This is a genomic window from Allokutzneria sp. NRRL B-24872 (genome assembly GCF_002155965.1).
GTDB lineage: Bacteria > Actinomycetota > Actinomycetes > Mycobacteriales > Pseudonocardiaceae > Allokutzneria.
Genome location: NZ_MUMH01000076.1, coordinates 1 through 55,684, shown reverse-complemented (window position 1 = coordinate 55,684; position 55,684 = coordinate 1). Strand labels below are relative to the sequence as shown.

The following is a 55,684-nucleotide window of genomic DNA, read 5'->3' as shown; positions in this document are numbered from 1 at the left end:
GGATCTGCGTGCCGACCTTGATCTCCTCCACCGGCGGCGCGGAGAGCGAGACGCGGATGGTGTCACCGATGCCCTTGGCCAGCAGCGCGCCGAAGGCCACGGCCGACTTGATGGTGCCCTGGAACGCCGGGCCCGCCTCGGTCACGCCGAGGTGCAGCGGGTAGTCGCACTGCTCGGCCAGCAGCTCGTAGGCGCGCACCATGACCACCGGGTCGTTGTGCTTGACCGAGATCTTGATGTCGTGGAAGTCGTGCTCGGCGAACAGCGAGGCCTCCCACAGCGCGGACTCGACCAGCGCCTCGGGGGTAGCCTTGCCGTATTTCTGCAGCAGCCGGGGATCGAGCGATCCGGCGTTCACGCCGATGCGGATCGGAGTTCCGTGGTCCTTGGCCGCTTTCGCGATCTCGCCGACCTTGTCGTCGAACTTGCGAATGTTTCCCGGATTCACCCGAACAGCCGCACAACCGGCCTCGATCGCCGCGAAAACATATTTCGGCTGGAAATGAATGTCGGCGATGACGGGAATCTGCGACTTCTTCGCGATGGCGGCCAGCGCGTCCGCGTCGTCCTGGGACGGGCAGGCCACCCTGACGATGTCGCAGCCCGAGGCCGTGAGCTCGGCGATCTGCTGCAGCGTCGCGTTGACGTCGGAGGTCAGCGTCGTGGTCATGGACTGGATCGAGATCGGCGAGTCACTGCCGACCCCGACGGAGCCAACCTGGAGCTGGCGGGTCTTGCGTCGTTGTCCGAGCACCGGAGCGGGCAAGCCCGGCATTCCGAGCATCACACCGTCAACGGACATGGATTTCAACTCCCGGGGTGAGGATCTTCGACCGACCGGCTGGGCACCGCTGCCGACTTCCCTGCCGACTTCCACTGTACGGCCCCGGGGCCGGGGGACGGAAACGCCGGGGTGCGATCGAAATCCCATACAACAAATGTGAGCGGTGCCACAAGACCGGAAAACAATGGCCGCGGCACCGCTCACATTCGGTAGTTCGTTACTGGCCACCCAGGCGCAGCGGGTTCACCACATCGGCGGTGATGGTCAGCAGCATCAGCGCACCACCGAGGAAAATCATCACGTAGGTGAGCGGAAGCAGCTTCGTGTAGTCCACCGGAGCCCCGATCGGGCGACCACGCATTCGCCGGATCGTGTTACGGGCCTTTTCATAAAGATTCACCGCGATGTGCCCGCCGTCCAGTGGCAGCAGCGGCAGCAGGTTGAACACGCCGATGAACAGGTTGAGCATCGCCAGCAGGATGAGGAAGACCTCCCACAGGCCGCGCTCGACGGCGTCGCCGCCCATGATGCTCGCGCCGACGACGCTGACCGGGCGCTCCGGGTTGTCGTCGCCGAAGATCGCCTTCACCACGACCGGGACCTTCTCCGGCAGCCGCTTCAGCCCCTCCCAGGCGTTCTGGAACAGCAGCCCGGTGAACTCGAAGGTCGGCCCGACGGCGGAGAGCGCGCCGTAGGAGATGGTGCTGGCGTTGGCGAGGCCGACCGCGCCGACGGTCTCCAGCGGGACGTTGTCGCCGGGCTTGGTGTTCAGCGGCATCCGCTGCACCTGGGCGACGTCGATGGTCAGCGTGAGCTGCTGGCCACCGCGGTCGACGACGAACGGGGTCGGACCGCTGGTGGCACGGGTCGCCTTGAGGACGTCGGCGTAGACCGGCGTCTCCTTGCCCCCCACGCTGAGGACGCGGTCGCCCTTCTGCAGACCGGCGGCCAGCGCGGGCGCCTTGTCACCGGGGCCGCACTGGGTGAGCGAGCCGGTCTTGGAGTCCTGCGAGGCGGGCACGCACTGGCTGACCTCGCCGACGATCGGCTTGTTCTCCAGGTTGGGCATCCCGGTGGAGACGGCCATGAAGTACACGACCAGCACACCGATGATGAAGTGCATGACCGAGCCCGCGCCGAGCACGACGACGCGCTTCCACACCTTCTGGTTGTAGAAGGCGCGCTTCTGGTCGGCCGGGTCGACCTCCTCCAGCGCGGTCATGCCGATGATGCGCACGTAGCCGCCCGCCGGGATGGCCTTGAGCCCGTACTCGGTCTCGCCCCTGCGGAAGGAGAAGATCCGCGGCCCGAACCCGATGAAGTACTCGGTGGCCTTCATCCCGAACATCTTCGCGGTCAGCAGGTGACCGAACTCGTGCAGGGCGATGGACACCCCGATGGCGAGTGCGAACAGCACAACGCCGAAAACGAACGACACGTCTCTAGTTCCTTCCAGCGGTGGCTGGGCCGCCCACCGCGCCCACCAGCTCCTGAGCCCGGGCCCTTGCCCACTGCTCGGCGGCCAAGACCTCGTCCACCGTAGACGGTTCGGCGCGCCACTGGTCGGCCTCGTCCACGACGCGCTGCACGGTGTCCACGATCGAGAGGAACGAGGCGCGGCCCGCGAGGAACGCCTCGACCGCCTCCTCGTTCGCCGCGTTGTACACGGCGGGCACGCACCCGCCCGCCATCCCGGACTGCCGCGCCAGGCGCACCGCCGGGAAGGTCTCGTCGTCCACCGGTTCGAAGGTCCACGACGACGCGGTGTCGAACACGCACGGCCGCGCCGCGCCGGGAACCCGGTTCGGCCAGTTCAGCGCCAGCGCGATGGGCAGCTTCATGTCCGGCGGGCTGGCCTGGGCCAGCGTCGAGCCGTCGACGAAGGTGACCATCGAGTGGATGATCGACTGCGGGTGCACGACCACGTCGATGCGCTCGTAGGGCAGGTCGTAGAGCAGCTTCGCCTCGATCAGCTCCAGCCCCTTGTTGACCAGGGTCGCGGAGTTGATCGTGATCACCCGCCCCATGGCCCACGTCGGGTGGTTCATCGCCTGCGCGACGGTGACCTCGGTCAGCTCCTCGCGGCGGCGGCCCCGGAACGGCCCGCCGGAGGCGGTCACCACCAGCCGGTCCACCTCCTCGGCCCGTCCACCGCGCAGGCACTGCGCGAGCGCGGAGTGCTCGGAGTCCACCGGGACGAGCTGACCGGGCTTGGCCGCCTTGAGCACCAGCGGTCCGCCCGCGATCAGCGACTCCTTGTTGGCCAGCGCCAGCATCGAGCCGGTCGCGAGCGCGTCCAGCGTCGGGGTGAGGCCCATCGAGCCGGGCAGCGCGTTGAGCACCACGTCCACCGGAGTGCTGGCGATCAGCTCGCGGATGGCCTCCGGCCCGACGAACATCCTCGGCAGCCGGAACTCGCCGCGCTCGAACCCGCGCCGCTGCGCCTCCGCGTACAGCGCGAGCTGGAGGTCCTCCGCCGCGCTCGCCCTGGTCACCGCGACCGCATCGACCCCGAACTCCAGCGCCTGCGCGGCCACCGCCGCCGGGTCGCTGCCGCCCGCCGCGATCCCGGCCACCCGGAACAGGTGCGGCGCGGCGCGAACGACGTCGAGCGCCTGCGCTCCGACAGAGCCTGTCGAGCCGAGCACAAGCACAGAGCGCTGACCAGCGCCGGAAGCAGTCATAGCGGCCATTCTCCCCGATCGTGGGACTCGGGCCGCAGGGCGGGAAGTGCCCGGCGGCGGGATCATGACCATGTTGTCGCACCCGATGCGGCAGCTCGTAGTCGCACCGATCGGCTCATGCTAGGTCACGGAGTCATAACATCCGCGTGAGATCACGGGGACTGGGCACCTCTGTTGCAGCAGGGACGAACGGCAACTGCGCAGGGACGACGCGGCGCGTCGTGGCAGGAAAGGGGTACACCCCATGGGCTTCATCGCTTGGATCGTGCTTGGCCTGATCGCCGGTGCTCTGGCGAAGGCGATCATGCCGGGGAAGGACCCCGGCGGCATCATCGTGACGATGCTGCTGGGCATCGTCGGCGGTGTGCTGGGCGGCTGGATCGGGCGCTCGCTGTTCAACGCGGACGTCGACTCGTTCTTCAGCCTCAGTTCGTGGCTGCTGGCCATTCTCGGCGCGGTGATCGTGCTCGCGATCTACCGGCTCGTCGTCGGGAACCGGAGTTCTCACGCCTGACGTTCACCCGGGTGAACACGGGGCCATCGGCAACCGCCGGTGGCCCCGATCTGTGTCTTCTTCCACGTCCCCGTGGGCCCGTCCGATCGGCGGATTCTCGGGCGGCGCGATCCCCGACATCCTGATCCTCACCGACCCCGGTCCCCATGGCGTGCATGGGACCCCTGCCCGGGGCGAGAGGAGCACCAGCATGAGGGCACGACTCGTGACCGCCGCACTCGTCGCGGCGGCACTGGGCGCCGCGTCCCCGTCAACCGCGATCGCCGCCCCCGCGGCGGAGAAACCGTCCTACGCGACCTGGATCGCCGACGTCGGCGTGGTCGCCAAGCAGCTGGAGACCTACCTCGGCTCGCGTCTGACCAGCACCGCTGAGAAGACCGCGATCACACTCGACATCGACAACACCACGCTGGAGACGGCCTACAACCCGGCGCTGACCACCCCGGCGATCAAGTCGGTGCTCAAGGCCGTGCAGCTGGCCAAGTCCAAGGGCGCCGCGGTCTTCTTCGTCACCAACCGCCCCGAGGTGCTCGGGCTGCCGACCAAGGCCAACCTGGTGGACGTGGACTACCCGGTCGACGGGCTGTACCTGCGGCCGTGGTTCAACTTCGAGCCGACCGAGAAGGTCAAGACCGACGCGCGCAAGGCGATCGAGGCCAAGGGCTACAAGATCGTCGCCAACGTCGGCAACAACACCTGGGACCTCGCCGGCGGGCACGCCGAGCGCACCTTCAAGCTGCCCGACTACGACGGCGCGCTGGACTGACCCCAGACCGAGAGCGTGACCTGCGGGATGTCGAGGAAGGCCGCGTCGCCGAGCAGTTCGTGGAACTCGGCGACGTCGGCCTCGGCGAGGGCACCGGAGGCGATCAGCCCGGGGGCGACCCGGTCGATCAGCGGGCGCCAGCGGTCGGCCGCCAAGCCGCCCATCCGCCCGAGGTTGCCGGTGTAGTCCACATCGGACAGTCCACTTCGGAGCAACGCGGCGGGCAGCCCCCGCGCCCACGTCATCGCCGAACCCCTTGCGGCGCAGTGGTCCTGGTACGCGGTCATGATCCGGCGAACCACCGGGAACGGCGAGGACTCCGCCTCCAGCAGGTAGGGCTCCTCGATGACGAGCCATCCGCCGGGCGCCAGCCACGACGCGGCGCGCTCGACGACCTGGTCCCGCTCCGCGAGGTGGCAGAGCACGAAGCGCGCGTGCACCAGGTCGAACCGCCCCGGCGTGAAGTCGGTGCTGATGATGTCAGCGCGCTCCACGACGAGGTTCGGCGCCTCCGACGGCGCGAAGACGCTGGTGTCGAGGTCCACGGCGAGGACTTCGCCGTCCGGGCACTGCTCCGCGAGCCAGTGCGCCACTGAGCCCGCACCCGCTCCGAGTTCGAGGCACCGCCACGACGGCATGATGCCGCGCCCGCGCAGCACGTCGAAGGTGAACGCGTCCGTGCTGCGCTGGATCGCCCGCAAGCGCTCCGCCTCGGTGATCACTCAGTGCCCCATGAAGTCGCGCGCGGACGCGGCCATGAGCTTGTGGATCACTTCGCGGTCGTCGGCGTCGACAGAGTTGACGTTCTTGCGCTCCTTGCACTTCGCGCACTCGTGCACGATCCGCGTCTTCTGGCCCTTGAGGAACGCGTGCACGGGGCGCATGAGCCCGCCGCACTCCGCCGCGCGGTCCCCCGGCTCCTCGTCGACGTGGCGCGACCACAGGCACGCCGGGCAGTGGTTGGTGTACCCGTTGCCCCGCACAGCACGGCCGCAGTTGCCGCACTCGAAGTCCTCAACCACCCTGCGGAACACCGACCACCTCCATGACGGACGACGAGGCACGACGCGCCCGCCTGCTCGCGATCACCACTCCCACCACCAGCAGGAGTGCGCTCACCGCGACCATCCCGGTGGACAGCGCGACGATCTCCGGTGAGACCCCGCGCTTGCTTGCCTGCCCGTAGACGTAGACCGGCAACGTGGTCGACCCGACACCACCAAGATAGTTCGAGGTCACCACGTCGTCGAAGGACAGCAGGAACGCGAACGCCGCGCCCGCGCCCACGGCGGGCAACACCAGCGGCCAGGTCACCGTGCGGAAAGCGGTGAACGGTCCAGCGCCCAGGTCTGCGGCGGCTTCTTCAAGGCGCGGGTCCATGCCGCTGAGCCGCGCGCGGACCACAACGACCACGAAGCTCAGCGAGAACGACACGTGCGCCACGAGCAGCGCGAAGAAGCCGAGGGGAATACCGGCCAGCTTCACGCAGAACGCCAGCAGGCTCACACCCATCACGACTTCTGGCACCACCATCGGCAGTGTCAGGAGCATCGCCCAGACCGACCGGCCACGAAACGCGCGCCGTAGCCCGAACGCTGCGAGCGTGCCAAGCACCGTGCACACGAGCGCGCTTGTCACCGCGAGCCGCAGTGTCAGGTCGAGCGCTTGGAGGACACGGTCGTCGTCAAGCAGCTCGGCGTACCACTGCAACGAGAAGCCCGTGAACTGACTGACCGAGCGCGATGAGTTGAACGACACCAATGCCAGCCACGCGATCGGCAAGTACAGGAACGCGTAGACGAGCACTACGACAACAACAAGCTTCCAAGGACGCCGTCTCACAGAACGTCCTCTCCGCGCTTCCCGCGCACTATAAGGACGATCACGACCAGTCCGAGCAGCACTACGGCCATAGCCGACCCCAACGGCCAGTTGTTGCCACCACGGAACTGGTCGTCGATGACGCTGCCGAAGGTCGATTGGTCCACGCCGCCGAGCAGCTTCGGTGTCACGAAATCTCCCGCCGCGGGCACGAACACCAGCAACGAACCCGCTAGCACTCCAGGCGCGACACCCGGAAGCACTACGTGCCAGAACGTGGACAAACGACCGTGACCGAGGTCGTAGGACGCTTCGACCTGCCGGTAGTCCATACGCTCACAAGCGACGTACAGCGGCAGCACCATGAACGGGAGGAACCCGTAGCTCAGCCCGAGGATCACGGCACCGTCGGTGAACAGGAACCCGGTCTCGTCCAACAGCGCTTTCCACGCGTAGATGCGCGCGAGGAAGCTGGACCAGAAAGGGATCAGCACGGCCGCGAGCAGCACCAACCGCCACCGGCCACCGTGGCGCGCGATGAACCACGCCAAGGGAAAACCGAGCAACAGGCAGATGACCGTGGTCAGTCCCGCGTAGAGCACCGTGCGCCCGAAGATCGGCAGGAACGCCGGATCGAGCACGCTGCGATAAGCCTGCGTCGTCCACGGCAGCACCACGCGGAGGATGCCGAGGTCCCTGGTGGCGAAGCTGTACTGCGCCACGAGCGCCATGGGAGCGAGGAAGAACACTGCCAGCCAGAGACTGGCGGGGCCGAGCACGAGCACTCGGCGAAGGGCGGTTCTCACCCTGTCTTCACCTTGGTCCACGCGTCCGCGTACTTGGCCTCCACCTCGCGCCCCAGGTCCTTGACGAACGGCAGCCGCGCGAGGACTTCGGCGCTCGGGTAGACGAGCGGGTCGTTGAGGAGTTCCTTGTCGATGAAGGGTTTCGCCGCCGCGTTGGGGCTGCCGTAGCGCACCGCGTTGGACAGCGCCGCGCCCACGTCGGGCCGCAGGACGTGGTCGATGAACCGGTGCGCGTTCAGCGCGTGCGGCGCGTCCTTGGGGACGCACAGGAGGTCCACATAGGACAGACCGCCTTCCTTGGGGATGGTGTAGGCGATGGCGGGGTTCGCCCTGCGCGCCTGGAAGGCGTCACCGGAGAACGCCTGGGCCAGCACCATCTGCCCCGAGGTCAGCGGCTCGATCACGTCGGAGCTGATCTGCCCGAGCTTCTTCTTGAGGCTGAGCAGGTATTTCGCCGCGTCGTCGATCTGCTTGGCGTCACCGGTGTTCGGGTCGTGCCCGAGCGCGAGCAGGCCGATGCTCAGGCCGTCGCGCGCCTCGTCGAGCACCATGCCGCGCCCCTGCGCCTCGGCGAGGTCGTAGGCGGAGAAGCCGGTGACCCGATCGCCCAGCACCGCCTTCGAGTAGGCCAGCCCGGTCGTGCCCCACGCCCACGGCGCGGAGTAGCGGTTGCCCGGGTCGTAGTCCGCCTCGACGAAGCGGCGCTCCAGGTTGCCCAGGTTCGGGATGAGGTCGCGGTCCAGCTCCCGCACCAGCCCACCGCGGACGAACCTGCGCAGGAAGTTGTCGCTGGGCACCACGAGGTCGTAGCCCGCGGCGCCGGAGGCGATCTTCGCTTCCATCTCGTCGTTGGAGCTGAAGTTGTCGTAGGTGACCTTGACCCCGGTCGCCGCCTGGAAGCTGCTGATCGTGTCCGGCGCGATGTAGTCGGTCCAGTTGTAGAAGTTCAGCTTGGGCTCGTCGACCCGGTTGACCGCGCGCCCGCCCTGTCCCCCGGACTCGCCCTTCGGGGCCTCCGAGATGGCGCAGGCGCTCAGCCCGTTCGCCGCGATCGCGAAGAAAGCCATGGAGCGCAACATGTTCCGCCGGTTCATCCGACGGTCGTCCCACAACCGCGCGATGCGCACGCTACCGGACATCGGTGTTCTCCTCGTCGACGAGCGTCTCGCCAAGAAGCACTGTGAACTCCGGGTCCCAGGCCATGCACACCGGCTGCCCCGGAGTACCCGCGTCGGAAACCCTACGAGCGTTCTGCACGAAGGCGACCATCGATCCGCCACCGGGCAGCTCAACAACGTACTGCGTGGAAACGCCCGTGTAGACCACGTCGGCGACCGTGCCGCTCAGCGAGCACCAGCCGCTGGGAACCTGGTCCGCGTTCTCGTGCAGGTGCAGCTTCTCCGGTCGCACGGTCACCGCGACCTTCTCCCCCACGCGCACGGTCCGCCCGTCGGGCAGCGCGGCGCGCAGGCGGTGCACGCCGTCCGCGACCAGCTCGACCCACTGACCGTCCACGTCGGACACCTGGCCGTCGAGGATGTTCGACGTGCCGATGAACCCCGCGACGAACCGCGTGGCAGGCCGCTCGTAGACATCCTCCGGGTAGCCGACCTGCTCCAACCGTCCCGCGTTCATCACCGCGACCCGGTGCGAGAGCACGAGCGCTTCTTCCTGGTCGTGCGTCACGTAGAGGAAGGTCGTGCCCACCTCGCGCTGGATGCGCATCAGCTCGATCTGCACCTGCTTGCGCAGCTGTGCGTCGAGGGCGCCGAGTGGCTCGTCAAGCAACAGCAGCCTCGGTTCGCACGCGAGCGCCCGCGCGATCGCGACGCGCTGCTGCTGTCCTCCCGAGAGCTGCCCTGGACGGCGGTCGGCGAAGCGGCCCAGCTGCACCAGCTCCAGGTGCTCGTCCACCCGCCTGCGCAGCTCCGCGCCCCTGACCTTCTTGCGGCGCAGGCCGTACGCGACGTTGTCGCGCACGCTGAGGTGCGGGAACAGCGCGTAGGACTGGAAGACCGTGTTCACGTCGCGGCGGTACGGCGGCACCCCGACCATGTCGACGCCGTCGAGCTCGATGCGCCCGCTGTCCGGGTCGTCGAAGCCCGCGATCATGCGCAGCAGCGTGGTCTTGCCGCACCCGGACGGGCCGAGCACCGAGAAGAACTCGCCCTCGTGCACGCTCAGCGACACGGAGTCGACGGCGACCTGGTCGGCGAAGCTCTTGCGCACCTCGTGGATGCCGACCTCGACCGGGGCGTGGAGATCCGGGGTTCGCTGCTCGGCCGGGCGGAACCCCGTCGACGGCTGGACGGACACGTCCGGGGAGCGTAGAGCAGGCGATCGCGCGGAGTCGGCAAGACCACTCCGGAGGGGATCGCGCGGGGCGGATGTGCGACGATTGCACCGCTTCAACCATCATCCCGGGAGGTAATCGTGGCGGCCCAGCAGTCCTCTGAGCTGGAGAAGCACGACCCGCACGCCGAGCCGTCGCAGGCATGGGGCTGGCACGGCGAGTTCCCCCGCGCCACCCGGGCCGCGGGCTGGATCTGCGCCGCGATCATGTTCATCATGCTGATCGGCAACCACCAGGGCTGGAACGAGGACGTCTGGCTGATCGTCCTGGGCACCGGCATGATCGGCGTCCTGCTGCTGGACAAGGTCCGCCGCCGCACCTCGTGGCGCCGCTGACTCCCACCTTCTGGGAACAATTGCGCATGAGCGCACCGGTCGCTTCACTCAGCTCTCATGGGCGTAGCGCTTGAGCCGTTCTGGCCGCACCGGCGCTACTACCTGTTCTCCCAGTCGTGTCCCCAGGCCGCGCACACCGCAGCACTCACGCGGAGTGTGCGGCCTTTTCGCGCCCGCTGATCGACACCGACGCGATGGGACCGACATGTCTGTCACCGACGAACTGCTGGCCAACAACGCCACCTACGCCGCGGGCTTCTCCGGCCCGTTGCCCCTCCCGCCCGCCAAGCACGTCGCCGTGCTCGCGTGCATGGACGCCCGGCTCAACGTCTACGGGGCGCTCGGCCTCAACGAGGGTGAGTCGCACGTCATCCGCAACGCGGGCGGCGTGGTCACCGAGGACGAGATCCGCTCGCTCGCGATCAGCCAGCGACTGCTCGGCACCAAGGAGATCATCCTCATCCACCACACCGACTGCGGGATGCTGACCTTCTCCGACGCCGACTTCCGCAACGGCATCCAGGCCGAGACCGGCATCAAGCCCGCGTGGTCCTCCGAGGCCTTCGAGGACCTGGAAACCGATGTGCGCCAGTCGATCGCGCGCATCAAGGCCAGCCCGTTCATCCCGCACAAGGACTCCGTGCGCGGCTTCGTCCTCGACGTCGCCACCGGCCGCCTCAACGAGGTCGGCTAGCTCACCACGAGCGGTTCGCGGGATCGTCCCGCGAACCGCTCCACGGGTCGACCACTCGCACGCCGGTGTCCACGAAGTCCTTGGTGTTCCTCGTGATCAGGGCCGCGGAGTACCTGCGGCAGATCGCCGCGATCTGTGCGTCGGCCATGCTGATCGGGCGCCCGCAGCGCTCGCGCTTGGCGGTGATGGCCGCGTAGTACTCGGCGGCTACGAGGTCGAAGGGCAGGATCTGGTCCGCGAAGTCCTCCGCCAACAGCCCCGTCATCGCGGCGCTGAGCGCGTCCTTGCGCTTGCCGTTGGGCAGGCGCAAGATCCCGTATCCGAGTTCGGCCACGGTCACCGCCGTGGTGAAGACCTCGTCACGCGGGTACTGGTCGAGCCAGCGCACGACGCCGTCGTCCGGCGCCTGCCGCATGAACTCCGAGATCACATTGGTGTCGAGAACGATCATTCGGGGAACTCCGCTGCGCGCGGCGACTCCGTCCGCTCAGGCAGCTCGGCCGGTGACTCCCCCAGTTCACGCACGTCGCTGAACCGCTGCCGCAAGCGCGACCCGATCCCGGGGCCCGGCGCGGACCTGGTGAGCACCGAGGCGAGGATCTCCCGCACCTCCGCCTCCATGGAGCGCCCGTGCTCGGCGGCCCTCACGCGCAGCCTGGCCTTCAGGTCCTCGTCGAAGTCACGAATCGTCAAGGTTGCCACGAGCCCACCTCCTGCCAGCAATGCAGTCAATGCTAGCAGAGCCCCGCGCCCTACCGGTCACCCCTGACGGCGGACCATCTCGGCGATCCAGGCCGGAGCGAACGGCGACGTGCAGTTGGGCGGCGTCGGGTAGTCCTTGAGCACTTCCAGTCGCTCCCCGATGTCGATCGCGCGGGCGCGGTGCTCGGGGTGCTCGATGCCGATCTGGGCGAGGCAGTGGTTCATCGCCCACTGGAGCCGATCCGGCGCGCCCTTCATCTCCGCCTCGACGAGGTCGAGCAGGCCGGGAAGATCGAGCACGTCGGGCTTCTTCGCCACGCGCTCGGCGGTCAACGCCCACCCGGCGCTCGCGACCACGGGGTCGGCGTCGGCGAACCAGGCCAGGCGAAGGTCCTCGGAGTGCGAGCTCTTCTTCACCACGTAGTTCACCAGCCAGTCATGCACCTTGGGCGCACGCGCTTCGCGGATCATGGCGTCCAGCTCGTCGCGCTCGAACGCCTTCGGGCGGCAGATCAGCAACGCCAGCAGGCGCGCCGCGGAGTCGCCGGTCGCCCAGAGCTCGCGCGCGAGGTCTTGCTGCGTCTTCACCCGCTTCGCGATCGCGCGCAGCTTGGTGAGGTTCACGCCGTGCTCGTCGCCGTGCTTCTCGTTCACCGCACGGATCTTGGGGTCCTCGAGCGCGCCCAGTTCGGCCAGCAACCCGGCCACCGTCTCAGCCATCCGAGCCTCCTGTCGAAAGCGATCAGCCTTCGAGATTCGACCATGGATGAACCCCCCTCGGGGGCAGCGCACGCCGCCCTAGGGTTCCCCAAACACCTCTGGAGGGCACATGACATCGGGCCGTACCCGCAGCAGCCTGGCGAAGGTCGGCGTCGCCGCCGCGCTGATCGCGACTTCCCTGGTGACCGCCGCGCCCGCGCACGCCGGGCCGAACGGGCCAGAACCCGGGCACTGCGGCTACTACTCGTTCGGCGTCGGCGCGAACGAGAACAACTCCTGGTACGTGAACTGCAGCTACCGCACCGCCTACGTGAGAATCACTCTCCCGAAAAGGCTCGAGTACCGCTGCCTGAGCACCGGCACCACGGACCTCACCGCAGCGCTCAACAGTTCTTACATCACCGGGGCGGTGGCGGAGCGCCCCTGCTGACCTGCGGGCGGGGTCAGCCCTCGGCCGCGAGCTGCCCGCAAGCCGCCGCGATCTCCTGACCCCGCGTGTCCCGCACCGTGCACGCCACGCCCTGCGCCTCGACTCGACGCACGAAGTCCTCCTGCACGTGCTTCGGCGAGGCATCCCACTTCGACCCCGGAGTCGGGTTCAACGGGATCAAGTTCACGTGCGCGAACTGCCCCAAGTGTTCGCGCAGCAGCTTCCCCAGCAGATCCGCGCGCCACCCGTGGTCGTTGATGTCGCGAATCAACGCGTACTCGATCGACACCCGCCGACCGGTCTTCTCGGCATAAGCACGCGCCGCCTCCAACACCTCGGAGACCTTCCAGCGCGTGTTCACCGGCACCAACGTGTCGCGCAGCTCGTCGTCCGGAGTGTGCAGCGACACCGCGAGCCGAACCTGCAAGCCCTCCTCAGTGAGCTTGCGGATCGCTGGCACCAAACCGACCGTCGACACCGTCACCGACCGCTGCGAAATGCCCAGCCCGTTCGGCGCCGGATCGCAGATTCGGCGCACCGCCTCAAGAACCCGCCGGAAGTTGGCCAGCGGTTCGCCCATGCCCATGAACACGATGTTGGACAGGCGACCCGGTCCGCCCGGCAGTTCGCCGTCGCGCATGGCGGCGGCGCCGAGGCGGACCTGCTCCACGATCTCGGCGGTGGAGAGGTTGCGCTGCAACCCGCCCTGCCCGGTCGCGCAGAAGGGGCAGGCCATCCCGCACCCGGCCTGGCTGGAGATGCACAGCGTCGCGCGGCCCGGGTAGCGCATGAGCACGCTCTCGATCAGCGTGCCGTCGTGCGCCCGCAGCAGGCTCTTGCGCGTGGTGCCCTCATCGCAGGTCACCTTGCGCAGCTCGGTGAACAGCGGCGGCATCAGGTCGGCGACCAGCTTCTCCCGCGTCGCGGCCGGGATGTCGGTCATCTCGGCCGGATCGACGGTCAGACGGCTGAAGTAGTGGTTGGCGAGCTGCTTCGCCCGGAACGGCTTCTCCCCCAGCGCGACCACCGCGTCCTGCCGCTCGGCGGGGCTGAGGTCGACCAGGTGGCGCGGCGGCAGGCCGCGCTTGGGCGCGTCGAAGACGAGAGGTAGTGAAGTCATAGCGCGCCGATTGTCCCACGTCCCCGGCGCGCTCCGGGCACACCGCCGCTCAGGCCCGCCCGGGCTGCCGCTCGATCAGCAGCGAGGTCAGCTCGGCGGGGTGCACGTCCACGGTGACGTCCTCGATCTCGACGAGGGACTCGTTGATCTCCACGACCGGGGCGGCGGCGAGCGCGCACACGCTCAGGGCCATTCCGATGCTGCTCAGACGCATTGCCAACTCCCGAATACCACGCAAAACGGACACAAGATCAATAATGCTACTACTCCGTTCGGAGCAGTCGAGAGCCAGGTCACCGATATTCGACGTTGCATCGCGATAGTTCAGCGATATATCGTTAACTCGTCGGTCAGGGTGACCGACACCATCAGAGGAGGACCTCATGCACCCGCACACTCACCACAACCACCGCTTCGGCCCCGAGTGGGGTCCGCAGCACCAGCACTTCGGCTTCGCCCCGCAGGCCCGTGGCGGTCCCGGCGGCGGCTTCGGCTTCCCGGGCGACCACGATCCCTTCGGCGGCCCGCCGCCGTTCCCCCCTGGCCCCCCGGCCCCTCCCGGATGGGGTGGCCGGCCAGGCTGGGGCGGCGGCCCCGGTTGGGAACGCGGCCGAGGACGGGGTGGCCCGCACGGCGGCCCCGGCGGCAGGCGGCGCAGGGGCAACGTGCGCGCGGCACTGCTCGCGCTGCTCACCGAACGCCCCATGCACGGCTACGAGATGATCCAGGAGATCGCCGAGCGCTCGGAGGGCTCGTGGAAGCCCAGCCCCGGCTCGGTCTACCCGACCCTGCAGATGCTCACCGACGAAGGGCTCATCACCACCGAGGACTCGGAGGGACGCAGGCTGCACACGCTCACCGACGCCGGTCGCGCGGAAGCGGAGAAGATCGACACCGAGGAGCTGTGGGGCGGGCTCACCAACCCCGTCAGCCCGGCCGAGAAGCAGCTGCGCGAGGCCTACGGCCAGTTCAAGATGGCGCTCCAGCAGGCGGCCTACGCCATTCCGGCCGAGGACCAGGGCAGGCTGGTCGGCATCCTGAAGGAAGCCCGCCGGGAGATCTACACGCTGCTCGCCGAGCACGGTTCGCTGGAGGACCAGCCCGACGAGGAGTGAGCCCTCACGCCAGCAGCAGGCCGGTCGGCTTGCGCCGCACCCTCATGCGGTAGCCGACCGGCAGCGTGAGCCCGGCGGTCTGCGCGATCGCCCGTTCGGCCACGGACGGGGAGAACTCGATCCGCAGCACCGCCGCCAAGCTCTCGCGGTCCTGGAAGCGCCACCGCGTCGCCAAGGCCCGGCACGAGAAACCCTGCGCGGTGAAGAACTCCTCGATCTCCACGGGGTCGTAGCCCGGCAGGTCCTCGCGCAACCACGTCCCGTACGGCGCGCTCGTGGCGTCGAGGTCGACGATCACGAGCGCGCCGCCGGGGCGCAGCACCCGATCCGCCTCGGCCATCCCGCGCTCGCAACCGGGGCCGAAGAAGTACGCGGTCCGCGCGTGCACCACATCGGCGCTGCCGTCAGCGAGCGGTAACCGCTCCGCCGAACCGTGCCGCAGCTCCACATTGGTCAGTCCCGCGATCCGCTGCCGCGCCCGGCGCAGCAGCGGCCGGTGCGGCTCCACGCCGACCACTCCCCGCGCGCTCGCGGCGAACTCCGGCAGGTGGAAGCCGTCCCCGCAGCCGACGTCGACGACGTCCAGCCCCGCGAAGGGGCAGTCCTCGCGCAGCGCGCTCCAGATCACGCCCCCGTCGTCCTGCGCCTGGTTCTCGACCTCGTAGACCTCGGGCCAGTTCCAGATGTTGGGGCTGGGCACCACCGCCGCCGGGCGCACACCGGCGAGCGCGGCGCGCACGTAGTTCCGCACCACACCAAGGTATGCGAATTCCCCCACGAGAGAGCGAGCACGTCATGCGACTGCCCGAGTACGCCTCCGTCAGCTCCCAGCAACGGGAGACCGAGCAGCACTGCGCTCGCGCACGGCTGGCCCGCCAGTTGGGCGGCGTCCAGCGGTGGGAGTGGGTCGCCCGCTTGGCGGCCGAGCGCCTCGGGCGGCTGAGATCACGATTACCGGACCGACCAATTGAGACAGTGGTGTCGCAATCCCGCCCAAATGGAGGCACCGCGTGGGGAATTGTCCGGCGTACCGTTGATCAATAGCCGATCTCGCCTGCTCGCCCAGGAGGTCGCCGTGGCCAGCCCGATGCCGCACAGCGCTCATGACCCGGTCAGCGGAACACCGTCCTGGGTGGACGTCTCGACCCATGATCTCGAAGCCAGCAAAGAGTTCTACGCCGAGCTGTTCGGTTGGGAGTACGAGACCGAGCGCCATCCCGCGATCGGCGACTACACCTTCGCGATGCTCGACGGCCACCCCGTCGCGGGTCTGCACGAGCTGCCGAACCGCCTCAGCGACGCGCCTGCGTGGAACCTCTATCTCCGCATGCGGCGCATCGAGACCGCGAGCGGGCGGGTGCGCAGGCTCGGCGGGAAGGTCCACTACGGACCGCTGGACATCGAGGGGCACGGTTCCCTGCTCGTGCTCGACGACCCCAGCGGCGCGCGCGTCGGCCTCTGGCAGCCGACCCGCCCGTGGCGCTTCGTCACGCGCAGGCCGGGCACCTTCGGCTGGGCCGACCTGAACACCCACTTCGCGCTCCGGGCGGACTCGTTCTTCGCAACGCTGTTCGCCTTCAGCCCGCGCCAGGTCGGTGACGGCAAGCGGTTCAACTACACGACGTGGTGGCTGCAGGGGAAGCCGTACCTGGGCAGGCTCGCGATGGGCGCCGACTACCCCGCCGAGGTCCCGCCGCACTGGATGATCTACTTCAACGTCAGCCCCAGGATCGGCACGGACGTCACCGCCGACCGCGCGCTCATGCTGGACGGCGCGATCGAGGTGGACCCCTTCGACTCGCCGTACGGCCGGACCGCGGTGCTGCGCGATCCGGGCGGCGCGACGTTCTCCGTGATCGACCCGTCCAGGCGCGCGATCGTGCGCTACTACGACGAGCGCTTCGACGACTGAGGTCGGCGCTAGAGCACCGGCACGAACAGGCTGAGCAGCAGCCACGACACCACGGCCGAGGGCAGCAGCGAGTCCATCCGGTCCATCAGCCCGCCGTGGCCGGGCAGCAGCGTGCCCATGTCCTTGATCCCCAGGTCGCGCTTGATCAGCGACTCCGCGAGGTCTCCCGCCGTCGCCGTGACCACCAGCGCGATGCCGAAGAGCACGCCCTGCCACCACTGGCCGTCCAGCATCAGCGTCAGGCTCAGGGCGCCCGCGACCATGCCCGCGACCAGCGATCCGGCGAAGCCCTCCCAGGACTTCTTCGGGCTGATCCTCGGCGCCATGGGGTGCTTGCCGAAGAACACCCCGGCCGCGTAGCCGCCGGTGTCGGAGGCCACCACGCCGACGATGAACGCGATCACCCGGCCGACGCCGTCCTCCGGCAGCACCAGCATCGCGGCGAACGCGGCGAACAGCGGCACGTAGGCGGCGGTGAACACCGATGCGGTGACATCGCGGACGAAGCCGTCCTGGCCACCCCGGAAGCGCCAGACCAGGCACGCCAGGATCGTCACGACGAACGCGGCGAGCACGCCGTCCCTGCCGAACGGCCAGGACAGCCACAGCATCGCCTGCCCGCCGACCAGCACCGGCAGCAGCGCCACCGAGATGCCCCGGCTGCGCTTGAGCGCGCCCGCGAGCTCCCAGGTGGAGACGGCGACCGCCGCGGCGATCACCGCGATGAAGGAGTGCCGGTAGGTCAGCAGGGTGAGCAGGATGACCGCGCCGAGCGCGACCCCGACGCCGATCGCGGCACCGAGGTTGCGCCCGGCCCGGGACGCTGGCTTGCCGGAGCCGCCGTCCGGCGCGTCACCCGACGCGCCGGACGTGCTCTCACGATCCCCGGCCAACGCGCTGGGGGAGGAAGGAGTGGGTCATACCTCGAGCAGCTCGGCTTCCTTGTGCTTGACCAGCACCTCGACCTGGGCGACGTACTTGTCGGTGAGTTCCTGGAGTTCCTTCTCCGCGCGCGCGCCCTCGTCCTCGCCCGCCTCACCGTCCTTGACGATGCGGTCGAGCTCCTCCTTGGCCTTGCGGCGGACGTTGCGGATGGAGATCTTGGCGTCCTCGCCCTTGGTCTTGGCGACCTTGACCATCTCCCGGCGGCGCTCCTCGGAGAGCTGCGGGATGATCACCCGGATCACCGCGCCGTCGTTGGTCGGGTTCACGCCGAGGTCGGAGACCCGGATCGCCTTCTCGATGGCGCCCAGCTGGCTCGCGTCGTAGGGCTTGATCACGGCCATCCGCGCCTCGGGGATGTTCACGCTGGCCATCTGGTTCAGCGGCGTCGGCGCCCCGTAGTACTCGATGTGGATGCGCGAGAACATGGAGGGGGTCGCGCGACCGGTGCGCACCGACTGGAGCTGCTCCTTGGCGACCGTCACCGCCTTGTCCATCTTCTCCTCGGCGTCGAAGAGAGTCTCGTCGATCACGGCTTCTCCTTAGTGTGCGTGCCGATGGAGCGGCTGGCGTTGGCGCTGCTCACGCCGGGACCGGCTCGGCGGGGGTGCTCACCAGCGTGCCGATCTTCTCACCACGCACCGCGCGCGCGATGTTGCCCTCCACCAAGAGGTTGAAGACCAGGATCGGCATGGCGTTGTCCTTGCAGAGGCTGAACGCCGTCGCGTCGGCGACCTCCAGGCCGCGCACCAGGACCTCCTGGTGGGAGATCTGGTCGAAGCGCTCGGCGCGCGCGTCCTTCTTGGGGTCGGCGGTGTAGACGCCGTCAACGCCCTTGGCCATCAGCACGACCTCGCAGCCGATCTCCAGCGCGCGCTGGGCGGCGGCGGTGTCGGTGGAGAAGTAGGGCATGCCAACGCCGGCGCCGAAGATGACCACGCGGCCCTTCTCCAGGTGCCGCTCGGCCTTGCGCGGGATGTAGGGCTCGGCGACCTGGCCCATCGTGATGGCGGTCTGCACGCGGGTGTCGATGCCGAGCTTCTCCAGGAAGTCCTGCAGCGCCAGGCAGTTCATCACCGTGCCGAGCATCGCCATGTAGTCGGCGCGGTCGCGCTCCATGCCGCGCTGCTGGAGCTCCGCGCCCCGGAAGAAGTTGCCGCCGCCGATGACGACGGCCACCTGCACGCCGGTGCGGACCACGTCCGCGATCTGGGTGGCGACGGTTTCCACGACGTCGGGGTCGACACCGACGGAGCCCCCGCCGAACATCTCGCCGCCGAGCTTGAGCAGCACCCTCTTGTAGGGCGGGTGCAGCATCACGTCGTCGGAGCTCACGTCAGTCCTCCTCGCGTCCCGCCTCGGCGGGGTCGTGGTCTGTCGGTTGCGCGATCCGTGCGCCACGGGTGGCACACGTGCCGAGGGCGGGGCCGCCGCGGCGTGACGCGCGCAGCAACCCCGCCCCCTGCTGACTCAGTTCTGGCCGACCTCGAAGCGCGCGAACCGGGTGACGGTCACGCCCGCGTCGGAGAGCAGGGCCTTCACGGTCTTCTTGGAGTCCTGCACGGAGGACTGCTCCATCAGCACGACGTCCTTGAAGAAGCCGTTGAGGCGACCCTCGACGATCTTCGAAAGGGCGGCTTCCGGCTTGCCCTCCTCGCGGGCGGTCTTCTCCGCGATCTCGCGCTCGTGGGCGACGAGGTCGGCGGGCACCTCCTCGCGGGTGACGTAGCGCGGCTTCATCGCGGCGATCTGCAGCGCGGTGCCGCGGGCGACCTCGTCGCCCTCGCCGGTGAACTCGACCAGCACGCCGACGGCGGGCGGCAGGTCGGAGGAGCGACGGTGCAGGTAGGTGCTGACGACGCCCTCGAAGACGACGACGCGGTGCAGCTCCAGCTTCTCGCCGATCTTGGCGGAGAGGTCGTGCACGGCCTCGGCGACGGTCTGGCCGTCGACGTCGAGGCCCTTGAGGGTCTCCACGTCGGCCGGCTTGTTGGCCTTGGCGACGGCGACGATCTTGTTCGCCAGCGCCTGGAAGGCGTCGTTCTTGGCGACGAAGTCGGTCTCGCAGCGCAGCTCGACCATGACGCCGCCGTCAGCGGCGACCAGGCCGTTGGCGGTGGTGCGCTCGGCGCGCTTGCCCACGTCCTTGGCGCCCTTGATGCGCAGCAGCTCGACGGCCTTGTCGAAGTCGCCCGCGGACTCCTCGAGCGCCTTCTTGCAGTCCATCATGCCGGAGCCGGTCAGCTCGCGGAGCCGCTTGACGTCGGCCGCGGTGTAGTTCCCCATGGTGCTGTGTTCCGTCCTTGATCGCCTACGTGGAGGGATGTGCTCTTGCTGGGTGGGTCCGACCGGGCGCCCCGCCCGTCACGGGGACGGACGGGGCGCGCCTGCGGTCAGGCCTGGGCGGAGTCGCCGCCCGCGGAGGCACCGGCGTCGGCCGTGGCCGGGGTCAGCAGCTCCTGCTCCCACTCGGCGAGCGGCTCCTCGCTGGCGACGCCGGCCTCGGGCTTGTCAGCGCCCTCGGCGGCGGCGGTGTTGCGGCCGGAGCGGGACATCAGGCCCTCGGCGACACCGTCGGCGACCACGCGGGTCAGCAGCGCGGCGGAGCGGATCGCGTCGTCGTTGCCCGGGATCGGGAAGTCGACCTCGTCCGGGTCGCAGTTGGTGTCGAGGATCGCGACGACCGGGATGTTCAGCTTGCGCGCCTCGCCGACGGCGATGTGCTCCTTCTTGGTGTCCACGATCCAGACGGCGCTGGGCACCTTCTGCATGTCGCGGATACCGCCGAGGGTCTTCTCCAGCTTGTCCTTCTCACGCGTGAGCATGAGGATTTCCTTCTTGGTGCGACCCTGGAAGCCACCGGTCTGCTCCATGGACTCCAGCTCCTTGAGGCGCTGGAGGCGCTTGTGCACGGTGGTGAAGTTGGTGAGCATGCCGCCCAGCCAGCGCTGGTTGACGAACGGCATCCCGACGCGCAGCGCCTGCTCGGAGATGGCCTCCTGAGCCTGCTTCTTGGTGCCGACGAACAGGATGGTGCCGCCGTGGGCGACCGTCTCCTTGATGAACTCGAAGGCGCGGTCGATGTAGGTCAGCGTCTGCTGCAGGTCGATGATGTAGATGCCGTTGCGCTCGGTCAGGATGTAGCGCTTCATCTTCGGGTTCCAGCGACGGGTCTGGTGTCCGAAGTGCACGCCGCTGTCGAGCAGCTGCTTCATGGTGACGACGGCCATGCCGTTTCACACCTCATGTGATCAGCGCGTCGGGCCTTGCCCCACGCGCGGGTGGGTTGTCGCGGGGACCGGGCCGGTCACCGCCCTGGTGCCCTGCCGTCACCCGGACCGAACGAGGAGCGCGAACCCCTCCGTCGGACCCCCGGGCGCCGCGCCCCGGTGAATCGGGACCCGCAGTAGCACGCGAAGTCGATCTGTGCAGTACAGACCGCGAACCGAGTGTACTCACCCCGGACCGGACGAGGAAAACGCGGCCCCACCAGATGCGGCCAGTTGTCCACAACCGCCCAGTCCATCCACAGATCCGCCCGCGCCGCCCGCTCCCCCACCTCCACCGAGCGACAGTGGAGCCCATGCCAACGCACCTCGCTCCCCTGCTGCTGGCCACCCTCCTGCTCCTGCCGCGGGTCCCCGCACCGACGAGCCTCGCGCCGTCGTCGGGCTTCGGCTGGCCGCAGGCGGGAACACCGATCGTCCACCGTCACTTCGAGCGCCCGGCGCACCGCTACGCGCCGGGTCACCGCGGCGTGGACCTGGCGGGAACGCCCGAGCAGCCGGTGCTCGCGGCGGGTGACGGCACGATCGCGTTCGCAGGTCAGGTGGCAGGGCACGGCGTGGTGTCCATCGACCACCCCAACGGTCTGAGGACCACCTACGAACCACTGACGCCAGCGGTCACAGCGGGCGCGGTGATCGTGCGCGGCGCGGTGATCGGCACGCTCCAGCCCGGTCACGCGGGGTGCCGTGGCCCACCGGCCTGCCTGCACTGGGGTGTGCGGCGCGACGAGGACTACCTCGATCCGCTCCGCCTGCTCCGGCGCCCAGCACTGCGCCTGCTGCCATGGGACGGCACGCGGCGCTAGGCGACACGTCGGCGCTCAGCCGTCCGACTGCTCCGAGAGCTTGGTGCGCAGCCGCAGCACGGCGCGGGTGTGCAGCTGGCAGACGCGGGACTCGGTCACGCCGAGCACCTTGCCGATCTCCGCCAGGGTCAGGTTCTCGAAGTAGTAGAGCGTGACCACGACGCGGTCGCGTTCGGAGAGCTGCGCGATGGCGTCGGCGAGCTGGCGCTTGCCGTCCTGGTCGACCAGCGAGGCGACCGGGTCCTCGGCGCGGTCGTCCGGCAACGTCTCGGCGAGCGAGGCGCTGCCCCGGCCCGCCGCGATCAGCTCGTCCAGTGCGACGACGGAGGTGAGCTGGAGCTGTGCGTACAGGTCGCGCAGATCGCTGACGGTGATGCCGAGTTCTTCGGACAGCTCGGCGTCCGTCGCGGAGCGCTGGAGCCTGGCTTCGAGCCGTTCGATGGCGCGCTCGACGTCGCGGGCCCTGCTGCGCACCGACCTCGGCACCCAGTCCTGGGCGCGCAGGTCGTCCAGGATCGCACCCCGGATGCGCTGCATGGCGTAGGTCTCGAACTTCAGGCCGCGCTCGGGCTCGAACTTCTCGATCGCGTCGACGAGGCCGAAGATGCCCGACTGCACCAGGTCCGCCACGTCGACGTAGGAGGGGAGTCCGGTACCCACACGACCGGCGACGTACTTGACCAGCGGCGCGTAGTGCAGCACCAGGCGATCGCGCAGCGGCTGCGCGCGGCTGCCCCCGTAGGCGCGCCAGAGCGCCACGATCCCGGCCTCGACCTCGTCGGCGCTGCGCAGCTCAGTGGAGGAGGAGGTGGTCTTCGCACCGCTCGCCTTCGAGGCGGGCTTGGCCGTCCCGGCACTCGCGGTCCCGGTCTTCGCGGGCTCGGCGGTCGCAGGCGCTGTGCTCGCAGGCGCGGCGGCCGCAGGCTCGGAGTTCACGGGCGCGGCGCTCTCGGGCTCGGCGCTCGGAGTTCCGGTGTTCGACGTTCCGGTGGCCTGCGGCTCCGCGGCGGCGTCGACCGACGCGGCCGGCGAGGTCTCGCTCTGCGCGGGCACGCCGGAAGCCGTTGCCGCTGAAGGGGTCCGGCCGGTCTCGTCGTCCCCGTCGGAGCCGGGGTGATAGGTCCGCGCAGGACGCCGCTGGCCCTGCTGCGACGTGGACGTCGTGGGCACAGTCGCCGTGCGGGACCCTCCCCCGGCAGCGTTAGGAACGGGGGTGGGTTCGGTCATGGATCGCCTTCAGCCGTTCGACGGTGACGTGGGTGTAAAGCTGCGTTGTTGCGAGCGTAGCGTGACCGAGCAGTTCCTGGACGCTTCGGAGGTCGGCTCCGCCTTCCAGCAAATGCGTCGCCGCGGTGTGGCGCAGGCCGTGCGGCCCCATGTCCGCGGCACCGGGAACAGCACCGACCACGTCGTGCACGACTCGCCGCGCGGTGCGCGGGTCCAGCCGCCGCCCACGCGCTCCGAGAAACAAAGCCGCTGGTGGTTCCCCCTTCGCCAGGAGTGGCCTGCCCTTGGCCAGCCAGTCGTCGAGCGCCTTCTGCGCGGGCACTCCGTAGGGCACGGAGCGTTCCTTGCCGCCCTTGCCGAGCACCCGCACGACCCGCCGCGAGTGATCCACGTCGCCGACGTCGAGGCCGCACAGTTCGGAAACTCGGATGCCGCTCGCGTACAACAACTCGACCACCGCGTGGTCACGGAGAGCCAGCGGATCGTCCTGCTCGGCCCCTGCCGCCGACGCGCGCATCGCCTGCTCCGCCTGCTCCGCGCGCAGCACCGTCGGCAGTTCCCGGTGCGCTCGCGGCGACGCCAGCCGCTCGCCCGGGTCCGCGGTCATGAGCCCGCCGCGCACCGCCCACGCCGTGAAAACCCTTGCCGAGGCCGACCGCCTGGCCAGCGTCGTGCGCCCCGCGCCGGAGGAGCGCTGCGCGGCCAACCACGACCGCAACACCGTCAGGTCCAACACACCGAGCTGTTCCCGCGCACCAGCCCGCTCCACGCCACCGCGCGCGGTGTTGCCACCCTGTCCAACGCCGTCGCGCATCACGACGTGTCGACCGTCGCCCTGCGCCGCGCGGCCAGCACCGCCACCGGCATCGCTGTGCCGTGTCGCGCCGTCGGTCGCAGCGCCGCTACCGGCGTCGTCACCGCCGGAGTCGCCGTTGCGTCTCGTGTCAGCGGCCATGTCATCGCGGGTGTCGTCGTCACACCTCACGCTGTCCTGGTCGTCGCGGTCGGCGCCGACGTGGAGCCGCGCGTCACGAGCCTGGACGTCCTGGGCAGAAACGCTCGGGGCCGCGCCGGTGTGGGGCTGGCCCTTGTGGGCGAGGTGGCCCAGCAGGGAGACGACGTCGCCGACGTAGGCGCGCACGGTGTTCGGGGACAGGCCGCGCTCGCTCGCGAGGTGGCGTTCGAAGTCGCCGACCACCGCGCCCAGCGCGCCGGGCAGGTCGGCGCGGAGCCGGACCAGGTCGACGCGGGACGGCCGACGGTGAGTGAGGGCGTCCATGGCGTGCCTACCGCCACGTCCCGGAACGGGGCGAGGGCCGCACCGATCCTCGTGGATCAGCGCCCTCGCGGGTCGGGACTACGGCAGCCACATGGTCACCGTAGGGGCCAGGGGCGACTACGCCAACCACTTGACCGACAGGTGGACGCAGGCAACCACTCGTCCGGGGGTAGCCCGGCCGAGCAAACTTCCACACCCACGGCGACGATCTTCACCTGCTCGGCACGCGTTTGCTCAGGTAGTCGGGGTGATGGGTCCACCTCCTCCCGCCTGGGAGGGCGCGGAGCGGCCGGAACTCCGCCGCCACCCTGTGTCACCGCGCTGGGCGAGCCCGGCGATCTCCAGCATGGGCAGCACGGCACGCACCTGTCCGAGTGGGATGCCCGCCTCCATCGACACCTGCTCGGGGCTGCTGCCCGTGCGCTCGTGCAACGCCTGGTGCACGCGCAACGAACGCGGGTCGAGCGAGTCGGTCGGGCGGACCGGAGCGTCGGCCTCCACGGTGAGGTCGCCGCCGATCCTGCCGATGGACTCCGCGACCTCGGCGACGCTGGTGACCGCCTGGGCCTCGCCCTCGCGCAGCATCGCGTGGCACCCGACCGACATCGCCGAGGTGATGGGCCCGGGCACGGCGAGCACCATCCGGCCGAGCGTGCGCGCGGTGGCGGCGGTGTTGCTGGCGCCGCTGCGCAGCCCGGCCTCCACCACGACGGTGCCCTCCGCCAGCGCGGCGATCAGCCTGTTGCGCACGAGGAACCGATGCCGCCCGACCCTCGTGCCCGGCGGGTACTCGCTGACCACCGCTCCGGCAGCGGCGATCCGATCGAGCAGACGCGCGTGCCCCGCCGGGTAAGGGACGTCGACACCGCAGCCCAGCACCGCCACCGTCCGACCATCGGCGGCGAGGGCACCACCGTGCGCGGCGCCGTCGATGCCGTACGCGGCACCGGAGATCACCGTGAACCCACGCCGCGCCAAGCCGTGCGCGAACTCGGCGGAGACGTGCTCGCCGTAGCCGGTCGCCGCCCGCGCTCCGACGATCGCGACGGACTGCTCGGTCAGCTCGGCGAGGTCGGGGTCACCGCGCACCCACAGCGCCACCGGCTCGGCGGCGTCCGCGCGTCCTCGGATCGCCGCGGCGGTGAAGGACAGCAACCGCCACGCGGGCCATCCGTCGTCCTCCGGCACGACCAGCCGAGCACCAGTCGCTGCCGCGGCGCGGAGGTCCGCGTCCGGACGCCAGATCTCGGCGCGCGCGCTGGTCACCTTCGCCACCTCCGCGGGCACCTCACCGGACCGGATCAGCACGGCCGCCCGCTGTGGACCGTGCAGGGCCACGAAAGCGACGAGCGAGGGCGCGGGAGGCTCCGCGACGCGCGACAGGTAGGCCCTGGCCACCTCGACGGAGGGCAGCGCGCCGGTCACATCGGCCTCCCGCGCGCGACGCCGTCCGGCAGGCTGGGGTCATGGGCGAGGACTTGGGCAGGTGGGAACCCGCCACCCCGGCGGAGGTCGGCGCGCTGTTCGCGGCCTTCCGGGGACCGTGGTGGATCGCCGGGGGCTGGGCGATCGAGTTCGCCATCAATCCGTCCACTGTGGACGGAATGCGCCCGCACGCCGACATCGACGTGCTGGTCCTGCGCGAACACCACCTCGGAGCGCACGACGTCCTCCCAGGGTGGGAACTGTGGGCGGCGGACCCACCGGGAACGCTGCGCCGGTGGCCGCCCGGCGAGGTGCTGCCGCCGACCGTGCACGACGTGTGGTGCAGGCAGAGCGCGGAAGCGCCGTGGCGCGTCCAGCTGATGATCGACGAGTCGCGCGGCACCGAGTGGATCTCGCGGAGGGGCAACGGAATTCGCCGCCCGCTGGCGGAGATCGGCCAGGTCACCACCGGAGGATTGCCGTTCCTGCGACCGGAGATCCAGCTGTTCTACAAGTCCCGGGGCATGCGCGCCAAGGACGAGCAGGACTTCCTCGCTGTGCTCCCGCACCTGGGCGCCGACCAACGGCGGTGGCTCAGCGACGCCATGCCGAAGGGGCATCCCTGGCGGGAACTGTCGCTCGATCACGGCTGAGCGAGTCACGCCGACCTCCGATCGCGGAACTCCAGCGCTGAAGCCACCTCGTCCACCCCTGGCTTGTCGAGCCCAGCCAGATCGGCGAGCGTCCAAGCCACCCGCAAGCACCTGTCGGCACCTCGGCCGGTCACCACGCCGATGTCCAGTCCGTGGTCCAAGAGCTCGATCGCTTCACGCGCCAACGGGAAGTCCCGCCGCAGCACGGTTCCCGGCACCTCGGCGTTCGAGCCCAACCCGTAGGCGGACCACCGGTGCGCAGCACGCCGCCGCGCTTCCTGCACGCGTTCGCGCACGACCGAAGTCGGCTCGGGCTCGGAGCCGTCGCAGGCGGACATCGCGGTGAGCGGGCGCATCCGCACCCGGATGTCCACGCGGTCCAGCAACGGGCCGGACAATCGGGCCAGGTAGCGGCGGCGAGCGTTCGGCGGGCACAAGCACTCGGTGTCCCTGGGCGGAGCGCACGGGCACGGATTGGTCGCCAGCACGAGCTGGAACCGAGCGGGATACCGGACCACGCCGTCGCGCCGCGCCAGCCGAACCTCGCCCTCCTCCAACGCCGTGCGCAGCGTCTCCAGTCGATGCGGTCCGAACTCGCAGGCCTCGTCCAGGAACAGCACGCCGCGGTGCGCCCGACTGACCGCACCCGGCTTGGCCAGTCCTGTGCCTCCACCGACCATCGCGGGAACCGAGAGCGAGTGGTGCGGGGCGACGAAGGGCGGCGAGTCGATCAGCGGCGCATCGGCCGCCAGTGCGCCTGCGACGGAATGGATCGCGGTGACCTCCAACGCCTGCTCCGGCGTCAGCTCCGGCAGAAGTCCGCACAGCCGTTGAGCCAGCATGGTCTTGCCGGTGCCAGGCGGCCCCACGAACAGCAGGTGGTGCCCGCCAGCGGCCGCCACCTCCAACGCCCACCGGGCCTCGGGTTGACCGAGCACATCGGCGAGATCGACCGCGGACGTCCGCTTGGCCGGAGCCCGCTCAGGCGGGGTCTCCAGGCTGTGTTCGCCGCGCAGGCAGGCCAGGACCTCGTCGAGCCGATGCGCCCCGAAGACCCGCATGCCGTCCACCAGGCCGGCCTCGGGAAGCGCCTCCGCGGGGACGATGGCCTCGCTCAGCCCGGCCCTGCGCGCCGCCAACAGGCCGGGCAGCACACCGCGAACCGGTCGTACCCTGCCGTCGAGCGCCAGTTCACCGATCAGCGCGAAGCCGTCCAGCACGTCCGCCGGAATCGCCTTGGCAGCGGCCAGGATCGCGCAGGCGATCGCCAGGTCGTAGCCGGAACCGCCCTTGGGCAGAGCAGCCGGGGAGAGCCCCAGCGTGATCCGGTGCGCCGGCCACTGCTCGCCGCTGTTGCGCACCGCCGCCCGCACGCGCTCCTTGGCCTGTTGCAACGCCGCGTCGGGCAGACCGACCAACCGCACGGCGGGCAGGCCCGCGCCGATGTCGGCCTCCACCTCCACCGCGACGCCGTCCACCCCGAACAACGCGACGGACCACGCTCTCGCCAGTCCCACTCAGACCACCCCGCGCCGGTGGTCGATGAAAGTCCTGCCGTCCGGGCGGCACAGCACCGCGACCACGTCGCAGCGGATCGCGCACCACCCGACGCGGTGGACCGACAGCCACTGCTGGGCCAACACCCTCATCCGGCGCAGCTTCGCCTGGGTGACCGCCTCCTCCGGGCGGCCGAACCCGGTGTCGGAGCGGGTCTTCACCTCGCACACCACCAGCGTCTCGCCATCGCTGGCCACCACGTCCAGCTCACCGAGGCGACACCGCCAGTTGCGGCTCAGCACCACCATGCCCTGGCGTTCGAGGTAGCAGACGGCGAGGTCCTCACCCCTGCGTCCCAGCTCCTGGTTGGCCGCTCCACGTCGCGTCCCCACACTGCCTCCTCCCGCGAGTCCCACCTCGACGAGTCCCACCTCGACGATGCGGCATCCACGGAGCGCCCAGAGCCGCTCGGGAGCGATCTGTGGACAACCACCACCGATGTGGACAACCAGCCGCATCAGGTCCGCGAAGGGCGCGAAAGAGTCAGGGGCGCGTGCTGTGCGCACGCGCCCCTGACGGGAAGAACCGAGTGGTTACTGGCCGAACGGCCCGGGCTCCGGCAGCCGCAGATCCGGCTTGTCCAGCTCCTCGACGTTGACGTCCTTGAACGTGATCACCCGGACGTTCTTCACGAACCGGGCGGGCCGGTACATGTCCCACACCCAGGCGTCGGACATCCGCACCTCGAAGTACACCTCGCCGTCGGCGTTGCGCACCTGCACGTCAACGGCGTTGGCCAGGTAGAAGCGGCGCTCCGTCTCCACGACATAGGAGAACTGACTGACTATGTCGCGGTACTCCTTGTAGAGCTGCAGCTCCATCTCGGTCTCGTACTTCTCGAGATCCTCCGCGCTCATGCGGTCCGCGCCCCTCCTGCTTGCGAGCCTGCCACCCCGGGCACGGGGGGCACCCCATTCTGAACCACTCCGGCTCGATCCAAGTGCAGCAGCCCTGATCTGACCCGGCGCGGCGCGCGCATGCCGTGCTCGGCAGCCGCCGCCACCACGTTGGCATAGGACCACCGGTGCTGGTCACTCGGCCCGTGTTTGAGCAGCGCGGCCGAGTGGTCGGCGGTCGCGTAGCCCTTGTGCACGTCAAATCCGAACACCGGCAGATCCTCGTGCATTCCGGCCATGATGCGGTCCCTGGTCACCTTCGCCAGCACCGAGGCGGCCGCGACGCACGCGGCGGCCTGGTCGCCCTTGACCACGGCCACGCTCGGCGCGGTCAGCCCGGGAACCCGGAACCCGTCGGTCAGCACGTAGCCGGGGTGCTCGGCGAGCCGGGCGACGGCGCGCCGCATGCCCTCGATGTTGGCCACGTGCACCCCGATGCAGTCGACCTCGGCGGCGTCGACCACCACGACCGCGTGGTCAGCGGCCCGCTGCAGGACGAGGTCGTACATCCGGTCCCGGGCGGCCACGGTCATCAGCTTGGAGTCGTTGAGCCCTTCCAGGCGCCGCACGTCGCCCGGGCGCAGCACGCAGGAGGCGATGACGAGCGGACCGGCGCACGCGCCCCGCCCCGCCTCGTCCACCCCGGCGACCGGCCCCAGGCCCCTGCGGGCGAGGGTCGACTGCAGCGCCCAGGTCCCGGTGCTGGAACGCACAACCGCCCTCGGTGGCCTCGGCACGGGCAGCCGGGCACCGGGGGCGGTGCGCACGAGAGCTGTCATCAGCAGCGCTGACCTTTAGTCCTGGCTGGTCATCCGGGAGCGGATGCCGCGGCTGGTGCGGCGGAACAGCCAGAGCACCGGCCACGCGGCCGCGAGCCCGAGTCCGGCGGGCAGACCTGCCTGCCACGCGGGCGCGGAGAGCGCGACGGCCTGCGGGTTCGGGTTGTCGATGCCCTGCCAACGACTCGGCGGCAGCACGATGAACTGAGCCTTGCCGATCACGTTGGCCACCGGCACCGGCCCGTGGTTGTCCGCGCGCGAGTCGGAGGAGTTGTTGCGGTTGTCGCCCATCATCCAGAGCTGGCCCTCGGGGACCTTGACGGCGGCGAACTCCTCCTGCTTGTCGCCGCGGCCCTCCTCGTAGTGGATGTAGGGCTCGGTCAGCGGCTTGCCGTCGACCTTGACCTTGTTGTCCGGAGTGCAGCACTCGACGGTCTGGCCGCCGACGGCGATCACGCGCTTGACGAAGTCGCGCTCGTTCGGCGGAGCGAGGCCGATGACCGACCCGAGCTCCTGGAACCAGCGGACGACCACGTTGTCCGAGCGGTTGTCGTCGAACTCCGTCTGGCTCCACGAGTCCGGACCTCGGAAGACCACCACGTCACCGGGCTTGGGATCGGTGAAGTTGTAGGTGATCTTGTCGACCAGCACCCGGTCGTTCGTGCACCCGAAGCAGCCGTGGAGGGTCGTCTCCATGGACTGCGAGGGGATCACGTAGACCCGGGCCAGGAAGGTCTGGATCAGGAAGGTGAGCACCAGGGCGGTGAGGATGAGGATCGGCAGCTCACGCCAGAAGGAGCTCTTCTTCTTCGCCGGCTTCTCGCCGACAGGGTGATCTCCGTCCGAGGAACCGGAATCGGGATCACCCTGTGCGGCGGGCGAAGGATCTAGTTCGGCCACGACGCCAGGCTACGCAGTTCTCGACGACGTGCGTCAGGAGCTGCGGACCGTGTCGCGCTTCTCCTTGATCTTGGCGGCCTTGCCGCGAAGCTCACGGAGGTAGTAGAGCTTGGCGCGACGCACGTCACCGCGGGTCGCGACCTCGATCTGGGCGATGTTCGGGGAGTGCACCGGGAAGGTGCGCTCGACGCCGACGCCGAAGGAGACCTTGCGGACCGTGAAGGTCTCCTGCAGGCCGCCGCCGTGCCGACGGATGACCACGCCCTGGAAGACCTGGACTCGCGAGCGCGAGCCCTCGATGACGCGGACGTGGACCTTGAGGGTGTCGCCCGGGCGGAAGTCCGGAATGTCGGAGCGCAGCGACTGGGCGTCCAAGGCGTCCAGGGTGTTCATCGGGGGTCCGTCCTCACGTGTGCTTCGTGCTCTCCGCCTCGGGTCCACCCGTCAGATGACGAGGACATCCCCTGCGGCGGGAGATGGCTTGGCTGGGCGCACCGGGATTCACCCGGCGGCGGCAACCTGTCCAGTCTGCCAGACGGGTTGCCCGGTCATGAAATCGACCCGGGTAGCTGCTGGTCACGCAACCGGTCGAGGAGTTTACGGTCCTGCTTGTCCAGCCCGGACTCCGGGAGGGCCGCGAGCAGGTCGGGCCTGCGTTCGAAGGTCCTCTCCAGCGCCCGGTCGCGCCTCCAGCGGGCGATCGCGGCGTGGTTGCCGGAGCGCAGCACCTCGGGCACCTCGCGGTCCTTCCAGACCACGGGGCGGGTGTAGCTCGGCCCTTCGAGCAGGCCGTCGGAGAAGGAGTCCTGCTGGTGCGACGCCGGGTTGCCGAGCACCCCGGGCAGCAGCCGGACCACCGCCTCCACGATGGCGAGCACCGCCACCTCGCCGCCGACCAGCACGTAGTCGCCGATGGACAGTTCCTCCACCGGCATCCTGGTCGCGGCATCGTCGATCACCCGCTGGTCGATGCCCTCGTAGCGGCCGCAGGCGAAGACCAGGTGGGACTCCTGCGCCAACTCCTCGGCGACCGCCTGGGTGAACGGGCGGCCGGCGGGGGTGGGCACGATGAGGCGCGGTGCGGCACCGGCGCAGACCTCCTCCAGTGCCTCCCCCCACACCTGGGGCTTCATCACCATGCCCGGGCCGCCGCCGAACGGGCTGTCGTCGACCGCCTTGTGGACGTCGTAGGTCCACCTGCGCAGGTCGTGCACGCCCAGTTCGAGCAGGCCCTTGTCGATGGCCTTGCCCAGCAGCGCCTCGCGCAGCGGGGAGAGGTAGTCCGGGAAGATCGTGATGACGTCGACGCGCATCGCTACTCGATGCTCAGCAGGCCGTCCGGCGGGTCGATGACCACCCGGCCGCCCGCGATGTCGACGGTCGGCACGATCTGCTCCACGAACGGGATCAGCACCTCGCGCCCGTCCTGGGCCTTGACCACGAGCAGCTCCCCACCGGGGCCGTGTGCGATCTCGCGCACGGTCCCGACGGCGGTGCCGTCCAGCAGCTCCACGGCCAGCCCCTCGAGCTGGTGGTCGTAGAACTCGTCCGGGTCCTCGATCGGCGGGAGCCGGTCCACCTCGACGGTGAGCAGGCTCCCCCGCAGGTCCTCGGCCGCCTCGCGGGTGCCGAGGCCGTCGAAGAACACCAGCAGCCGCCCGGTGTGAGGCCGGGCGGCCGCGACGGTGAGTGTTCTCGTCGAGCCGCGCACGCCGAGCGCGACACCGGGAGCGAAGCGGTCCTCGGGCGAGTCCGTTCGGACGTCGATCACGAGCTCGCCACGGACACCGTGCGGTTTCACCACACGTCCGACTACCAGTTCCACTTCGTCCCGATCTCGCTCAGCGGTCGGTGTCGATGACGTCGACGCGCAGGCCGCGGCCACCGATACCGGACATGACGGTGCGCAGCGCCGTTGCGGTACGACCGCCCCGACCGATCACCTTGCCCAGGTCGTCGGGGTGCACGTGCACCTCAAGGGTGCGGCCACGCCGAGTCGTGATCAACTGGACGCGCACGTCGTCCGGGTTCTCGACGATGCCGCGGACGAGGTGCTCGAGAGCGTCCGCGAGCTCGCTCACGCCTCGCCGCCCTCGGCCTTCTCGGCGTCGCCCTCGGTCTTGGCCTCAGCCTTGTCCGCCTTCTTGGCGGGCTTCTTCTTCGGCGTGGTGGCGTCGACGCTGGGCTCGGAACCCGCGGCCTCGAGAGCGGCCTCGAAGAGGGCCTTCTTGTCGGCCTTCGGCTCCTTGACCTTCAGGGTGCCCTCGGCGGGCGCCGGCAGGCCCTTGTGCTTCTGCCAGTCACCGGTCAGCTCCAGCAGGCGCTGCACGGGCTCGGTCGGCTGCGCGCCGACACCCAGCCAGTACTGCGCGCGCTCGGAGTCGACCTCGACCAGGCTCGGCTCTTCCTTGGGGTGGTACTTGCCGATCGTCTCGATCGCCTTGCCGTTGCGACGGGTGCGCGAGTCGGCGATGACGATGCGGTAGTGCGGCGAACGGATCTTGCCAAGCCGCATGAGCTTGATCTTGACGGCCACGGGTAGGAGTGCTCCTCAACTGTGTTCACGGTTGAGCGCTCGTGACCAGCGTGGGGTTGCGGGTCAGAACGTCCAGATGTCTAGGCGCCCTTGACCGGCGAGAGGGGCCGAGCAGGGCGGACAGCCAGCCATTGTGCCAGATCGGCGGGGGCGGCCGAACACGCCCTAGGCGGGCAGCACGCCGAGCACCGTCAGCAGCAGCCCCAGCGCCGGGAGCAGGTTGTTCACCTGGTGGGCGACGATGCTGGCCAGCAGGCGCCCGGTGATCAGCCTGGCCAGGCCGATCGGGATGGCGATGACCAGCAGCAACGGGGTGCGCGCCGGTTCCAGGTGGGCGACGGCGAAGATCGAGGTGCTGACGCCGAAGGCGGCCCACCGGCTCCACTTGAGGCGCTCGGCGGCCCCCCAGACCAGGCCGCGGTAGAGGATTTCCTCACAGATCGGCGCGATCAGCCACAGGTGCAGGAAGACCAGGACCGCGACGGTCGGCGAGAGGTGCACGCCGTCGAGCACGTTGCCCACGGCCGAGCTGGCCTCGTCCTTGCCCATCCACTTGGTCCACAGCGAGGACGCGATCAGCGTCGGGACCAGGCTGATCACCCCGATGGTCAGCCCGAGCACCACGTCCGACCAGCGCCACTCGATGCGCAGGTCGATCAGCGGGCCGTTGCCCCGGAACTTCGTCGCGGCGATCCCGACCGCGGCGGCGAGCACGATCGGCACCGACAGCGTCAGCACCAGCCCGAGGTGCGAGAGCGGTTCGCCGGCGGCCGGGCGGAACATCGCCGCGAGGAACACCGAGACCAGCAGGAACACCAACTGGGCGAGCAGGAAGGCGCCGAAGCCCCAGCGGTGCGCGCGGACCGGGGTGTCCGGACCGTGGGCGGGGGCCGGGCTGCTGCCCAGCGCGCGCAGGTAGGCCGCCCAGGCGCGCACGCCACCACCGCTCGACTCCTGCGGTGCGTTCACGTGCGCCTCCGAACGTCGGGTGCTGAGAACGGGATGCGGTGGAGCTCAACCGGCCGCGAAGAACAGCACCGTGGCGGGCAGCAGGTTGTAGACGGCGTGGGCCACGATGCTGGCGCCGATCCGTCCGGTGATCATGCGGGCGGTTCCGAGGAGCAACCCGGCCGCGAACAGTAGCGGCATCCGGTCCGGTTCCTGGTGGATGAACGCGAACATCATCGTGGTGAGCACCAGAATCGCATACCTCGGCACCCGATAGTGTTCGAGCGCTCCCCACAGCGCGCCCCTGACCAGCAGTTCCTCGGTGATCGGGGCGCCGACGGCGATGAACAGGACGAAGATCGCCAGCCAGATCGTCTGCCCCTCGGAGAACACCGGCAGCCCGGCGATCGGCCCCTCCGGGCCGCCGTCACCCGAATTGCGGACCAGGATCAGCCCGATGATCCACGCGGGCACGAGCGCGGCGAGCCCGCACAGCACGCCGACGCGCACGTCGCGCATGGTCGGCTTGAAGCCGAAGTCGGAGACCGGGCCCCTGCCGCGCATCCACGACACCACGGCGGGGCCGAGGCCGAGCAGCAGGTTGGGCACGAAGGCGAGCAGCAGCAGCGGGCCGAGCTTGGGCGGGTCGGCGGGGTCGAAGCCGCGCAGCTGCCCCGCCATGAGCACGCTGATCAGCAGCGACAGCAGGTAGAAGCCGCCGAAGCCGATGAAGAAGGCCAGGAAGCCCCAGTGCAGGCTGCCCCGGGCCGCGGCGACCTGCTCGGCCTCCCAGAACCTGGTGTGCAGCTTGACGTCCCTGCCGTCCTGGACCCCGCGCATCGGCATCCCGTACGCGGCCCACGAGGGCTGCGGAACACCCATCGGCGGAGTGGCGGCTTCGGAGGAATGGTCATCGGTACCACCGGAGTCCTGCCGTTGGTCTTCCACACACCCTCCATACCCCGTGACGCCGTGGTCGAGACGCTAGCCGGTGGCGGGGCGCCCGCAGGTCACCGCATCGGACGACCACGCAGCACGACCAGCGACGGCGTGCGCAGCGCGGCCAGGTCCACCCTCGGGTCCCTGTCGTAGACGACCAGGTCGGCGGGGGTGCCGTGGGCGATCGAGGACATGCCGAGCCAGCGTCGGGCGGCCCAGCTCGCCGCGCCGATGGCCTGCTCGGCGCTCATCCCCACCGAGTGCAGCGCGGCGATCTCGTCGGCGATGCGGCCGTGCTTGATGCCGCCGCCCGCGTCGGTGCCCGCGTACACCGGCACGCCCGCCTCGATCGCCTGCGCGACGGTCTCGCGCGAATTCGCGTAGAGGCTGCGCATGTGCCCCGCGTACCGCGGGTACTTGGCCGCCTTGTCGGCGATGTCGGGGAAGTTCTCGATGTTGATCAGCGTGGGGACCAGCGCGGTGCCGCGCTCGGCCATCACGTCGATCACCTCGCGGCTGAGCCCGGTGCCGTGCTCGATGCAGTCGATCCCGGCGTTGACCAGGCCGGGGACCGCGTCCTCCGAGAACACGTGCGCGGTCACGCGGGCGCCTGCTCCGTGCGCGACCTCGATCGCCTCGGCGAGCACGTCCTCGGGCCAGAGCGGGGCGAGGTCGCCGACGCCGCGGTCGATCCAGTCGCCGACGAGTTTGACCCAGCCGTCGCCGTAGGCGGCCTGCTCCGCGACGGCGGCGGGCAGGTCGGCCGGGTCCTCGACGTCGACGCCGAGGTAGGGGATGTAGCGCTTGGGCCGGGAGATGTGCCGTCCCGCCCTGATCAGCCTCGGCAGGTCCTCGCGCTGTTGGAGCGGCCGGGTGTCGATCGGCGAGCCGCAGTCCCTGATCAGCAGGGTGCCCGCGTCGCGGTCGATCTCCGCCTGCGCGGCGGCTTCCGGCAGGTCGACCGGGCCGCCGGGGCCGATGCCGACGTGGCAGTGCGCGTCGACCAGCCCCGGCACGATCCAGCAGCCGTCCGCGACCGTGACGGCGTCGGGCACCGGCTCGAACGAGATCAGCCCGTCGGCCACCCACACGTCGCGGACGTCGTCGCCGTGCTCCTCGCGGGGCAGCACGACCCCGCGCAGGTGCAGGTTCGGCACGGCTAGTCCTTTTTCTTCTTCTTGCCGAAGTTCAGCTTCGAGGGGTCGAAGCCCGGGGGCAGCTGGTCCAGGCCCGCGAGGCCCGGCGGCAGCTGGTTGAGGCCGGGGGGCATGCCGGAGAGGTCGGGCATCCCAGCGGGCAGAGCGCCACCGGTGTTGTTCTTGGGCCCGAACTTCTTGCCCTTCTTCCCCTTCTTGCCCTTGAGCTTCTTGGAACCGCCACCGCCCATGCCCGGCATGCCGAAGCGGCCGGCCATCTGCTTCATCATCTTGCGGGCGTCGAAGAAGCGGTTGACCAGGTCGTTGATCTCGCTGACCGCGACACCGGAGCCGTTGGCGATGCGCAGCCGCCGCGATGCGTTGATCATCTTCGGGTCGGCGCGCTCGGCCGGGGTCATGCCGCGGATGATCGCCTGGAGCCGGTCGAGGTGCTTCTCGTCGACCTGGGCCATCGCGTCCTTCATCTGGCCCGCGCCCGGCAGCATGCCCAGCAGGTTGGCGATCGGGCCCATCTTGCGGATGGCCAGCATCTGCTCGAGGAAGTCCTCCAGCGTCAGCTCGCCGGAGCCGATCTTGGCGGCGGTCTGCTCGGCCTGCTGGGCGTCGAAGACCTGCTCGGCCTGCTCGATCAGCGAGAGGACGTCGCCCATGCCCAGGATGCGGCTGGCCATCCGGTCCGGGTGGAAGACGTCGAAGTCCTCCAGCTTCTCGCCGCTGGAGGCGAACAGGATCGGCTGGCCGGTGACGTGCCGGACCGACAGCGCGGCGCCACCGCGGGCGTCGCCGTCGAGCTTGGTCAGCACCACGCCGGTGAAGCCGACGCCGTCGCGGAAGGCCTCGGCGGTGGTGACCGCGTCCTGGCCGATCATCGCGTCGACGACGAAGAGGATCTCGTCGGGCTGGACCGCGTCGCGGATGTCGGCGGCCTGCCTCATCAGCTCCTCGTCGACACCGAGGCGACCGGCGGTGTCGACCAGCACCAGGTCGTGCTGGGCCCGGCGGGCCTCCTCGATGGCGCGGCGGGCCACGTCGACCGGGTCGCCGACGCCGTTGCCCGGCTCGGGCGCGTAGACCGGGACCCCGGCGCGCTCGCCGACGACCTGGAGCTGGTTGACCGCGTTGGGGCGCTGGAGGTCGCAGGCGACCAGCAGCGGGGTGTGGCCCTGGCCGGAGAGGAACTTGGCCAGCTTGCCCGCGAGCGTGGTCTTACCGGCGCCCTGCAGACCGGCGAGCATGATCACCGTCGGCGCGGTCTTGGCCAGGTTCAGCCGCCGGGTCTCGCCGCCGAGGATGGTGACGAGCTCCTCGTTGACGATCTTGACGACCTGCTGGGCCGGGTTCAGGGCCTCGGAGACCTCCGAGCCCTTGGCCCGCTCCTTGACCTGCGCGATGAACTGCCGCACCACGGGCAGCGCGACGTCGGCCTCCAGCAGCGCGATGCGGATCTCGCGGCAGGTGGCGTCGATGTCGGCGTCGGAGAGGCGCCCCTTGCCGCGCAGGTTCTTCAGTACCGCTGTGAGACGGTCGGAGAGAGTGTCGAACACGGGTTTCGGGCTCCAGCCAGGTGAGGTCTGCTCAGGCTCAGTCGGGTCTCAGGGTAGCCGGAAGCCGGAACTCGACCCTGACCCGCTCGTCGATGTCGTGCCGCCGGAGCACGCACACCTTCCGCCAGCCGGGGAAGGTGTAGCCCGCGCGCAACCGCCTGCGGATGCCGGAGGCCCTGCGGACGTGCTTGGCGAAGGACTCCGCGGGCAGCACCCGTCCCCTGCTGTGCTGTCCCGCCAACGCCTCGACCGCGCTGACGTCCAACCAGACGAACGTGCCGGAACGACGCGTCAGCACGCGCAGCGCGGCGATCCACACTCGCGTGCTCACGCGCGTCGCGGGTTCGTGCACGACCACGGCGCCGCGTGCGGTGGCGGCGTACCAGACGAGCCGCGCGTGATGGGTGATGTGCACGAGTGGCCTGTAGAGCCGATAGGGCACCGGTCCGAACAACTCGCGCAACGGGCGGCGGACCTGGTCGGAGTCGAGCACCTTCACGTGCGCGGGCACGTCAGCCCTGCGGAGCAGTTCGGATTTCCCCGCTCCCGGGAGTCCCGCGAGCAGCACCAGGTCTCGACCGCCGACTGTGAAGACGGCGGGCGCTCTGCGGGTTCTCGGCGCTTCCACTACTCGGCAACGAGTGATGGCCACGGCAGCGTTCCAGGCGCGTGCGAATTGTGATTGATGACCGTTTTCTAACAGCTCCGCGCAACCTCCGCAGAGGCGGGTTCCCCGCACGGAGAAGCGCCCGTGGTGGGGAGCGGTTCCGACCCCGAAGCCGAACCGCGCCCACCACGGGCGCCGCGACGCACTCAATCCCCGCCTTCGCGCCAGCTCCGCCACACCCCCGTGTCGGCGGTTCCGCGCGACCCTCACCCGCGAACGACACAGGTGAGGCCGGTGCCTCCACACTGGTCGACGGCGGACGCATGAGCCCGTGACGCGGTTCGGCCAGAAAAGTTTCAGCGGGCTGCGGCGAGCACCGCGCGCTCGATCGACCTCCGTGACGAGATGTCGCCGTCCAGGCAGAACGCGTCGATCACCGTGCCGCCCAGCGTGGACACACGAGCCCACCGAACGTTCACGGCGCAGGACTCAAGCGCGGCGGCGACGCGGTGCAGCAAGCCGATGCGGTCGGTGGCGCGGAGTTCGAGCACCACGGCCCCGGAAGCCTCGTCGTCGAACCACAGCACCTTGGGTGGGGCCACTTCCTCCGGTGGTCCGCCGTAGTCGCGTTCCTTGGCCGCCAAGCGGTCCTTCAGTGGCAGTGATCCGTCGAGGGCTCGACGCAGCTGTTCCTGCAGCAGCGTCGGATCGGGCAGTGTGCCGAAGCGCGGCGAGACGGTGAACGTCTCCACGGCTGCGTTCTCGTGCCCGTGCAACACAGCCGCGTGCACTTCGAGCGAGTTGAGTGCGAGCACTCCGGCGACTCTGGACAGCAATCCGGGGCGGTCGGGCGCGAACACGGTCACGGTCGCACTGGGGCCGTCTTCGGCTAGAAGCACCTTCGGGCGCCCGGACTCCAGCGCGGACACCGCGAGTTCTCGTTGGTCTTCAGGTAGCGGTTCGGGCTCCGGTAGTGGATCGCCCGCCATCGCCGCACGACAGCGGCCTACAAGGTCCGCGATGAGCGCTGCTTTCCAATCGGTCCAAACGCCGTGCCCCGTGGACAGGGAGTCGGCTTCGGCCAACGCGTGCAGGAGTTCCAACAGCACCGCGTTGCCTTCAAGCGTCTCTACGACGCGGTGCACCGTCGCGGGGTCTTCGACGTCGCGGCGCGTCGCGGTGTGTGGAAGCAGCAGGTGGTGTCGCACGGCGTCAGAGACGAGCTTGACGTCGTTGGGCCACAAACCGATTCGTTCGGCTACCTGTGTCGCCAACGCTGCACCGACGACGGAGTGGTCAGACTGCTCGGGATCGCGGCGGCCGATCGTGATGCCCTTACCAAGGTCGTGCACCAACGCTATGAGCAGCAACAGGTCTGGCCTGGACACACGAGTCGCGAGACGCGCCGCGTGCACGACGGTCTGCACGAGGTGCCGGTCAACGGTCCACATGTGCGCGGCGTCGCGCGGAGGCAGATCGCGGACCGAGCCCCACTCCGGGATCAGCCTGCCCCACAGCCCCGTGCGGTCGAGCGCTTCGACTACGTCCACTAGGCCGCGACCGCAGCTCAACAGCGACAGCAGCTCTTCGCGCGCATCGCGGGGCCACGGTTTGCGCAGCTCTGGCGCGGAGTCCGCGAGCTTGGCAAGAGTGCCCGCAGCGATCGGGCTGTTGGTGCGCGCTGCCGCCGCCGCAACGCGCAACAACAGCGCGGGATCGCGGTGGGGCACAGCGTCTCTTGCGAGCGCGACTTCGCCCCCGTGCAGCACAACGCCCTCGTCCAACGGCCTGCGCGCAGGGCGGCGCTGCCACGGCGTAAGCACACCGAGCGTGCGTTTCGGCGCTGCGGCGCGCGCGGTGCGCAGTGCGACTTCGAGCGCGAAGCTCACCGTGCGCCCGGCACTCGAAATCGCGCGCGCGAGCTCGAAGCGGTCGGTCATGCCCAACGCGGACGCGACGTCGTCGCCGTCCTGTGCGCGCAGAACGTCCTGTGGGCGCGCGCTGATGCGATGCAGCTCCGTACGCGCGTCCAGCAACAACGCGTGCGCACCGGAAATGTCGGCGGCGGGACGATCCACGACCTGGGCCGCCGCAAGCGCGTCAAGCAGCTGGAGGTCGCGCAGGCCGCCCTTGCCGTGCTTGAGGTCCGGTTCGACGCGGTGGGAGATCTCGCCGCCGCGGTGCCACCGCTCAGCAGCGGACTCGGCCAGCTCGTCGAGCCTGCCGCGGATGCCGGAGCGCCACGCTTGTCTGGCCGTGGCGGACAGCCGCTGCGTGATCTCCATGTCCCCGGCGATGTGCCGGATCTCCAACAGCCCCAATGCAACGCGGAGGTCCGTCCCTGCCGCGCGCTTGGCCTCGGCGATCGTGCGCACGGAGTGGTCCAGGCCGATGCCGGAGTCCCACAACGGGTACCAGACGCGATCGGCCAGCTCAGCGATGTCGGAACGTCCACTATGGACGATGATGAGGTCCAGATCGGAGCGCGGGGTCAGCTCACGCCTGCCGAGCGCCCCCACGGCGACCAGCGCGGTGCCCGGGCCGACGAGCCCCGCAGCGCTCGCATGCGCGCTCAGCCAGAAGTCGTGCAGATCGACCAGTGCGCCGCGCAGCTCCTCCGGCGCCAATCTGCGCTGTCCTGGCGCTGGGGTGAACAGCAACCCCCTGGCACGAACCAGGTCCTCAGCGGCTCCACCGCTCACGGTCGTCATCTCCCCCGCCACCCCTCAACAGAGCAGCGGGTGCGCCCCGGTGATCGGAGCGCACCCGCGACTGGCTTATAGAGCGTCGTTGCCGCGTTCACCGGTGCGCACGCGGACCAAGGTCTCCACCGGAGTCACCCAGACCTTGCCGTCACCGATCTTCCCGGTGCGCGCGGCTTCGACCACGGCGTCGACGACCTTGCCCGCGACCTCGTCGTCCACCAGGACCTCGACGCGGACCTTGGGCACGAAGTCGACCGCGTACTCAGCACCGCGGTAGACCTCTGTGTGGCCCTTCTGCCTGCCGTAGCCCTGCACCTCGCTGACTGTCATGCCGAGCACGCCGAGCTGCTCCAGCGCGCTCTTGACGTCGTCCAGGGTGAACGGCTTGACGATGGCGGTCACCAGCTTCATGGCTTGCTCTCCTCAAGGGCCGGGGAGGACAGGGTGGTCACGCTCGCGGCACGGCCGGAGCCGCGGCCACCGAAAGAGACCAGCTCGTAGGCGCTCTCCGCGTGCTCGGACTCGTCGATGCCGGTCACCTCGGCCTCAGCGCCGACGCGGAACCCGACCGTGTACTTGATCGCGAGGCCGATCAGCAGGCTGAGCACGAACGAGTAGACCAGCACCGCGCCCGCGCCGAGAGCCTGCTTGCCGAGCTGGTCGAAGCCACCGCCGTAGAACAACCCGTCGATCCCGGCCGGGGCGGACTTCGAGGCGAACAGGCCGATCAGCAGGGTGCCCGCGAGGCCGCCGACCAGGTGCACGCCGACCACGTCGAGCGAGTCGTCGTAGCCCAGCTTGTACTTCAGCGGCACGGCGAGGGCGCACAGCACAGCGGCGATGAACCCGACCGCGATGGAGCCCAGCGGCGTCACGGAGTTCGCGGCCGGGGTGATCGCGACCAGGCCTGCGACGATGCCGGAAGCCGCACCGAGCGTCGTGGCGTGACCGTCCCGGATGCGCTCCACGACCAGCCAGCCCAGCGTGGCGGCGGCGGTGGCGACGAGGGTGTTGATGAAGGCGACACCGGCGGTCCCGTTGGCCGCGACGGCCGAACCGGCGTTGAAGCCGAACCAGCCGAACCACAGCAGGCCCGCGCCGAGCACCACCAGCGGCAGGTTGTGCGGCTTCATCGGTTCCCTCGGCCAGCCCTTGCGCTTGCCCAGCACCAGGGCGAGGGCGAGCGCGGCGGCTCCGGCGTTGATGTGCACCGCGGTGCCACCGGCGAAGTCAAGCGCGCCAAGGGTGTTGGCGATCCAACCGCCCGGGTCGACGACGTTGCCCGCCGCGTCCTTGCCGTCGAAGTCGAAGACCCAGTGCGCCACCGGGAAGTACACGACGATCGACCACACGGCGGCGAACAGCAGCCATGGGCCGAAGCGGGCGCGGTCGGCGATGGCACCGGAGATCAGGGCGACGGTGATGATGGCGAACATCGCCTGGAAGGCCACGAACGCGGTGGTGGGAATCGTGCCGAACAACGAGTCGGCGCCGAGCAGTCCCTCCAACCCGAAGAACTCGAACGGTTTTCCGAGAAGGCCGCCGCCGACATCGGTGCCGAAAACGGTGGAGTAACCGATGAGCACCCACAGCACGCCGACGACGGCGATGCTGCCGAGGCTCATCATGAGCATGTTCAGCACGCTCTTCGCGCGCACCATGCCGCCGTAGAAGAACGCGAGCCCTGGTGTCATGAGCAGCACCAACGCGGCACTGATCAGCACCCAGGCGGTGTCGCCGGAGTTCATAGGTAGTCCTTCCGCTGCCTGCCCCATTCGCATGAGCAGCATCGGAAGGCGGTGTTTCACACGGCGACGCGCGAGGTTTCCCCGGAGTGAACTGTCGGCCTTCTTCTGTTACGTCCAGGTTGCGCGCGGCGCCGCGTTCTCGGCGACGCCGCGAAACCCTTCGGCAACCTCAGCGCAGCAGCGCGTCCACGAAGGCGTTCGGCTCGAAGGGCGCGAGGTCGTCGGCGCCTTCACCGAGGCCGACCAGCTTCACCGGCACGCCCAGCTCACGCTGCACCTGGAAGACGATGCCGCCCTTCGCGGTGCCGTCGAGCTTGGTCAGCACCACGCCGGTGACCTCGACGACGTCGGAGAACACGCGTGCCTGGGTGAGGCCGTTCTGACCGGTGGTCGCATCGAGCACGAGCAGGACCTCGTCCACCTCGGCCTGCTTGGAGACCACGCGCTTGACCTTGCCCAGCTCGTCCATGAGGCCGGTCTTGGTGTGCAGCCGGCCAGCGGTGTCGACGAGGACCGCGTCCACCTTGGCCTCGATGCCGCGCTTGACCGCGTCGAAGGCGACGGCGGCCGGGTCAGCGCCCTCGGCCCCGCGCACGACCTCGGCGCCCGCGCGCTCGCCCCAGGTCGCCAGCTGCTCAGCCGCTGCGGCGCGGAAGGTGTCCGCCGCGCCGAGAAGAACGGTGCGGCCGTCCGCGACCAGGACTCGGGTGAGCTTGCCCGTGGTGGTGGTCTTGCCGGTGCCGTTCACGCCGACGACGAGCACCACGGCGGGCCGGCCGTCGTGCGGCAGCGCGCGCACTGAACGGTCCATCTCCGGGTGCAGCGCGTCCACGAGCACCTCGCGCAGCAGGCCCTTGACCTCGTCCGCGGTGCGCACGCCGCGCGCGGTGATCTCCTTGCGCAGCCGCTCGATGACCTCGTTGGCGGTGTTCGAGCCGAGGTCCGCCATCAGCAGCGTGTCCTCGATGTCGGTCCAGGAGTCCTCGTCGAGGTCACCCGCGCCGAGCAGGCCCAGCAGGCTCTGCCCCAGGGTCGACCGGGACCGCGACAGCCGTCCGCGCAGCCGCTCCATGCGGCCCTCGGTCGGCTCGATCTCGTCGACGACCGGCTCGGGCTCGGGTTCCGGCTCGGGCTCCGGTTCCGGCCGCGCGACGGGGACGGGGGTCTCGGGGAGTTCCACGTCGACGATGCCGCGCCGCGGAGTGTCCCTCGGCACGGAGGCGTCGTCGCCGACACCGGGCTGCCCGTCGGTCTCCGTGCGCTCGACGACGGGGTGCTGAGCTTCGGCACCCGCCGAGAAGCCGATGGCGCCCTTGGTCTTGTAGGAGTCCTTGCCCGTGGTCGGCGGCACGCCGTCGGGGCGGCGGTCCTCGGTGAGGCTCACCCGCCTGCGCCTGGCCAGCACCAGTCCGACCACCAGAGCGATGACGAGCACGGCGACGACGCCGAGGACCACCCAGATCAGGGGGCCGCTCCAGAACGACGGCTCGGCGGGCACGGGCACGGCAGGCACGGACTCAACAGGCACGTCGCTATCCTCGCACTCCCCTTCACTCGGGCTCACAACCTGGCCTCAAAGCCCGCCAGGTGCTTGCGAAAAGATTCACCATGGTTTAGACCTCTTTCCGTGAAATCTTGGCGGGTGCTCGGGTTGATCTCCGGCACGTCGATGGACGGCATCGACGTGGCGGTGGCCGAGTTCTGCCTGCGCGAGGACGCCCCCGGCGGACCGGTCGTCGAGCTGTTGCCGCTGGGTGCCATCGAGGTCCCGTACGCGGAGCCGCTGCGCAAGGACCTCCTCGCCGCGCTGCCCCCGGCGGAATGCTCCGCCGAACGGCTGTGCGTGCTGGACACGCTCGTCGGGCAGGCCTTCGCCGACGCGGCGCGCAAGGGCGTCGCCGAACTCGGCTGCGGCGAGGTCGACCTGATCGCCTCGCTCGGCCAGACCATCTACCACTGGGTGGACGGTCGCACCTGCAAGGGAACGCTCCAGCTCGGCCAGCCCGCGTGGATCGCGGAGGCGACCGGCGCCCCAGTGGTCGCCGACCTCCGCGTGCGCGACGTCGCCGCCGGTGGTCACGGCGCGCCGCTGGCGAGCCTGCTGGACGCGCTCTGGCTGACCCCGGCCACCACCGGGGACGTGGCGGTCGCGCTGAACATCGGCGGGATCGCCAACATCACCGTGGTCGGCGGGACGCATGCCCCGCTGGCTTACGACACGGGTCCGGGTAACGCTCTGCTGGACGCCGCTTGCCGCCTCGCCGCGGACAGCGGGCTCCAGTACGACGAGGGGGGCCGGCTCGCCGCCAACGGCTCCCCTCACCCGGACCTGCTGTCCCGCCTGCTGGCCGACCCGTACTACGCGGCGGCGCCGCCGAAGTCGACCGGCAAGGAGCACTTCCACGCCGACCACCTGCGCGCGGCGCTGGACGGCCTTCCCGACATCCCGATACCGGACCTGCTGGCCACGCTCGTCGAGCTGACGGCGATCACCGTCGCCGACGCGTGCCGCAGCCACGGTGCCACCCGCGTGGTCGCCTCTGGCGGCGGCGTGCGCAACGCGACCCTCATGGCCGCCCTCGACCGCCACCTCGGCGCGATCGAGCTGGCCACCAGCGAGTCCTTCGGCATCGCGGCTGATGCCAAGGAGGCCTACCTCACCGCGCTGCTGGGCTTCCTGACCTGGCACGGTCTGCCCGCGAACCTGCCGACGGCGACCGGGGCGAGCGGCCCCCGCGTCCTCGGCTCGATCACCCCGGGCAGGCGTCCGCTCCAGCTGCCGGAGCCCTCCAGCACGCCGCCGAGACGGCTGCGCGTGCTCCAGCTGGCCGACCAGACCCCGATGCCGCGCTCCGCGCGCCCGCTCGGCTGAGCAGTCCCCCGCACGTCCCGTCCCGGAGTCCGCAGGAGAGGCCATGCACGCTCTCGATCTGATCATCGTCGCGGCGTTCCTGATCGGTATGCCGCTGCTCGGAGTGCTCTTCGGTGGGCGGCAACGCTCCTCGAAGGACTACTTCGTCAGCGACAAACCGATGTCATGGTGGGTGGTCTGCCTCTCGGTGGTCTCCGCCGAGACCAGCGCGCTGACCGTGATCAGCGTGCCCACCGTCGCGTACCTGGGCACCTTCACCTTCCTCCAGCTGGCGATCGGCTACCTGCTCGGGCGCATCGTGGTGGCCTTCGTGCTGCTGCCCAAGTACATGAGCGGCAACCTGGTCACCGCCTACGCCTACCTGGGCAAGCGGTTCGGCTCGAAGCTGCAGAGCACCGCGTCGGTGACGTTCCTGTTCACCCGCCTGCTCGCCGACGGCCTGCGGCTGTTCGCCACCGCGATCCCGATCAAGGTGCTGCTGGCCGCCTACGACATCAACGCCCCGTACTGGGCGATCTGCCTGGTCACCGGCATCGGCATGCTCGTGTTCAGCTACGTCGGCGGCGTGCGCGCGGTGGTCTGGGTGGACGCGGTGCAGCTCGGCGTCTACGTCATCGGCGGCATCGCGGTGATCGCCGTGCTCGCGGGCAAGCTCCCCGACGGCTGGCTGGGCCAGGCCTTCGACGCGGGCAAGTTCCAGATTCTCGACTTCGGCGCGGACATCCTCACCAGCCCGTACGCGATCATCACCGCGATCCTCGGCGGCGCCGTGCTGTCCATGGCCTCGCACGGCTCCGACCAGCTGATCGTGCAGCGCCTGATGTCCTGCAAGGACCTCAAGGACAGCCGCAAGGCGCTGATCGGCTCCGGCGTGATCGTGTTCTTCCAGTTCGGCCTGTTCCTGCTGATCGGCGTGATGATCTGGGCGCTGTTCAAGGGCGCCACCCCGGCGTCGATGGGCATGGCGGCCAGCGACGAGCTGTTCCCGCACGTGATCATCAACGTGCTCCCGCCCGGTGTCTCCGGCTTCATGCTGGCGGCCATCCTGGCGGCGGCGATGAGCTCCTCGCTGAACGCGCTGGCCTCCTCCACCGTCACCGACGTGATCCAGAAGGTCTCCAAGCGCACCTTCACCGACGCGGAGATCCTGCGCCAGGGCAAGATCTGGACCGTGGTCTGGGCCGGCCTGCTGATCGGCTTCGCCTCGCTGTTCACCAGCAAGAACAACCCGATCGTCGAGCAGGGCCTGTCGATCACCGGCTACACCTACGGCGCGCTGCTCGGCTCGTTCCTGCTCGGCCTGATCTTCAAGAAGGCCAGGCAGAGCGACGCGCTGGTGGCGTTCGTGGTGACAGTGCTCGGCATGGCCGCGATCATCCTCACGGTGAAGTTCCCGGTCGGCGCCAAGGAACTGGCGCTCGCCTACCCGTGGTACCCGCCGCTCGGCGTGCTGATCACCCTGGTGGTCGGCGGGCTGATGTCCTTGCGGCACAGCACGAACGCGCCGGAGACGGTCGAGGCGGAACTGCCCGCCAAGTAAACCGCTCCCCCGATGCCGGGCACGCGCTGGAATGGCGAGCGCGTGCCCGGCATTGCATGCTCCACACGCAGTGGTTCACGGCGAGAGGAGCTCCCCATGGATGTCGTGGTCACCGAGGTGGCGGCACGCACCCGGTTCGAAGCCCGCGTCGGCGACGCGCTCGCCGGACACCTGGAGTACGCCCGGCTCGGCGGCAAGGTCCTGCTCACCCACACCGAGGTCGAGCCGGCGTTCGAGGGCCAGGGCGTCGGCGGTGAGCTGGCGCGGGCCGCGCTCGACTTCGCCCGCGCCGACGGGTTGGTGGTCCGCCCGCTCTGCCCGTTCGTGGCGGGCTGGGTCCGTCGCCACACCGACTACGTCGACCTGATCGACCCCGTCGACCGCATGCGCGTCATGGCCGCCGCCAAGGTCGACTAGAGCAGCACGGCCGCGAGCACGGCCAGGGTGATCGCGACGATGGCCACGATCACCAGCGGCGCGGCGAAGACCGGCAGGAGCGCTCGCAGGCCACCCGTGCGAGGACGGGTGGTGGCGAGCGCTCCGGGCCCGGCCGAGGTCCACGGCGGCGCGTAGAACAGCTCCGCGCTTCCCCCGGCTGGCACCACGACGATGGTGCGCGCCTCCCCGTACACCGTTTCCTCGTGCTCGCCCTCTCCCAGGAAGTCCGCTTCGGCCCTGCTGACCGCGGCCGAGACCTCGTAGGAGCCCTCCGGCAGCTCGAACGCCGCGGTCCCGCCCCAGTCGGCCAGCTGGCCCCGGTCGGCGACGAGCACCCTGGCACCCGAGGTGTCGTTGGACAGCTCGCGTTGCAGGCGGCGGTGGTAGGTGGCGTGCACGATCAGCATTCCGCTCTCCGCGCTCACGCCACCAACCCTACGGCTTGATGATCTTGAGCGGTTGTCTAGGCCTGGGCCTCCAGCACCGCCTGCGAGGCGTGCCAGCCGCCGAGGCCGCTCACCCCGCCGCCGCGACGCGTTCCCGCACCGGCCAGCAGAACCCGGCTCGCCCCGGAAACCTCGACGCCCCAACGCTGCGCGGGTGTCTCGGCGGGCTCGTCGTCGGAGAGCCACGGCCAGTCCAGATCGCCGTGGAAGATGTGCCCGCCGGGCATGCCCAGGTCGCGCTCCAGGTCCAACGGCGACTCAGCGGCCAAGCACGGCACTCCGTCCGCGTCCACGGCGAGGCAGTCCTCCAACGGCTCGGCCAGGTGCTTCTGCAACGCCGCCACCGCCGCATCGGTCGCCCGCTCCCGCGCACCGTCCACAGTGAACAGACGCGCCGGCGCGTGCAGCCCGAACAGCGTGAGCGTGTGGTACCCCCGCTCGGCCAGTTCGCCCAGGACGCTCGAATCGGTCAGCGAGTGGCAGTACACCTCGCACGGCAGCGGATCGGCGACCGTGCCCTCCTGCGCGAGGCGATAGGCCTGCTCCAGGTCCGCGTAACCCTCCTCCAGGTGCAGCGTGCCCGCGAAGGCAACCCCAGGGTCGACACCGCTGCGCAGTCGCGGGAGCCGCTCGAGGAGCATGTTCACCTTGAGCTGGCTGCCCTCCGGCTTCTCGGCGGCCCTGCCCAGCAGCTCGTCCACTGTGGACGGAGCGACCGCGCACAACGCCCACCGCGCCGAGCTGGCCCCGGCCTCGGTCACCACCTCGACGTGATCACCGTGCTCGTGCAGCGCCGACACCGGGGTGGACGTGATCACCTTGACGCCCGCCTCGACGGCCGCGAGTTCGAGCGCGTCGGCCAGCGCGCCCATCCCGCCGACCGGCACGCGCCACTCCCCCGTGCCGTTGCCGATCACGTGGTAGGCGAAGCAGCGGTTGGCCGCGGAGTCGTGCAGCGACGCGTTGGTGCCGATGAGGCCGTCCGTGGCCACCACACCGCGCACCAGGTCGTCGGCGAACTCGCGCTCCAACACCTCGCCGAGCGGTCGCTCCACCAGATCGTCCCAAGTGGACGGATCGACCTCGGCGCGCAGCTCGCAACGCCGTCGCAGGGGGCCGAGCAACGCGGGGCCGAGCGCCGAGCCGAACGCGGAGACCCGGTCGTAGAAGGAGGTCCACGCCCGCCACGCCTCGCCGGAACCGGTCAGCTCCGCGAAGGACGCTTCCGTGGCCGCACCCGGCTCGCGCTCGACGAGCAACCCCGTCGGTCGGCCGTCGCGAACGGTCGGCGTGTAGGAGGACACCGCGCGCGAACGCAGCTCCAGCGACAGCCCCAGCTCCGCCGCGAGCGCGTCCGGGAACAGGCTCACCAGGTAGGAGTACTTCGACAGCCTCGCGGGCAGGCCGGGGAAGACGCGCTTGCCGACGGAGGCGCCGCCCACGTGCTCCGCGCGCTCCAGCAACCGAACCGACAGACCGGCCCTGGCCAGCAGGATCGAGGCGACCAGGCCGTTGTGCCCGCCACCGACAACCACGACGTCATCGTCACAGCGCATGCGCCGATCCTCGCCGAGGACGACCCCCTCCTACCAGGACCCACCCGGGGCTTTCCGGATCGACGAGGTCAGAGGAGCAGCACGAACATCAGCATCATCAGCACCGCGACACCGATCACGACGTAGTTGACGATGGCGCCCGGAGTCGCCGGACGCGTCGGCCCCATCGCGCCCCCGATGAAGATGTAGGCGGGCGCGCGGTAGAACACCGGCTGCACCTGGCCGGGGTGCACGGGAATTGTCACCCTGGCGAGACCGCGCGGCTTGCCCATGTACTGGAAACCGACCTCGATGGTGTGCTGCCCGGCGGGCAGGTCCACGGGCATCTGGCCCCATTCCACCTGACGGGGCTGACCATTGATCACCACGGTCGGTTTGATGAAGAACAGGAACCAGTTCAACGGGCTGAACGAGGTGTCCAGCAGCACGCGCCCGAAACCCGGCTGCGGCGGCATCGGCTGCTGTGGATAGGGCTGCTGCGGATACATGGGCACAAAGTAATGGGCCCGGTACGCAGAAGTCGCACCGGGCCCATTCTCACGAATCGCGTTACGCCTTGAACGGCTCCAGGCAGAGGAAGTTGCCCTTCCCGCCCTCACGGCCTTCCCAGTAGAGCGCCTCCGCCGTCGGGTACGGCGAGCAGATCGCGCCGTCCGCGCCGCCCTCGTCCTGCTTCTTGTCCTCGATCCTGCCGACGACCTTGTAGGTCGCACCAGGCCCGCACTCGGCCTTCTTGATGGTGTTGGCGTCGGTGACGTTTCCGGAGACGCAGTCCCCGACCTTGGAGCTGCTGCCGACCGAGTTGAGGTAACCGAAGACACCGAAACCGATGACGGCGAGCGGCACCAGGATCGCGATGATCAGCTTCACCGGCGACCGCTTCTTCTTCGCGGGCTGCTGCTCGACGGCAGCGGGCTGAGTCGGGTCCGGCATGTTCTGAGGAGTGCTCACTGGACTTCTTTCCAAGAGATGTGAGATCCGCGTCAAGCGGGCGCTCATCATGCATGGAAATGGACAAAAAAGGAACTAGTTTCAGATGTGCGTTACGCCATCGGGGCTACGGGCGGTACGGCTCCAGGCAGAGCAGGTTCCCCGACGAGTCATCGCCCTCCCAGTAGGTGACCGCGGTGGTCGGGAAGCGCTCGCACGGCGTGGACTCGTTGATCTCGTCCTTCTTCCTGCCCTCCAGCCGCCCCACCACGCGGTAGTCGGCGGCCTCCCCGCAGGCGAGCTTGACCATCGGCGAGTCCGGGGTCGCGCCGTCGCTGAGGCAGTCACCGACCTTGGCGGTGCCCGCCGAGGTGACGTAGAGGTACACGCCGACGCCGACCACCAGCAGCGGCACGACGATCGCGGCGATCAGCTTCAGCGGCGAACGCCGAGGCGCGTCCTGCGGAGTGTCCACTCCGGTCTCTCCCTGGGGTGCGTCGGTTCTCACTCGGCGACGGGCGCGGCGGTGGGCCGCTGCAGGCGCTGCGAGATCACCTGGGTGATGCCGTCGCCGCGCATGGTCACGCCGTAGAGCGCGTCGGCGATCTCCATGGTCGGCTTCTGGTGCGTGATGACGATCAGCTGCGACTTCTCCCGCAACTGCTCGAAGAGGCTGATCAGCCTGCGCAGGTTGGTGTCGTCCAGCGCGGCCTCGACCTCGTCCATCACGTAGAACGGCGAGGGGCGGGCGCGGAAGATCGCCACCAGCATGGCCACCGCCGTCAGCGACTTCTCGCCACCGGAGAGCAGCGACAGGCGCTTGACCTTCTTGCCCGGCGGCCGCGCCTCGACCTCGACGCCCGTGGTGAGCATGTCGTCCGGGTCGGTGAGCAGCAGCCTGCCCTCGCCACCGGGGAACACGGTCTTGAAGACCGTCTCGAACTCGCGCGCCACGTCCTCGTAGGCCGAGGTGAAGACCTCCAGGATCTTGTCGTCGACCTCCTTGACCACGGTCAGCAGGTCGCGGCGGGTGTCCTTGATGTCCTCCAGCTGCGTGGAGAGGAACTTGTAGCGCTCCTCCAGCGCGGCGAACTCCTCCAGCGCCAGCGGGTTGACCTTGCCGAGCAGGGTGAGGTCCTTCTCCGCGCGCTTGGCCCTGCGCTCCTGGGTGGCGCGGTCGAAGGGCAGCGGCGGGGGCGGGCTGACGTCCTCGCCGCGCTCCTTGGCCGCCTCGTACTCGGCGACCTCGGGCGCGCTCGGCGGCACGGGCACCATCGGCCCGTACTCCTCGACCAGGTCGTCGAGGCCGATGCCGAAGTCCTCGGTGATCTTGGATTCCAGCTGCTCGATCCGCAGCCGCTGCTCGGCGCGCAGCACCTCGTCCCGATGCACCGCGTCGACCAGCTTCTCCAGCTCGCCGGACATTTCGCGGACCCGGCCGCGCACCTTGTTCAGCGCGGCCTCGCGCTCGGTGCGCCGCGACTGCGCCTCGTCGCGCTCGGTCGCCGCCCGCGTCAGCGACAGCGCGATGCGCTCCAGCGCGGTCTCGCCGCCGCGCACCACGGCCTCGGCGACCGTCGCGCTGCGCACCCGAGCCGCCCGCGACCGCTCGGCCCGCTCGCGCGCCTCGCGCTCGTTGCGCGCGGCCCTGCGCAGCTGGTCGGCCTTGCCCAGCAGCGCGCGGGCCCGCTCCTCGGAGGTCCGCAGCACCAGCCGCGCCTCGACCTCCTCCTGGCGCGAAGCGGCCAGCTGGGTGGCGATCTCGTCCCGGCGCTGGGTGTCCGGCTCCTCGTCGTAGACCTGCTCGGACTCGGCGGTGAGCAGCCGCTCCTCCAGTTCGGAGAGCTTGCTCAGCGCGTCCTCGCGGGCCTGTTCCACCTTCTCCCGCTGCGCGGCCAGGCGCTCGGCCTCCGCCTGCGCGGCGCTGGCGGCCTTGGCCATCCGCGACAGCCGCTCGGTGCTGCGGGCCCGCTGCACCCGCGAGTCGTTGACCAGCTCCTGGACCTCGGCGACCGCCGCGCGGCGCACCTTCTCGTCCTCGCGGGCGCCCTGCAACGCGGCTCCGGCGTGCTCCAGCGCGCGCTCGGCCTCGGTGAGCTTGTCCCGCGCCTCGTCGACCGCGGCCTGCACCTCGATGACGCTCTGGCTGCGCCCGGAGCCGCCGACGGCCCAGTCCGCGCCGAGCACGTCGCCCTCGACGGTGGCGGCGCGCACGCCGGGGAAGCGCTCCACCAGCGCTCGCGCGGCGGGCAGGTCGTCGACGACGGCGAGCCGCTCCAGCGCGCGGGTCAGCGCGGGGCGCAGCGACTGCGGCGCCTGCACGAGATCCACCGCCCAGCGCGCGCCGTGCGGCAGCACCGGCCACGCCGAGCGCTCCAGCTGAGCACCGCCGCCGATCAGCAGCCCGGCCCGCCCGGAGTCCGACGCACGCAGAAGTTCAAGTGCGGCAACGGCATCCGAGGGTGCCGCGACCGCGACCGCGTCGGCGATGGCACCCAGGGCCGCCGCGAGGGCGACCTCGGCGCCGGGCTCCACGGTCATCAGCGCGGCGACCGACCCGAGCAGGCCGGGCAGCCGCGCCGCCGACGCCAGCAGCGCGCCCGCGCCGTCCTTGCGGTTGAGCCCGAGGGACAGCGCGTCGACGCGGGCCTTCCAGGAGGCGATCTCCCGCTCGGCCTTGCGCTCGGCGGCGACCAGCTCCTCCACCCGCGCCCGCGCCTGGCGGTGCTCCTCGACCGCGGCGTCCTTGCGCCCGGCGAGCCCGGTGTCGGCGTCCTCCTCGACGCCGGTCTCCGCCCGCGTCTCCTCGAACTCCAGCTGGGCGTGCTCGGCGCGCTCCCTGGCCTCGGCGAGCGCGACCGACATCCGCTCGATCTCCTCGGCGGTGGCGCCGGTCTTGCTGCGCAGCGCCTCCACCTGGCCGCCCAGCCGGGCCAGGCCCTCGCGGCGGTCGGCGACGGCGCGCACGGCGGCCATGTGCTCGCGCTCGGCGGCCTTGAGCTCCTGCTCCAGCTCGGAGCGGGTCTCCAGCGCCGTTGACAGCAGCATCCTGGCCTGCTCGACGCCCTCCTGGAGCTCCAGCTCCTGCTCGGCGACCTCCTCGGCCTCGCGCTCCATCTCCTCCGGGTCCCGCCCGCCGCGGTGCTCCTCCAGCGGGGCGCTCAGGTGGCGGGCGCGTTCCTGGGCCAGCCGCACGGTCCCGCGCAGCCGCTCCTCCAGCGCGGAGAGCCGGTACCAGGTCTCCTGCGCGGCGGCCAGCAGCGGCGCGTCCTGGGCGAGGTTCTCCTCCAGCTCGGACTGCTCGTTCTGGCCGAACTGGAGCATCCGCTCCACCTCGGTGCGCCGCGCGCGGGCCTGCGCCTCGTCGGCCTGGTCCTTCGCCAGCTCCGAGCGGGCGTTGACCAGGTCGTCGGCGTAGATCCGCAGGCGCGCGTCGCGCAGGTCGGCCTGCACGGTCTGGGCCTTGCGGGCGATCTCGGCCTGCTTGCCAAGCGGTTTGAGCTGGCGGCGCAGCTCGGCGGTGAGGTCGGTGAGCCGGGTCAGGTTGGCCTGCATCGCGTCGAGCTTGCGCAGCGCCTTTTCCTTGCGCTTGCGGTGCTTGAGCACACCGGCGGCCTCCTCGATGAAGGCGCGCCGCTCCTCCGGCTTGGACTGCAGGATCTCGGCGAGCCGGCCCTGGCCGACGATCACGTGCATCTCGCGGCCGATACCGGAGTCCGACAGCAGCTCCTGCACGTCGAGCAGGCGGCAGCTGGTGCCGTTGATCTCGTACTCGCTGGCGCCGTCGCGGAAGATCCGCCGGGTGATCGAGACCTCGGTGTAGTCGATCGGCAGCGCGCCGTCGGAGTTGTCGATGGTCAGCGTCACCTCGGCCCGCCCGAGCGGGGCCTTGCCGGTGGTCCCGGCGAAGATGACGTCCTCCATCTTGCCGCCGCGCAGCGCCTTGGCCGCCTGCTGGCCCATCACCCAGGCCAGTGCGTCCAGCACGTTCGACTTGCCGGAGCCGTTGGGCCCGACGACGCAGGTGATACCCGGTTCGAAGCGCAGGGTCGTCGCCGAGGCGAAGGACTTGAAGCCCTTCAGCGTCAGGCTCTTGAGGTGCACGCGCGCCCGCTCCCGTGTCTGGTCCGGTTCCGGTGCCCGCCTCCCGCAAGCGGATCTTCGGTGGGGACCGGCGGCCGTGGTATCGGGGTGGAGAATAGCCGCAGGGCGCTCGCGCCCCGGCCAGGTGGCGCGCGGTCAGCGCGCCACGCGCGCCCTCGGGTATGGCAGAAGCTCCGCGTCAGGGCCCGACCACCGCTCGCCGAAGCGCTCCAGCAGGGTCACCACTTCGCGCAGTTCTTCACCCTTGCGAGTGACTTCGTAGGCCCAGGCCATCGTCGAGCGGTGCATCCGGGGACGGCGCTCCAGGAAGCCGTACTCGATCATCCGCTGGAGCAGTTCCTTGGCCTGCTCCCGCTGTGAGCCCGCCGTTGCCAGCAACTCCTGCTCGGTCTTGGCCCCGGAGAAGACGTGCGCGAGCACGAGCAGGACCTCGAAGTCCCCGATCTCCTCCAGTGCGCGGGTGAGGGAGGCGGCTGCACCTGGCGGGTGCGAGGTCGACATGCCTCAACTTTACTTGATCTTGCGGGGTGCTCGCGTCAGCGCTCGACGAAGGTGCTCAGGCCCCCACGGGCCGCCGACCAGCGCTCCACCACCGCGGAGACGGTCCCCGGCGTGCCGTCGGAGCGCAGCAGGCCGAGCAGCCGTTCGCATTCCGCCCTCGACCCCTCCGCCGCGACCTCCACCCGGCCGTCCCGCAGGTTGGTCGCCGCCCCGACCAGCCCGAGCTCCAGCGCACGGGCCCGCGTCCACCAGCGGAAACCAACCCCCTGCACGCTGCCGTGCACCCACGCGGTCAGTCGAACGGAGTCCACCTCGCTCATGCCACCCATCCTGGCGAACGCGAAGGGCTACCACGAACGAGGCATGTGTCACTCGATGGTGGTACGGTCCCGCGCCGTGGCCGGACAGCGCGCACGTCGTTCCTCCCTCGTGCCCGGACTGGTCGCGGTGCTGGTCGGCGCCGTGACGGCCGGGGCGACGACCCTGCTCGGCGGGCAGGACCCGATCCTCCTCGCCAACAAGGACTCCACCAGGGCGATCACCGCCCCCGAAGATCCAGCGGAGCCCAGTGGCGGCACGCCGCCGCTGGGCTCCGCTGGATCTTCG

63 protein-coding genes and 1 pseudogene (1 of these 64 cut by a window edge) are annotated in these 55,684 nt (G+C 70.2%); 13 read left to right on the top strand and 51 right to left on the bottom strand.

Going from position 1 to position 55,684, the window contains the following annotated elements:
* The 3 genes from ispG to dxr form a co-directional block, all read right to left on the bottom strand.
* Positions 1-802: the 5' portion of a flavodoxin-dependent (E)-4-hydroxy-3-methylbut-2-enyl-diphosphate synthase gene (ispG, locus tag CCN37_RS20755; protein ID WP_086823615.1), read on the bottom strand. Its footprint begins 362 nt before the window's first position; the window shows 802 of its 1,164 coding nt (coding positions 1-802); its start codon is at positions 800-802; its stop codon lies off the left edge, out of view.
* A 199-nt stretch (positions 803-1,001) separates the two neighbouring features.
* On the bottom strand, positions 1,002-2,222 hold the full coding sequence (locus CCN37_RS20750) for an RIP metalloprotease (protein WP_086823613.1): 1,221 nt from the start codon (positions 2,220-2,222) through the stop codon (positions 1,002-1,004).
* 4 nt (positions 2,223-2,226) lie between these two features.
* Complete coding sequence (gene dxr, locus CCN37_RS20745) at positions 2,227-3,477, bottom strand: 1-deoxy-D-xylulose-5-phosphate reductoisomerase (RefSeq protein WP_086823611.1); 1,251 nt, start codon at positions 3,475-3,477, stop codon at positions 2,227-2,229.
* A 235-nt stretch (positions 3,478-3,712) separates the two neighbouring features.
* Here dxr and CCN37_RS20740 point away from each other — a divergent pair, with 235 nt between their 5' ends.
* Positions 3,713-3,982 (top strand): GlsB/YeaQ/YmgE family stress response membrane protein, encoded by a 270-nt coding sequence (locus CCN37_RS20740; protein ID WP_086823609.1) that lies wholly within the window; start codon positions 3,713-3,715, stop codon positions 3,980-3,982.
* 190 nt (positions 3,983-4,172) lie between these two features.
* A complete protein-coding gene (locus CCN37_RS20735) occupies positions 4,173-4,748 on the top strand; it encodes an HAD family acid phosphatase (protein WP_086823607.1) in 576 nt (191 codons plus the stop codon).
* Here CCN37_RS20735 and CCN37_RS20730 read toward each other — a convergent pair.
* From CCN37_RS20730 to CCN37_RS20705, 6 genes are read right to left on the bottom strand one after another with little or no spacing between them, the layout of a single operon-like run.
* Entirely contained in the window at positions 4,727-5,470 is a 744-nt protein-coding gene (locus CCN37_RS20730; protein ID WP_246843201.1) for a trans-aconitate 2-methyltransferase, read from the bottom strand. The two genes, CCN37_RS20735 and CCN37_RS20730, sit on opposite strands and share 22 nt — an antisense overlap.
* Complete coding sequence (locus CCN37_RS20725) at positions 5,471-5,782, bottom strand: RNHCP domain-containing protein (RefSeq protein WP_246843200.1); 312 nt, start codon at positions 5,780-5,782, stop codon at positions 5,471-5,473.
* Positions 5,763-6,590, bottom strand: a complete 828-nt coding sequence (locus tag CCN37_RS20720) for an ABC transporter permease (protein WP_086823603.1) — start codon at positions 6,588-6,590, stop codon at positions 5,763-5,765. The genes CCN37_RS20725 and CCN37_RS20720 overlap by 20 nt, the downstream gene beginning before the upstream one ends.
* Positions 6,587-7,375 carry an ABC transporter permease gene (locus tag CCN37_RS20715; RefSeq protein WP_246843199.1) on the bottom strand — a complete coding sequence of 263 codons (789 nt, stop codon included), beginning with the start codon at positions 7,373-7,375 and terminating at the stop codon, positions 6,587-6,589. Before CCN37_RS20715 ends, CCN37_RS20720 begins: the two co-directional genes overlap by 4 nt.
* Positions 7,372-8,514 (bottom strand): spermidine/putrescine ABC transporter substrate-binding protein, encoded by a 1,143-nt coding sequence (locus CCN37_RS20710; RefSeq protein WP_086823601.1) that lies wholly within the window; start codon positions 8,512-8,514, stop codon positions 7,372-7,374. Before CCN37_RS20710 ends, CCN37_RS20715 begins: the two co-directional genes overlap by 4 nt.
* Positions 8,504-9,691 carry an ABC transporter ATP-binding protein gene (locus CCN37_RS20705; RefSeq protein ID WP_086823598.1) on the bottom strand — a complete coding sequence of 396 codons (1,188 nt, stop codon included), beginning with the start codon at positions 9,689-9,691 and terminating at the stop codon, positions 8,504-8,506. Before CCN37_RS20705 ends, CCN37_RS20710 begins: the two co-directional genes overlap by 11 nt.
* A 117-nt stretch (positions 9,692-9,808) precedes the next feature.
* On the opposite strand from CCN37_RS20705, the gene CCN37_RS20700 reads away from it, so the two are divergent.
* Together CCN37_RS20700 and CCN37_RS20695 are read left to right on the top strand one after the other, a co-directional pair.
* A complete protein-coding gene (locus CCN37_RS20700; RefSeq protein WP_246843198.1) occupies positions 9,809-10,063 on the top strand; it encodes a DUF2631 domain-containing protein in 255 nt (84 codons plus the stop codon).
* Between the two features lie 205 nt (positions 10,064-10,268).
* Positions 10,269-10,757, top strand: a complete 489-nt coding sequence (locus CCN37_RS20695; RefSeq protein ID WP_086823593.1) for a carbonic anhydrase — start codon at positions 10,269-10,271, stop codon at positions 10,755-10,757.
* 1 nt (position 10,758) lies between these two features.
* On the opposite strand, the gene CCN37_RS20690 is transcribed toward CCN37_RS20695, so the two are convergent.
* The 3 genes from CCN37_RS20690 to CCN37_RS20680 are packed head-to-tail and all read right to left on the bottom strand — an operon-like array spanning position 10,759 to position 12,179.
* A complete protein-coding gene (locus CCN37_RS20690; protein WP_086823590.1) occupies positions 10,759-11,208 on the bottom strand; it encodes a type II toxin-antitoxin system VapC family toxin in 450 nt (149 codons plus the stop codon).
* The gene (locus CCN37_RS20685) at positions 11,205-11,459 is read right to left on the bottom strand and encodes a plasmid stabilization protein (protein ID WP_086823587.1); all 255 of its coding nucleotides are present in this window, start codon (positions 11,457-11,459) and stop codon (positions 11,205-11,207) included. The genes CCN37_RS20690 and CCN37_RS20685 overlap by 4 nt, the downstream gene beginning before the upstream one ends.
* Positions 11,460-11,516: 57 nt before the next feature.
* Positions 11,517-12,179 (bottom strand): DNA alkylation repair protein, encoded by a 663-nt coding sequence (locus tag CCN37_RS20680; protein WP_086823585.1) that lies wholly within the window; start codon positions 12,177-12,179, stop codon positions 11,517-11,519.
* Between the two features lie 109 nt (positions 12,180-12,288).
* Here CCN37_RS20680 and CCN37_RS20675 point away from each other — a divergent pair, with 109 nt between their 5' ends.
* Positions 12,289-12,609: a hypothetical protein gene (locus CCN37_RS20675; protein ID WP_086823582.1), complete on the top strand. Its 321-nt coding sequence runs from the start codon at positions 12,289-12,291 to the stop codon at positions 12,607-12,609.
* Between the two features lie 13 nt (positions 12,610-12,622).
* Here CCN37_RS20675 and rlmN read toward each other — a convergent pair whose 3' ends face one another.
* Together rlmN and CCN37_RS40020 are read right to left on the bottom strand one after the other, a co-directional pair.
* Entirely contained in the window at positions 12,623-13,729 is a 1,107-nt protein-coding gene (rlmN, locus tag CCN37_RS20670) for a 23S rRNA (adenine(2503)-C(2))-methyltransferase RlmN (protein WP_086823579.1), read from the bottom strand.
* A gap of 49 nt (positions 13,730-13,778) precedes the next feature.
* A complete protein-coding gene (locus CCN37_RS40020) occupies positions 13,779-13,943 on the bottom strand; it encodes a hypothetical protein (RefSeq protein WP_168200764.1) in 165 nt (54 codons plus the stop codon).
* Positions 13,944-14,112: 169 nt separating this feature from the next.
* Here CCN37_RS40020 and CCN37_RS20665 point away from each other — a divergent pair, with 169 nt between their 5' ends.
* On the top strand, positions 14,113-14,844 hold the full coding sequence (locus CCN37_RS20665; protein ID WP_086823577.1) for a PadR family transcriptional regulator: 732 nt from the start codon (positions 14,113-14,115) through the stop codon (positions 14,842-14,844).
* A 4-nt stretch (positions 14,845-14,848) separates the two neighbouring features.
* On the opposite strand, the gene CCN37_RS20660 is transcribed toward CCN37_RS20665, so the two are convergent.
* Positions 14,849-15,595, bottom strand: a complete 747-nt coding sequence (locus CCN37_RS20660) for a class I SAM-dependent methyltransferase (RefSeq protein WP_246843197.1) — start codon at positions 15,593-15,595, stop codon at positions 14,849-14,851.
* 324 nt (positions 15,596-15,919) lie between these two features.
* Between CCN37_RS20660 and CCN37_RS20655 the strand changes: the two genes are divergently transcribed.
* Positions 15,920-16,756 (top strand): VOC family protein, encoded by an 837-nt coding sequence (locus CCN37_RS20655; RefSeq protein WP_086823574.1) that lies wholly within the window; start codon positions 15,920-15,922, stop codon positions 16,754-16,756.
* An 8-nt stretch (positions 16,757-16,764) separates the two neighbouring features.
* Here CCN37_RS20655 and CCN37_RS20650 read toward each other — a convergent pair whose 3' ends face one another.
* The 5 genes from CCN37_RS20650 to rpsB all read right to left on the bottom strand — a co-directional run bounded on the left by CCN37_RS20650 (position 16,765) and on the right by rpsB (position 20,928).
* Positions 16,765-17,649, bottom strand: a complete 885-nt coding sequence (locus CCN37_RS20650) for a phosphatidate cytidylyltransferase (protein WP_086823572.1) — start codon at positions 17,647-17,649, stop codon at positions 16,765-16,767.
* Positions 17,650-17,673: 24 nt separating this feature from the next.
* Positions 17,674-18,231, bottom strand: coding sequence for a ribosome recycling factor (gene frr / locus CCN37_RS20645; protein ID WP_086823569.1), 558 nt, complete (start codon positions 18,229-18,231; stop codon positions 17,674-17,676).
* Between the two features lie 49 nt (positions 18,232-18,280).
* Positions 18,281-19,015: a UMP kinase gene (pyrH, locus tag CCN37_RS20640; RefSeq protein WP_086823631.1), complete on the bottom strand. Its 735-nt coding sequence runs from the start codon at positions 19,013-19,015 to the stop codon at positions 18,281-18,283.
* A gap of 153 nt (positions 19,016-19,168) precedes the next feature.
* Positions 19,169-19,984: a translation elongation factor Ts gene (gene tsf / locus CCN37_RS20635; protein WP_086823565.1), complete on the bottom strand. Its 816-nt coding sequence runs from the start codon at positions 19,982-19,984 to the stop codon at positions 19,169-19,171.
* Positions 19,985-20,091: 107 nt separating this feature from the next.
* Complete coding sequence (gene rpsB / locus CCN37_RS20630) at positions 20,092-20,928, bottom strand: 30S ribosomal protein S2 (RefSeq protein WP_086823562.1); 837 nt, start codon at positions 20,926-20,928, stop codon at positions 20,092-20,094.
* 353 nt (positions 20,929-21,281) lie between these two features.
* On the opposite strand from rpsB, the gene CCN37_RS20625 reads away from it, so the two are divergent.
* Positions 21,282-21,791: a M23 family metallopeptidase gene (locus CCN37_RS20625; RefSeq protein WP_168200763.1), complete on the top strand. Its 510-nt coding sequence runs from the start codon at positions 21,282-21,284 to the stop codon at positions 21,789-21,791.
* Positions 21,792-21,806: 15 nt separating this feature from the next.
* Here the strand turns inward: CCN37_RS20625 and CCN37_RS20620 are convergent, their stop codons facing one another.
* From CCN37_RS20620 to dprA, 4 genes and pseudogenes are all read right to left on the bottom strand, one after another.
* Complete coding sequence (locus CCN37_RS20620; RefSeq protein ID WP_086823627.1) at positions 21,807-22,727, bottom strand: FliA/WhiG family RNA polymerase sigma factor; 921 nt, start codon at positions 22,725-22,727, stop codon at positions 21,807-21,809.
* 265 nt (positions 22,728-22,992) lie between these two features.
* Positions 22,993-23,832: a tyrosine recombinase XerC gene (locus CCN37_RS20615; protein ID WP_086823629.1), complete on the bottom strand. Its 840-nt coding sequence runs from the start codon at positions 23,830-23,832 to the stop codon at positions 22,993-22,995.
* A gap of 270 nt (positions 23,833-24,102) precedes the next feature.
* Positions 24,103-24,297: pseudogene (locus tag CCN37_RS20610) on the bottom strand (site-specific integrase); the annotation flags it as partial.
* A gap of 234 nt (positions 24,298-24,531) precedes the next feature.
* A complete protein-coding gene (gene dprA, locus CCN37_RS20605) occupies positions 24,532-25,722 on the bottom strand; it encodes a DNA-processing protein DprA (protein ID WP_246843196.1) in 1,191 nt (396 codons plus the stop codon).
* Between the two features lie 41 nt (positions 25,723-25,763).
* On the opposite strand from dprA, the gene CCN37_RS20600 reads away from it, so the two are divergent.
* A complete protein-coding gene (locus tag CCN37_RS20600) occupies positions 25,764-26,375 on the top strand; it encodes an amino acid transporter (protein WP_086823556.1) in 612 nt (203 codons plus the stop codon).
* 5 nt (positions 26,376-26,380) lie between these two features.
* Here the strand turns inward: CCN37_RS20600 and CCN37_RS20595 are convergent, their stop codons facing one another.
* The 19 genes from CCN37_RS20595 to ftsY form a co-directional block, all read right to left on the bottom strand.
* Complete coding sequence (locus tag CCN37_RS20595; protein WP_086823553.1) at positions 26,381-27,892, bottom strand: YifB family Mg chelatase-like AAA ATPase; 1,512 nt, start codon at positions 27,890-27,892, stop codon at positions 26,381-26,383.
* Positions 27,893-28,264: a YraN family protein gene (locus tag CCN37_RS20590; protein ID WP_246843194.1), complete on the bottom strand. Its 372-nt coding sequence runs from the start codon at positions 28,262-28,264 to the stop codon at positions 27,893-27,895.
* A gap of 201 nt (positions 28,265-28,465) precedes the next feature.
* On the bottom strand, positions 28,466-28,789 hold the full coding sequence (locus CCN37_RS20585; protein WP_030430520.1) for a DUF2469 domain-containing protein: 324 nt from the start codon (positions 28,787-28,789) through the stop codon (positions 28,466-28,468).
* Positions 28,786-29,607: a ribonuclease HII gene (locus CCN37_RS20580; protein WP_086823547.1), complete on the bottom strand. Its 822-nt coding sequence runs from the start codon at positions 29,605-29,607 to the stop codon at positions 28,786-28,788. Before CCN37_RS20580 ends, CCN37_RS20585 begins: the two co-directional genes overlap by 4 nt.
* 15 nt (positions 29,608-29,622) lie before the next feature.
* Complete coding sequence (gene lepB, locus CCN37_RS20575; RefSeq protein ID WP_086823545.1) at positions 29,623-30,507, bottom strand: signal peptidase I; 885 nt, start codon at positions 30,505-30,507, stop codon at positions 29,623-29,625.
* A 33-nt stretch (positions 30,508-30,540) separates the two neighbouring features.
* Positions 30,541-30,900: a 50S ribosomal protein L19 gene (gene rplS / locus CCN37_RS20570; RefSeq protein ID WP_086823542.1), complete on the bottom strand. Its 360-nt coding sequence runs from the start codon at positions 30,898-30,900 to the stop codon at positions 30,541-30,543.
* Between the two features lie 155 nt (positions 30,901-31,055).
* Entirely contained in the window at positions 31,056-31,820 is a 765-nt protein-coding gene (trmD, locus tag CCN37_RS20565) for a tRNA (guanosine(37)-N1)-methyltransferase TrmD (protein WP_086823540.1), read from the bottom strand.
* A 2-nt stretch (positions 31,821-31,822) separates the two neighbouring features.
* Complete coding sequence (gene rimM / locus CCN37_RS20560) at positions 31,823-32,332, bottom strand: ribosome maturation factor RimM (protein WP_086823537.1); 510 nt, start codon at positions 32,330-32,332, stop codon at positions 31,823-31,825.
* Positions 32,333-32,348: 16 nt separating this feature from the next.
* Entirely contained in the window at positions 32,349-32,588 is a 240-nt protein-coding gene (locus CCN37_RS20555) for an RNA-binding protein (RefSeq protein WP_030430526.1), read from the bottom strand.
* Entirely contained in the window at positions 32,585-33,043 is a 459-nt protein-coding gene (gene rpsP, locus CCN37_RS20550) for a 30S ribosomal protein S16 (protein WP_086823534.1), read from the bottom strand. The genes CCN37_RS20555 and rpsP overlap by 4 nt, the downstream gene beginning before the upstream one ends.
* Positions 33,044-33,208: 165 nt before the next feature.
* Positions 33,209-34,012 carry a CPBP family intramembrane glutamic endopeptidase gene (locus CCN37_RS20545; protein WP_246843187.1) on the bottom strand — a complete coding sequence of 268 codons (804 nt, stop codon included), beginning with the start codon at positions 34,010-34,012 and terminating at the stop codon, positions 33,209-33,211.
* A 45-nt stretch (positions 34,013-34,057) separates the two neighbouring features.
* Positions 34,058-34,939 carry a CPBP family intramembrane glutamic endopeptidase gene (locus tag CCN37_RS20540; protein WP_246843185.1) on the bottom strand — a complete coding sequence of 294 codons (882 nt, stop codon included), beginning with the start codon at positions 34,937-34,939 and terminating at the stop codon, positions 34,058-34,060.
* A gap of 62 nt (positions 34,940-35,001) precedes the next feature.
* On the bottom strand, positions 35,002-36,087 hold the full coding sequence (locus tag CCN37_RS20535) for an amidohydrolase family protein (RefSeq protein ID WP_086823531.1): 1,086 nt from the start codon (positions 36,085-36,087) through the stop codon (positions 35,002-35,004).
* Between the two features lie 2 nt (positions 36,088-36,089).
* A complete protein-coding gene (ffh, locus tag CCN37_RS20530; RefSeq protein WP_086823528.1) occupies positions 36,090-37,631 on the bottom strand; it encodes a signal recognition particle protein in 1,542 nt (513 codons plus the stop codon).
* 37 nt (positions 37,632-37,668) lie between these two features.
* A complete protein-coding gene (locus CCN37_RS40015) occupies positions 37,669-38,283 on the bottom strand; it encodes an AAA family ATPase (RefSeq protein WP_168200762.1) in 615 nt (204 codons plus the stop codon).
* Positions 38,284-38,594: 311 nt separating this feature from the next.
* Positions 38,595-40,949 (bottom strand): [protein-PII] uridylyltransferase, encoded by a 2,355-nt coding sequence (locus tag CCN37_RS20520; RefSeq protein WP_086823522.1) that lies wholly within the window; start codon positions 40,947-40,949, stop codon positions 38,595-38,597.
* A 66-nt stretch (positions 40,950-41,015) separates the two neighbouring features.
* Positions 41,016-41,354: a P-II family nitrogen regulator gene (locus tag CCN37_RS20515; RefSeq protein ID WP_086823519.1), complete on the bottom strand. Its 339-nt coding sequence runs from the start codon at positions 41,352-41,354 to the stop codon at positions 41,016-41,018.
* Complete coding sequence (locus CCN37_RS20510; protein ID WP_086823516.1) at positions 41,351-42,691, bottom strand: ammonium transporter; 1,341 nt, start codon at positions 42,689-42,691, stop codon at positions 41,351-41,353. The genes CCN37_RS20515 and CCN37_RS20510 overlap by 4 nt, the downstream gene beginning before the upstream one ends.
* Before the next feature lie 169 nt (positions 42,692-42,860).
* The gene (gene ftsY / locus CCN37_RS20505; RefSeq protein WP_246843202.1) at positions 42,861-44,189 is read right to left on the bottom strand and encodes a signal recognition particle-docking protein FtsY; all 1,329 of its coding nucleotides are present in this window, start codon (positions 44,187-44,189) and stop codon (positions 42,861-42,863) included.
* A gap of 171 nt (positions 44,190-44,360) precedes the next feature.
* On the opposite strand from ftsY, the gene CCN37_RS20500 reads away from it, so the two are divergent.
* From CCN37_RS20500 to CCN37_RS20490, 3 genes are all read left to right on the top strand, one after another.
* The gene (locus CCN37_RS20500) at positions 44,361-45,563 is read left to right on the top strand and encodes an anhydro-N-acetylmuramic acid kinase (protein WP_086823617.1); all 1,203 of its coding nucleotides are present in this window, start codon (positions 44,361-44,363) and stop codon (positions 45,561-45,563) included.
* Between the two features lie 43 nt (positions 45,564-45,606).
* Positions 45,607-47,103: a sodium:solute symporter gene (locus CCN37_RS20495; RefSeq protein WP_086823513.1), complete on the top strand. Its 1,497-nt coding sequence runs from the start codon at positions 45,607-45,609 to the stop codon at positions 47,101-47,103.
* 96 nt (positions 47,104-47,199) lie between these two features.
* Positions 47,200-47,520, top strand: a complete 321-nt coding sequence (locus tag CCN37_RS20490) for a GNAT family N-acetyltransferase (RefSeq protein ID WP_086823510.1) — start codon at positions 47,200-47,202, stop codon at positions 47,518-47,520.
* Here the strand turns inward: CCN37_RS20490 and CCN37_RS20485 are convergent.
* The 8 genes from CCN37_RS20485 to CCN37_RS20450 all read right to left on the bottom strand — a co-directional run bounded on the left by CCN37_RS20485 (position 47,517) and on the right by CCN37_RS20450 (position 55,407).
* The gene (locus tag CCN37_RS20485; protein ID WP_143261708.1) at positions 47,517-47,966 is read right to left on the bottom strand and encodes a hypothetical protein; all 450 of its coding nucleotides are present in this window, start codon (positions 47,964-47,966) and stop codon (positions 47,517-47,519) included. The genes CCN37_RS20490 and CCN37_RS20485 overlap by 4 nt on opposite strands.
* A gap of 38 nt (positions 47,967-48,004) precedes the next feature.
* Positions 48,005-49,543 (bottom strand): NAD(P)/FAD-dependent oxidoreductase, encoded by a 1,539-nt coding sequence (locus CCN37_RS20480; RefSeq protein WP_086823504.1) that lies wholly within the window; start codon positions 49,541-49,543, stop codon positions 48,005-48,007.
* Between the two features lie 68 nt (positions 49,544-49,611).
* The gene (locus CCN37_RS20475) at positions 49,612-50,031 is read right to left on the bottom strand and encodes a hypothetical protein (protein WP_143261707.1); all 420 of its coding nucleotides are present in this window, start codon (positions 50,029-50,031) and stop codon (positions 49,612-49,614) included.
* Positions 50,032-50,092: 61 nt separating this feature from the next.
* The gene (locus tag CCN37_RS20470; protein ID WP_143261706.1) at positions 50,093-50,494 is read right to left on the bottom strand and encodes a hypothetical protein; all 402 of its coding nucleotides are present in this window, start codon (positions 50,492-50,494) and stop codon (positions 50,093-50,095) included.
* A 106-nt stretch (positions 50,495-50,600) separates the two neighbouring features.
* On the bottom strand, positions 50,601-50,948 hold the full coding sequence (locus CCN37_RS20465; RefSeq protein WP_086823494.1) for a hypothetical protein: 348 nt from the start codon (positions 50,946-50,948) through the stop codon (positions 50,601-50,603).
* 29 nt (positions 50,949-50,977) lie between these two features.
* The gene (smc, locus tag CCN37_RS20460; RefSeq protein ID WP_086823492.1) at positions 50,978-54,577 is read right to left on the bottom strand and encodes a chromosome segregation protein SMC; all 3,600 of its coding nucleotides are present in this window, start codon (positions 54,575-54,577) and stop codon (positions 50,978-50,980) included.
* Between the two features lie 135 nt (positions 54,578-54,712).
* Positions 54,713-55,078, bottom strand: a complete 366-nt coding sequence (locus CCN37_RS20455; protein WP_086823489.1) for a winged helix-turn-helix transcriptional regulator — start codon at positions 55,076-55,078, stop codon at positions 54,713-54,715.
* A gap of 35 nt (positions 55,079-55,113) precedes the next feature.
* Complete coding sequence (locus tag CCN37_RS20450; protein WP_086823486.1) at positions 55,114-55,407, bottom strand: acylphosphatase; 294 nt, start codon at positions 55,405-55,407, stop codon at positions 55,114-55,116.
* 67 nt (positions 55,408-55,474) lie between these two features.
* Here CCN37_RS20450 and CCN37_RS39100 point away from each other — a divergent pair.
* The coding region (locus CCN37_RS39100) for a hypothetical protein (protein ID WP_143261705.1) at positions 55,475-55,684 on the top strand (210 nt) is incomplete at its 3' end.

Bases quoted from the DNA above. Each gene is read 5' to 3' on its own strand.
- dxr (WP_086823611.1), bottom strand. From the start codon at position 3,477: ATGGCCGCTATGACTGCTTCCGGCGCTGGTCAGCGCTCTGTGCTTGTG.
- CCN37_RS20740 (WP_086823609.1), top strand. From the start codon at position 3,713: ATGGGCTTCATCGCTTGGATCGTGCTTGGCCTGATCGCCGGTGCTCTG.
- CCN37_RS20735 (WP_086823607.1), top strand. From the start codon at position 4,173: ATGAGGGCACGACTCGTGACCGCCGCACTCGTCGCGGCGGCACTGGGC.
- CCN37_RS20710 (WP_086823601.1), bottom strand. From the start codon at position 8,514: ATGTCCGGTAGCGTGCGCATCGCGCGGTTGTGGGACGACCGTCGGATG.
- CCN37_RS20695 (WP_086823593.1), top strand. From the start codon at position 10,269: ATGTCTGTCACCGACGAACTGCTGGCCAACAACGCCACCTACGCCGCG.
- CCN37_RS20690 (WP_086823590.1), bottom strand. From the start codon at position 11,208: ATGATCGTTCTCGACACCAATGTGATCTCGGAGTTCATGCGGCAGGCG.
- CCN37_RS20680 (WP_086823585.1), bottom strand. From the start codon at position 12,179: ATGGCTGAGACGGTGGCCGGGTTGCTGGCCGAACTGGGCGCGCTCGAG.
- CCN37_RS20675 (WP_086823582.1), top strand. From the start codon at position 12,289: ATGACATCGGGCCGTACCCGCAGCAGCCTGGCGAAGGTCGGCGTCGCC.
- rlmN (WP_086823579.1), bottom strand. From the start codon at position 13,729: ATGACTTCACTACCTCTCGTCTTCGACGCGCCCAAGCGCGGCCTGCCG.
- CCN37_RS40020 (WP_168200764.1), bottom strand. From the start codon at position 13,943: ATGCGTCTGAGCAGCATCGGAATGGCCCTGAGCGTGTGCGCGCTCGCC.
- CCN37_RS20665 (WP_086823577.1), top strand. From the start codon at position 14,113: ATGCACCCGCACACTCACCACAACCACCGCTTCGGCCCCGAGTGGGGT.
- pyrH (WP_086823631.1), bottom strand. From the start codon at position 19,015: ATGCTGCACCCGCCCTACAAGAGGGTGCTGCTCAAGCTCGGCGGCGAG.
- tsf (WP_086823565.1), bottom strand. From the start codon at position 19,984: ATGGGGAACTACACCGCGGCCGACGTCAAGCGGCTCCGCGAGCTGACC.
- rpsB (WP_086823562.1), bottom strand. From the start codon at position 20,928: ATGGCCGTCGTCACCATGAAGCAGCTGCTCGACAGCGGCGTGCACTTC.
- CCN37_RS20625 (WP_168200763.1), top strand. From the start codon at position 21,282: ATGCCAACGCACCTCGCTCCCCTGCTGCTGGCCACCCTCCTGCTCCTG.
- CCN37_RS20615 (WP_086823629.1), bottom strand. From the start codon at position 23,832: ATGCGCGACGGCGTTGGACAGGGTGGCAACACCGCGCGCGGTGGCGTG.
- CCN37_RS20600 (WP_086823556.1), top strand. From the start codon at position 25,764: ATGGGCGAGGACTTGGGCAGGTGGGAACCCGCCACCCCGGCGGAGGTC.
- CCN37_RS20585 (WP_030430520.1), bottom strand. From the start codon at position 28,789: ATGAGCGCGGAGGATCTCGAGAAGTACGAGACCGAGATGGAGCTGCAG.
- CCN37_RS20580 (WP_086823547.1), bottom strand. From the start codon at position 29,607: ATGACAGCTCTCGTGCGCACCGCCCCCGGTGCCCGGCTGCCCGTGCCG.
- rplS (WP_086823542.1), bottom strand. From the start codon at position 30,900: ATGAACACCCTGGACGCCTTGGACGCCCAGTCGCTGCGCTCCGACATT.
- trmD (WP_086823540.1), bottom strand. From the start codon at position 31,820: ATGCGCGTCGACGTCATCACGATCTTCCCGGACTACCTCTCCCCGCTG.
- CCN37_RS20520 (WP_086823522.1), bottom strand. From the start codon at position 40,949: ATGACGACCGTGAGCGGTGGAGCCGCTGAGGACCTGGTTCGTGCCAGG.
- CCN37_RS20515 (WP_086823519.1), bottom strand. From the start codon at position 41,354: ATGAAGCTGGTGACCGCCATCGTCAAGCCGTTCACCCTGGACGACGTC.
- CCN37_RS20510 (WP_086823516.1), bottom strand. From the start codon at position 42,691: ATGAACTCCGGCGACACCGCCTGGGTGCTGATCAGTGCCGCGTTGGTG.
- CCN37_RS20500 (WP_086823617.1), top strand. From the start codon at position 44,361: ATGGACGGCATCGACGTGGCGGTGGCCGAGTTCTGCCTGCGCGAGGAC.
- CCN37_RS20495 (WP_086823513.1), top strand. From the start codon at position 45,607: ATGCACGCTCTCGATCTGATCATCGTCGCGGCGTTCCTGATCGGTATG.
- CCN37_RS20490 (WP_086823510.1), top strand. From the start codon at position 47,200: ATGGATGTCGTGGTCACCGAGGTGGCGGCACGCACCCGGTTCGAAGCC.
- CCN37_RS20480 (WP_086823504.1), bottom strand. From the start codon at position 49,543: ATGCGCTGTGACGATGACGTCGTGGTTGTCGGTGGCGGGCACAACGGC.
- CCN37_RS20475 (WP_143261707.1), bottom strand. From the start codon at position 50,031: ATGTATCCGCAGCAGCCCTATCCACAGCAGCCGATGCCGCCGCAGCCG.
- CCN37_RS20455 (WP_086823489.1), bottom strand. From the start codon at position 55,078: ATGTCGACCTCGCACCCGCCAGGTGCAGCCGCCTCCCTCACCCGCGCA.
- CCN37_RS20450 (WP_086823486.1), bottom strand. From the start codon at position 55,407: ATGGGTGGCATGAGCGAGGTGGACTCCGTTCGACTGACCGCGTGGGTG.